The organism is Alloscardovia sp. HMSC034E08 (genome assembly GCF_001813415.1).
In the GTDB taxonomy this organism is placed as follows: domain Bacteria; phylum Actinomycetota; class Actinomycetes; order Actinomycetales; family Bifidobacteriaceae; genus Alloscardovia; species Alloscardovia omnicolens.
This window is the reverse complement of sequence record NZ_KV812468.1, coordinates 511693-561064: the sequence shown is the minus strand read 5'-3', so window position 1 is coordinate 561064 and position 49372 is coordinate 511693. Positions and strand designations below refer to the sequence as shown.

The 49372-nt window shown below is 46.1% G+C and carries 39 protein-coding genes and 1 riboswitch; of the genes, 19 read left to right on the top strand and 20 right to left on the bottom strand.

Going from position 1 to position 49372, the window contains the following annotated elements:
* Positions 1–239: 239 nt before the first annotated feature.
* From HMPREF2909_RS03890 to HMPREF2909_RS03880, 3 genes are all read right to left on the bottom strand, one after another.
* The gene (locus tag HMPREF2909_RS03890; protein ID WP_071415300.1) at positions 240–2381 is read right to left on the bottom strand and encodes an ATP-binding cassette domain-containing protein; all 2142 of its coding nucleotides are present in this window, start codon (positions 2379–2381) and stop codon (positions 240–242) included.
* Positions 2382–3011, bottom strand: coding sequence for an ECF transporter S component (locus HMPREF2909_RS03885; protein WP_071415299.1), 630 nt, complete (start codon positions 3009–3011; stop codon positions 2382–2384). It lies immediately after the preceding gene.
* A 300-nt stretch (positions 3012–3311) separates the two neighbouring features.
* The gene (locus HMPREF2909_RS03880; protein ID WP_071415298.1) at positions 3312–4682 is read right to left on the bottom strand and encodes a dipeptidase; all 1371 of its coding nucleotides are present in this window, start codon (positions 4680–4682) and stop codon (positions 3312–3314) included.
* A 280-nt stretch (positions 4683–4962) separates the two neighbouring features.
* Here HMPREF2909_RS03880 and HMPREF2909_RS03875 point away from each other — a divergent pair, with 280 nt between their 5' ends.
* Entirely contained in the window at positions 4963–5592 is a 630-nt protein-coding gene (locus HMPREF2909_RS03875; protein WP_071415297.1) for a DUF3043 domain-containing protein, read from the top strand.
* Positions 5593–5998: 406 nt separating this feature from the next.
* On the opposite strand, the gene HMPREF2909_RS03870 is transcribed toward HMPREF2909_RS03875, so the two are convergent.
* Positions 5999–6400: a hypothetical protein gene (locus HMPREF2909_RS03870; RefSeq protein WP_148130794.1), complete on the bottom strand. Its 402-nt coding sequence runs from the start codon at positions 6398–6400 to the stop codon at positions 5999–6001.
* A 536-nt stretch (positions 6401–6936) separates the two neighbouring features.
* On the opposite strand from HMPREF2909_RS03870, the gene HMPREF2909_RS03865 reads away from it, so the two are divergent.
* On the top strand, positions 6937–8145 hold the full coding sequence (locus HMPREF2909_RS03865; RefSeq protein ID WP_071415295.1) for an MFS transporter: 1209 nt from the start codon (positions 6937–6939) through the stop codon (positions 8143–8145).
* Between the two features lie 75 nt (positions 8146–8220).
* On the opposite strand, the gene HMPREF2909_RS03860 is transcribed toward HMPREF2909_RS03865, so the two are convergent.
* On the bottom strand, positions 8221–8520 hold the full coding sequence (locus HMPREF2909_RS03860) for a hypothetical protein (protein WP_071415294.1): 300 nt from the start codon (positions 8518–8520) through the stop codon (positions 8221–8223).
* Between the two features lie 320 nt (positions 8521–8840).
* On the opposite strand from HMPREF2909_RS03860, the gene HMPREF2909_RS03855 reads away from it, so the two are divergent.
* The 4 genes from HMPREF2909_RS03855 to HMPREF2909_RS03840 all read left to right on the top strand — a co-directional run bounded on the left by HMPREF2909_RS03855 (position 8841) and on the right by HMPREF2909_RS03840 (position 14172).
* Positions 8841–10301, top strand: coding sequence for a dihydrolipoyl dehydrogenase family protein (locus tag HMPREF2909_RS03855; protein WP_071415293.1), 1461 nt, complete (start codon positions 8841–8843; stop codon positions 10299–10301).
* Between the two features lie 103 nt (positions 10302–10404).
* Positions 10405–11130, top strand: coding sequence for a DUF4191 domain-containing protein (locus HMPREF2909_RS03850; RefSeq protein ID WP_071415292.1), 726 nt, complete (start codon positions 10405–10407; stop codon positions 11128–11130).
* 605 nt (positions 11131–11735) lie between these two features.
* On the top strand, positions 11736–13169 hold the full coding sequence (glnA, locus tag HMPREF2909_RS03845; RefSeq protein ID WP_021618001.1) for a type I glutamate--ammonia ligase: 1434 nt from the start codon (positions 11736–11738) through the stop codon (positions 13167–13169).
* Between the two features lie 70 nt (positions 13170–13239).
* Positions 13240–14172, top strand: a complete 933-nt coding sequence (locus tag HMPREF2909_RS03840; RefSeq protein WP_071415291.1) for an alpha/beta hydrolase family protein — start codon at positions 13240–13242, stop codon at positions 14170–14172.
* Here HMPREF2909_RS03840 and HMPREF2909_RS03835 read toward each other — a convergent pair.
* The 4 genes from HMPREF2909_RS03835 to HMPREF2909_RS03820 are packed head-to-tail and all read right to left on the bottom strand — an operon-like array spanning position 14140 to position 21802.
* The gene (locus HMPREF2909_RS03835) at positions 14140–14799 is read right to left on the bottom strand and encodes an SGNH/GDSL hydrolase family protein (RefSeq protein ID WP_071415290.1); all 660 of its coding nucleotides are present in this window, start codon (positions 14797–14799) and stop codon (positions 14140–14142) included. The two genes, HMPREF2909_RS03840 and HMPREF2909_RS03835, sit on opposite strands and share 33 nt — an antisense overlap.
* Positions 14789–15919 (bottom strand): P-loop NTPase, encoded by a 1131-nt coding sequence (locus HMPREF2909_RS03830; RefSeq protein WP_071415289.1) that lies wholly within the window; start codon positions 15917–15919, stop codon positions 14789–14791. The genes HMPREF2909_RS03835 and HMPREF2909_RS03830 overlap by 11 nt, the downstream gene beginning before the upstream one ends.
* Positions 15916–18432: an NAD-dependent DNA ligase LigA gene (gene ligA, locus HMPREF2909_RS03825; protein WP_071415288.1), complete on the bottom strand. Its 2517-nt coding sequence runs from the start codon at positions 18430–18432 to the stop codon at positions 15916–15918. Before ligA ends, HMPREF2909_RS03830 begins: the two co-directional genes overlap by 4 nt.
* Entirely contained in the window at positions 18425–21802 is a 3378-nt protein-coding gene (locus HMPREF2909_RS03820; RefSeq protein ID WP_071415287.1) for a hypothetical protein, read from the bottom strand. Before HMPREF2909_RS03820 ends, ligA begins: the two co-directional genes overlap by 8 nt.
* Positions 21803–21897: 95 nt before the next feature.
* Here HMPREF2909_RS03820 and HMPREF2909_RS03815 point away from each other — a divergent pair, with 95 nt between their 5' ends.
* A complete protein-coding gene (locus tag HMPREF2909_RS03815) occupies positions 21898–24141 on the top strand; it encodes a hypothetical protein (RefSeq protein WP_071415286.1) in 2244 nt (747 codons plus the stop codon).
* On the opposite strand, the gene HMPREF2909_RS03810 is transcribed toward HMPREF2909_RS03815, so the two are convergent.
* The 3 genes from HMPREF2909_RS03810 to ppgK form a co-directional block, all read right to left on the bottom strand.
* The gene (locus HMPREF2909_RS03810; RefSeq protein ID WP_071415285.1) at positions 24128–24712 is read right to left on the bottom strand and encodes an FUSC family protein; all 585 of its coding nucleotides are present in this window, start codon (positions 24710–24712) and stop codon (positions 24128–24130) included. The two genes, HMPREF2909_RS03815 and HMPREF2909_RS03810, sit on opposite strands and share 14 nt — an antisense overlap.
* Positions 24709–25899 carry a pyridoxal phosphate-dependent aminotransferase gene (locus HMPREF2909_RS03805; protein WP_071415284.1) on the bottom strand — a complete coding sequence of 397 codons (1191 nt, stop codon included), beginning with the start codon at positions 25897–25899 and terminating at the stop codon, positions 24709–24711. Before HMPREF2909_RS03805 ends, HMPREF2909_RS03810 begins: the two co-directional genes overlap by 4 nt.
* Positions 25900–25975: 76 nt before the next feature.
* The gene (ppgK, locus tag HMPREF2909_RS03800) at positions 25976–26734 is read right to left on the bottom strand and encodes a polyphosphate--glucose phosphotransferase (protein ID WP_071415283.1); all 759 of its coding nucleotides are present in this window, start codon (positions 26732–26734) and stop codon (positions 25976–25978) included.
* Between the two features lie 224 nt (positions 26735–26958).
* Here ppgK and HMPREF2909_RS03795 point away from each other — a divergent pair, with 224 nt between their 5' ends.
* The 3 genes from HMPREF2909_RS03795 (at position 26959) to HMPREF2909_RS03785 (ending at position 31109) form a co-directional block, all read left to right on the top strand.
* A complete protein-coding gene (locus HMPREF2909_RS03795) occupies positions 26959–27759 on the top strand; it encodes a nitroreductase family protein (protein ID WP_071415282.1) in 801 nt (266 codons plus the stop codon).
* A 318-nt stretch (positions 27760–28077) separates the two neighbouring features.
* A riboswitch (FMN riboswitch) is annotated at positions 28078–28198 on the top strand.
* A 6-nt stretch (positions 28199–28204) separates the two neighbouring features.
* Complete coding sequence (locus HMPREF2909_RS03790; protein WP_246815512.1) at positions 28205–28801, top strand: ECF transporter S component; 597 nt, start codon at positions 28205–28207, stop codon at positions 28799–28801.
* A gap of 31 nt (positions 28802–28832) precedes the next feature.
* Entirely contained in the window at positions 28833–31109 is a 2277-nt protein-coding gene (locus tag HMPREF2909_RS03785) for an ATP-binding cassette domain-containing protein (protein ID WP_071415281.1), read from the top strand.
* Between the two features lie 532 nt (positions 31110–31641).
* Here HMPREF2909_RS03785 and HMPREF2909_RS03780 read toward each other — a convergent pair.
* Positions 31642–34173, bottom strand: a complete 2532-nt coding sequence (locus tag HMPREF2909_RS03780; protein ID WP_021617988.1) for an ATP-dependent Clp protease ATP-binding subunit — start codon at positions 34171–34173, stop codon at positions 31642–31644.
* A gap of 228 nt (positions 34174–34401) precedes the next feature.
* Between HMPREF2909_RS03780 and HMPREF2909_RS03775 the strand changes: the two genes are divergently transcribed.
* Positions 34402–35352: a universal stress protein gene (locus HMPREF2909_RS03775; RefSeq protein WP_246815511.1), complete on the top strand. Its 951-nt coding sequence runs from the start codon at positions 34402–34404 to the stop codon at positions 35350–35352.
* Positions 35353–35392: 40 nt separating this feature from the next.
* Here the strand turns inward: HMPREF2909_RS03775 and HMPREF2909_RS03770 are convergent, their stop codons facing one another.
* From HMPREF2909_RS03770 to HMPREF2909_RS03755, 4 genes are all read right to left on the bottom strand, one after another.
* A complete protein-coding gene (locus HMPREF2909_RS03770) occupies positions 35393–36283 on the bottom strand; it encodes a DUF3027 domain-containing protein (protein WP_071415280.1) in 891 nt (296 codons plus the stop codon).
* A gap of 30 nt (positions 36284–36313) precedes the next feature.
* Entirely contained in the window at positions 36314–36703 is a 390-nt protein-coding gene (locus HMPREF2909_RS03765) for a cold-shock protein (protein ID WP_071415279.1), read from the bottom strand.
* Between the two features lie 65 nt (positions 36704–36768).
* Entirely contained in the window at positions 36769–38814 is a 2046-nt protein-coding gene (locus tag HMPREF2909_RS03760) for a sensor histidine kinase (protein ID WP_071415278.1), read from the bottom strand.
* A 51-nt stretch (positions 38815–38865) separates the two neighbouring features.
* Positions 38866–39597, bottom strand: coding sequence for a response regulator transcription factor (locus HMPREF2909_RS03755; protein WP_071415277.1), 732 nt, complete (start codon positions 39595–39597; stop codon positions 38866–38868).
* Between the two features lie 198 nt (positions 39598–39795).
* Here HMPREF2909_RS03755 and HMPREF2909_RS03750 point away from each other — a divergent pair, with 198 nt between their 5' ends.
* Positions 39796–40086 (top strand): WXG100 family type VII secretion target, encoded by a 291-nt coding sequence (locus HMPREF2909_RS03750; protein WP_071415276.1) that lies wholly within the window; start codon positions 39796–39798, stop codon positions 40084–40086.
* A 139-nt stretch (positions 40087–40225) separates the two neighbouring features.
* On the opposite strand, the gene groL is transcribed toward HMPREF2909_RS03750, so the two are convergent.
* Together groL and HMPREF2909_RS03740 are read right to left on the bottom strand one after the other, a co-directional pair.
* Positions 40226–41839, bottom strand: a complete 1614-nt coding sequence (gene groL, locus HMPREF2909_RS03745; protein ID WP_071415275.1) for a chaperonin GroEL — start codon at positions 41837–41839, stop codon at positions 40226–40228.
* Between the two features lie 236 nt (positions 41840–42075).
* Entirely contained in the window at positions 42076–42741 is a 666-nt protein-coding gene (locus HMPREF2909_RS03740; RefSeq protein ID WP_071415274.1) for a LytR C-terminal domain-containing protein, read from the bottom strand.
* A 144-nt stretch (positions 42742–42885) separates the two neighbouring features.
* Here HMPREF2909_RS03740 and HMPREF2909_RS03735 point away from each other — a divergent pair, with 144 nt between their 5' ends.
* From HMPREF2909_RS03735 to HMPREF2909_RS03705, 7 genes are all read left to right on the top strand, one after another.
* Positions 42886–43611 (top strand): uracil-DNA glycosylase, encoded by a 726-nt coding sequence (locus tag HMPREF2909_RS03735; RefSeq protein ID WP_071415273.1) that lies wholly within the window; start codon positions 42886–42888, stop codon positions 43609–43611.
* Positions 43612–43719: 108 nt separating this feature from the next.
* Complete coding sequence (locus HMPREF2909_RS03730; protein ID WP_022856545.1) at positions 43720–44811, top strand: AAA family ATPase; 1092 nt, start codon at positions 43720–43722, stop codon at positions 44809–44811.
* A gap of 115 nt (positions 44812–44926) precedes the next feature.
* Positions 44927–45886, top strand: a complete 960-nt coding sequence (locus HMPREF2909_RS03725; RefSeq protein WP_071415272.1) for a DUF58 domain-containing protein — start codon at positions 44927–44929, stop codon at positions 45884–45886.
* A gap of 28 nt (positions 45887–45914) precedes the next feature.
* A complete protein-coding gene (locus HMPREF2909_RS03720) occupies positions 45915–46445 on the top strand; it encodes a hypothetical protein (RefSeq protein ID WP_148130793.1) in 531 nt (176 codons plus the stop codon).
* Positions 46446–47531, top strand: a complete 1086-nt coding sequence (locus HMPREF2909_RS03715) for a vWA domain-containing protein (protein ID WP_084797242.1) — start codon at positions 46446–46448, stop codon at positions 47529–47531. It begins immediately after the preceding gene.
* Complete coding sequence (locus HMPREF2909_RS03710) at positions 47531–48559, top strand: vWA domain-containing protein (protein WP_071415270.1); 1029 nt, start codon at positions 47531–47533, stop codon at positions 48557–48559. The genes HMPREF2909_RS03715 and HMPREF2909_RS03710 overlap by 1 nt, the downstream gene beginning before the upstream one ends.
* On the top strand, positions 48556–49137 hold the full coding sequence (locus HMPREF2909_RS03705; protein ID WP_071415269.1) for a DUF6466 family protein: 582 nt from the start codon (positions 48556–48558) through the stop codon (positions 49135–49137). Before HMPREF2909_RS03710 ends, HMPREF2909_RS03705 begins: the two co-directional genes overlap by 4 nt.
* A 33-nt stretch (positions 49138–49170) precedes the next feature.
* Here HMPREF2909_RS03705 and HMPREF2909_RS09295 read toward each other — a convergent pair.
* A partial coding sequence (locus HMPREF2909_RS09295; protein WP_210387857.1) for a hypothetical protein occupies positions 49171–49372 on the bottom strand: 202 nt, incomplete at its 5' end.

The following is a 49372-nucleotide window of genomic DNA, read 5'->3' as shown; positions in this document are numbered from 1 at the left end:
ATATGTGAGAGCAATAGCTCTCCGAATTTAACGCAGTGTGAAGCCTGGTTGTGAGAAACAGCCGCTAGTCACACACCTGCAACCTAAAACCCCGCTAAGTCCGAAGCTCCGCTACATATCGACCGAACTTCAACGGATACAATTGCGCCCTACCGCCGCTGTGTAATGAGTACACGGTAGAGCACAATTGCCAGTTAATTTAGGAAGGAATATATGAGTTTGTGCTTATGTTTTCTTTCTTACACAAATTTGCCAAAAAGATTAAGCATTCCTGTGTAATACGCAGCAATCAGTCCTATCACAGGAATAAGAATGCTGATAACAAAAGCTATAACATCGCGCATATGCATGCATGATATGCGCACATTTGTTCGTTTATATGGTGCTCCAAATGCGCGTGCTTGCATAACTATGGCGAGCATCGTGGAGCGTCGAATAGCCAAAATAAGAATATTCAACGCATCATTCTTATATTTTTGAATCTTCGATTGCGATTGTATTCCTCGAATACGGCGTGCTTGATGTATGGACTCCATATCCTCTTGCAGTAAAGGAAGTAAGCGGAAACCTGCGAGCGCCGCATACACAAAACGGTCAGACATTTTCAGCTTTTGCACAAAAGCGTCAGCTAAATCTGTTGGATCCATGCGCATGACTAGGGTTACAGCCGGAACTCCCATAGCAAGCACACGGATTGCTGTGGCGGCAGCCAACATCACGTTATGATCCTTATTATAAATAGCCACAGAAATAAAGGCTCCTGCAGCTCCAATAAGGATTGGCCACGTATACTTTAATACCGTACGAGGAGTAAAACCGAGAGCAAAAATGGCTATTAAAGATAGAACAAGAGCAGTGCTTGACGAAACAATATCCAGCGAGAAAATCAGTGGAAGACCAACAAAAAGTCCAGCAAATAAACGCGTTACTGGGTTAAGGCTTGCCACTATAGCAGACTGACTTTCGTTACGTAGCTGCTTATTCTCGTAGGAATCAGGATTCGCTTCAATCACTACTTCTGCAGCACCAAGCGCATCAATAAACGCACGGTCATGCGTCACAGTAATAATGCAGGTTCCGTTATCGCGTAACTGAGCGAACATACGCACCAATGCTAACCATGTTTGAGGATCTTGACCATATGTTGGTTCGTCCACAATTATAATCTGAGGTTTTGCTTCAATCGCGCACGCAACGGTTAAGCGGCGCTTCTGCCCGCCTGAAAGCGAATATGGATTATGATCGACCTGCTCGAGCAAATCATAATAATCCAAACGCTCCTTCGCCATCTGAGCCAGCTCGTCCGCGCTCGCCTCGCTGTGCGAGATGCGCAAAGCGCTCATCATTTCGTCACGCACAGAACTGGTGACGAACTGATGCTCCGGGTTTTGGAAAACATACTGAATGCGCTGAGCCAGTTCTTTGGTATTCCATTTCGAAGGTTCAGCACTTTCGGCAGCGCCACGCACGGTATCGCTTACGCGCACCGCACCGCTCAGCTCTGGCCGCAAACCCGCTAAAGTAAGCGACAGTGTCGTTTTACCCGCTCCGTTTACGCCAGTAAGAGCCGTGATTGTTCCGCTATTAAATGTATGGTTAAACAGGTAAGAAATCTGCTCACCCTCATAGCCAAAACATAAATTGTCGGCTATTAACGCAGCCGACGTACCCTCTTCTTGAGCAGGAGCATACTGTCCTGCATATTCTTCTAATTCAATCGGCTCTCCCAGAGCAACATGCCTATCCATATGAGGAAGCCACTGCTCTATATTATGATCCACCACAATAAGGGTGGCACCAGTTTGTGTAGCAGCATCCAGAATGGACGACACCACACGCTCGATTCCATCAGGATCGAGATTAGCTGTTGGCTCATCGCATACAATCACATCGGGACGCATCGCCATAATACTGGCCACAGATAAACGTTGCGTTTGCCCTCCTGAGAGGCGCTGCGCTAAACGAGCTGGCTCGATACCGTGCGCAGGATCTAAGTCAACCGTTGCTAAAGCGCTATCGCAACGTTGAATAATTTCTGATCGGTCTACGCCCAAATTTTCTGCACCAAAAGTGGCGTTATCCATAACGCGAGCAAAAATTACTTGACTTTCTGGGTCTTGCATAATCATGCCCACACGGCCGCGCGCTTTAAGAGCAGGAACGCCGTCTATGGTAATCGTTCCGCGCATCTCGCCGCCATCTTCGGCATCACCCAAAATACCGGTAATACCTTGAAGCAGCGTGCTTTTGCCCCATCCGGAGCGGCCAGTGAGCAAAACTTTCTCCCCAGCCGCCACGTTCAGGCTTAAATCATCAACCGCCCAACCCTCATTTAACGGGTAACGATATGACCAATGGTTAACGTCTACTCGAGAAGCCACTTATGCGTTAGCCTTCTGCTTGTTGCGCACATCTCGGCCGGACTCGAAGTGATCGAGAGCGCCCGTTGCAGCAATACCCAAGTAAAGCCACCAGGTGAACACACCAGCTACGATAGCGCCGGACAGAATCGTGGTAACCAAGTTAGCGAAACCGTAGGTACCGTTCCAATCGATAGCCTGCAAGTTAGTAAAGAAGGAATATGCCCAGCAAACAACACCGGAGACTGCACCAGAAATAGTGGTAATCCAAATATTCCATACCTTGTAGAACACTGCAGTAAAGACGATTTCAGCTGCCGCACCCTGAGCTAAAGCAACGAGGAAGGTTGCCGTACCGCCCCACTGGTTACCCAGCAAAGCTTCGACAACACCAGCAACAACTTCTGCGTAAATTGCAGCACCTGGCTTGCGCACGATAATCAGAGCCAAAGGACCAGCGAACAGCCAGAAACCGTTAATAACACCCCACAAACCAGGGATGAAGGAATCCAAAGCAGATACTGGACCATAAGCCAAAGCAGCCAGCCAGTAAATAAGCGAAGATGCTACAGCAATAACGCTGGCTACAGTAATATCGACAACGCGCCACTTAAGATTTGGCTTTTCAGATACGGTTGAAGAAGAATTCATAAGTGCCTCCTATGATCTGTCGTCATACGCACATCCCCGTGATGCGCGTGAGGCACGGGTTAAGATGACGTCCGTTGCTAGCATTACCTAGTAAACGTTCAATCGGTCAGAATTCGCTCTCATTATGTATGTGTTTTCTTTTTGCGGCGAACGAATTCATATCTCAGCCGTACCCACTCTTCATGCATAGGCACAGCACCCGTGTCGATTAGCTACTATAGCAATATGGGACGAATATCCTCGTGGAATATTCGTCCCATGCGTGGCGCGTCTTGCCGTTGCTGGAGCTTAACTTGAGCTTTACCTGAGCGCCAAACCTTGCAAAATCAAAGCTTCTGTAACCACGTTCTTCTTCAAAGCCGGCAAAGAAATCGACTCATTTGGCGAATGCGCATTCGCCTTTGGATCTTCTGGACCGGTTACTAATACTTCGGCATGTGGGAAGATGCGCTGCAATTCTGGAATGAATGGAATCGAACCCCCCTCCCCCTTATTTACTGGCTCAGTTGCGAAAGCAGTAGCCATAGCTTCTTCGGCAATAACCACAGCCTTAGCCTGTGGGTTCATAGCCCAACCCTGACCATTCTCTCCCAGCTCCACAGTTACTTGTGCACCGAATGGAGCGTGCTCTTCCAAGAATCGTGCCAAAGCCTTCTGCGCTTCGGCTGGCTTCTGGCTTGGAGCGGTACGCAAGGAGAGCCTAAAACGAGCATGGTCGGCAATCACGTTAAAGGAACCCTCTACGGGGTGAGCGTCGAAACCAATCACACTCACGCTTGGCTTGGTCCACATGCGTGCAGCTAAGGAGCCGGTTCCCGCAAACTGGTAGGAATCCACAACAGCAGCATCGCGGCGAACGGTTACTTCGTCCATATCGCGCTGCAAACCGCCCACTGGTTCTTGAGACTCAATGCCCGGAATAACCAAGTCGCCATTCTTGTCGTACATGGAGGCGATAAGCATAGCCGCTACCGTATTGGCATCGAGAATCGGACCGCCGAACTGACCCGAATGCACAGGATGACCCAGCACGCGAACAGTCACATCTACTTCAGTATTACCGCGCAAAGACGTGGTCAAACTTGGAATTTCATCTGACCAGTTACCCGAGTCGGCCACAATAATCACATCTGATTCGAATTCCGCTTTATGCTTCTCAATGAAAGGAATAAAGCTTGGCGAGCCCATTTCCTCTTCACCCTCAATAAAGATGCGAATATTCACAGCCAAATCATCGCCCAAAGCATGCAAAGCTCCCGAATGAATAGCAATGCCGCCGCCATCGTCAGCTGCGCCGCGACCGTAAAGGCGACCGTCTTTTTCTGCGGCCTCAAAAGCAGGAGTTTCCCATGCAGACTCATCTGGAACAGGCTGCACATCGTGATGCGCATACAACAACACGGTTGGCGCATTCTCATCAACAATACGCGAGCCAATAACTTCCCACGCTCCTGGTGTTCCATCTGGATTTGTAGACTGCACCACGCGAGCATCTACACCCACAGCACGCATTTCTTCAGCCACGAACTCAGCCGACGCCTTCATATGGTCGGCCGTAATGCCTTTAGCAGATACTGCGCCTAGGGCAATTTTTCGTGAGAGCACATCAACAATGCGATTCCAATCAGACTCTACTCGTGTTCGAATCTCTTCATGCGATAAAGTAGCCATTATCTTCCTTCATATCTTCTCAGCTGCGCAGTTTGGCAACATGTGCTGTTCGGCAGCAAGTGCAACCAAGTAGCAGCTCAGCCATGCGCCAGTCCCAAGCACGCCGCGCATATATGTAGTATGCACATAATGTAGTACGCACACATCCGCTGCGAGTACGCCGCACAGCACTTCACTCCTCACAAGGCATGAACGTATATGGTCATGTACATACGACTTTATTGCACGCGGTCGATACTTTCACATAAACGCGGTCTATACTTTTACATAATCTAAAGGAATGAAATGGAATCCTTTCGCTCAAAAAAACAAAACTGATAGCGACGATCAGCTAGACAATGCTGCCAATGCTGAGACGCATACCTCTAGTGAAACTGCTGGCAAAGGTCGTCCAACACCAAAGCGTCGCGATGCGGAAAACGCTCGTTTAACTCCGCTTGCGCCAAAAGACCGTAAGGCTCAGCGTAAAGCTGCTCAGGCTCGTCGCCGTGAGCGTGAAAATACTGAGTACGAGGCCATGCGTTCGGGAGATTTGCGCAAAATGCCTAAGAGCGAGCAGCTTCCATGGCGCGTATATATTCGCGACTATGTGGATGCCCGCTACAATTTGGGCGAATATTTCATGATTGTTGTGGTTGCTCTGCTCCTTATTTCTGTTGCGGCAACCTACTTTATGCCACAGCTGTCTTTGATTATTTTGGTGCTCATGTATGTATATTTGTTCGCCATTATTATTGATAGCTTTATTATGTGGCGCGGTTTGAAGAAAAAGCTGATTGTCAAGTTTGGCGAGCGCGCTGTTGCTAAGGGTATGCGCTCTGGTTATTACGCATGGAGTCGTGCTCTGCAGATTCGCGCATGGCGTTTGCCAAAGCCTCGTCATAAGAAGCATGGTGTATGGCCTGAATAAACTGACGATTTTCTCAGTTTTTACATAAGTTTTCAGGGTGCGTATTGTTAGCAATTTGCTAAGCAACATGCACCCTTAACTTTTGCGTTTTAGCTCAGCACTAATATTTCTGACTCGCTCTCCACCTTTTGAGCGCTTGCTGAGAAATAAGAGTGTGTCAGGGTTTTTGTGTAAGTGCGCAGGTCGCGATAGGTTCAGCTTTTGCGATGACACGGATGGTGACGATGGATTGACTACTTTGAATACGGAGCGAATATTCGTTTGATGAAAATATTTGCCAAGTCTGATCTGCTTCGACGGAACAAAACCCAATCCCCTTCAATACGACACGCCCAACACACCGAGAAAAATAAAAGTTATCCTCATTCTTGTGGATAAATCTGATACAACACTGATACACGACAAGTCATATCCCACGGATATGACTTGCTGTCCAGCAAGAGGTCACCTGATAGTGACCTCTTAGCATATCAAAAGAACCGCTCAACTGTCCGACACACCAACGGATAACAATCTGTGCATCAGACTCAGCAAGAATACGCATAGCAGCACGATAAATTCCCGCAGACTGAGAATGGAGATCCTTCATACGTTCCCAACCATACTTGTATTGGAACATACAGTACCCATGAAATTCAACATCAGCTGGAACACCAAAACGTTGATGAACGCTATCCCCCAACTCTGAAAGCTTCTGATCAATAAAACGCGCCTGCTCATCATTAACAAGCGAAGCACCAATGTAATAAATATCTCCACCAATAGCTTTACCAGAGTCAGAATGAGATTCATCAATGTAAGCGTACATACCGCCAATATACAGCACTCTCATCACTAAACTAAACCGAGACAATCCTAGTTATACGACAAAATTGTTGGTGGAGTGTTATTCGTTGATTGTGAAGTGTCTCAGGTTTTATTTCATCGAAGTTGATGGGGAAATAGTGATTATACATAGAAAACAAAACCTTAGACACTTCAATCCAAGCAGATTCAACAACAAAACCATATGCTTGTCATAACTCTGAGAACTGCCAAACCTGAGATACCCTCAATCAGCGCACTCAATCAGCAGGAATTGCATAGTTTCGCATAGTGACCCTACGATTTCATAGCGTTATTTTCAAAAACCTAAGATGGAAATCATGCTCATAAGAAATCAAGCACCATAAAATAAAGAGCCTGCGGAATACTGCTTAGCTTAAACCAAAATCGCTCCCCTCGCGGCAACGCCCGCAGAAACATCACGACCAACATCAACCGTCATCAGAAAACCGCCGCCTTCACCAACCACCGCTACAAAACATTACCAACATCAATCTCGCGCGTAAAAAAATATAACTCATGAAAAATTTATTCAAACTATCTACTGCCCTCAGATGGGCTCTTCTTGGTCTCACATTCTCAGAAATAAGTAATTCCATTTTCGAAGGTTCTGTTATTCCATCCATTATTATTGTGGGTCTTCCTGCGTGGGCGTTGGCTTTTAACCGCACATTCGGTGTAATAAGCGATTTTATGTCTCCTGCTGCTGCATGGATTGTAGATAAATTCGGCAGTTTCGCTTCCCTGTCTGCTGCTGAATTTTGCGAAGGTCTTCTCTGCCTTATTGTGGCTATTCTTCCCCACAGTTGGCTCGGATGGAAATGGTCATTACTCGCCCTAGGATGCTTACTGCTCGTTACAGGACAAATAATTGACGTAGCCAGCGAAATTTTTGAAGTAGATATTTCTGGCGATAATGAAGAGATGCTTATTGAATATAGCGGTTATGTAGGCATTATTATGTCTGTGGGTGGAACACTGTTTGGAACGGTTCTGGGCTCGGCGCTCACATCTATCTCTATTACTCTCGTTCTGATCATATCTTCTGTTTTATCTTTCGCCTGTACGCTAACTCGTTTTCTTTCTCGAGGTAGCATACTATCAGCTACCAGCGCTTCCCTTAATGACGATAACGACGATAATGAAACAGACGCACAGCACGGCATACCACAGCGTCATACCACCAAATCTATGCGCATTATTTTGCTCTCGTGCACTTTCTTTCTTAGCCTTATTCCTTCCCTCTACGGAGGGTACACAACGCTGGGATATGCGGATAAGCTCGGTTCGCATATTACTACAGTTATTTATGCTGTAACGGGTGTTGCCACGATTGCAAGTTCATATATGTATTTGAGAGCATCGAAAAAGTTTAGCCTCAGAATCATTGGATGTGCTGGGGTTATCAGCATGATTATAGGGTTAATATTCTTAATTATTCCGATTTTTTGGAGCGCTCTGATTGGATGGGCTTTGATGGATTTAGGATATTCCTGCACAGCTCGCCCTCTTATAGTATCTCGCCAGCTTTTGATTGAGCATGATCTTCTGACTAAGTTTAACGGCTGGGCACGTTTAGCTTCTGCTCTTGCGGCTGCAGGAGGAAGCTGGTTGGGGTGGATTATCTCTCAGCATTACACGTGGCAGATACTTCCAACATTAAGTCTTGTGCCAGCAATTATTTTGCTACCAGCAGTATGGTCAAGTTTGCATAAGGGCAGAAAATAAAACACACATAACATACATGGGTGCTCCTTGCTTCACAAACAAGGAGCACCCATAGCTCTCATAATCATCATATAATCATGCTTTTATAGCCTGAATAATATGTATTATTCCGCTAATCGCAAGAAGAACAGCGCTCACAAATAATACTGCTATTTCAAGCAGAGGAATATTTGTTCCCCCGTCCATCAGCACTAAACGTAACACAGCTATAAAATGTATGCACAGCAGAACTATAAAATACGTTCTTCTGGTTTGCGCTATACTTTTCGCAACGTTCATAAAAAGTGCAGATAGCATAATTCCTAAGAAGTACAGCGTCACAAGAAGAAATCTCATACCCACTTTGTATTGCGCATGTCCTTGAATAACAGGCATATTACCCACGTAGATACATACTGCGCACGATATATCCATGACCCAAGTAAAGCGAGCACCGCAGGTAAAACACTATGACGTGTGGATAAAACTTTCATCATCATAACCCTCACTATGAAATGTGCTCGGAACATCATTGTTTCAAGAAATCCAATGCTACTCTTGTGGAGTGGGATTGAATACAAATAGTCTACTCGTAATAAGAACATCACACACCGACATATGGCGCTAAGTCAAAGATTTCCCCCCCCTACATTTATCAGTTCATCTCCTAGCAAGTGCTCTACATCTGCTAACCTTTACACGCTAAACTTGAGCGTATGACTTATGATTATGACGTTCTGATAATAGGTTCTGGTCCGGGTGGTTATGCCACTGCTTTGCGCACAAATGAGCTGGGACTATCAACTGCTGTTATTGAAAAAACCGATGTTGTGGGTGGCACATGCTTAAATCGCGGCTGTATTCCTACGAAAGCATATCTAACCGCAGCTCATACTCTTCATGACGTTCATCGCGCAGGCTCATGGGGATTGGATATTAGCGTCAACAGTATTAATATGCCAGCGCTTAAAACCGCGAAAGATAAAACTGTAGCAGGCGTAGTAAAAGGTCTCACCCAGCATATGAAAGCGCGGTCTATCGATATTATTCACGGTGAAGGCTCGCTGAGCGGCGCACATAACGTAAGCGTTACTGATGGCGAGAGCACGCGCGAATTAAGCGCTCACCATATTGTTTTAGCAACTGGATCATATGCCACGCCGCTGCCAGGTTTTGACTTCTTTCACGAAACTTCTGCCGCTGTATCTGAGGCTATTGCTGATAAGAAAGTTCCTGTATTATCATCCGATGAAGCCTTAGACCTCGATATTCCTCTCAACAATATTGTTATTGTGGGAGCTGGTGCTATTGCTCTGGAGTTTGCACAATTTTGGAATGCTCTCGGAACTCATGTAACAGTTCTTCTTCGTAAAGATACGCCTCTATCACGGTGGGATTCGCACGTTAGTTCAACGCTTATGCGCACGCTTAAACGCGATGGTGTGCGTTTTGAATCGCATAGCACTCTTACTAGTGCAGGCGATGGTGAGGTGACCTACTCTATTGCTGATCCTAAAAAAGATACGGTTACAGAAAAAACTATTCCTGCTGATTTCGTCTTGGCTGCTATTGGACGCTCCCCTCGCACAACTGCTTCATGGTTTAAGCAAGCAGGCATAGCTCTCACATCTACAAACCGCGTGATTACTGATGAATATGGTCGCACAAATCTTGAAAATGTATGGGCTGTAGGAGATATTACGGACGGTTATATGCTTGCTCACGAGGCTTTTGAACAAGCTCTTGTTGTGTCTGAAAGTATTGCTGGTCTTCCTACTCAGCCAGTTGATCCTTTGACTATTCCTCAAGTGGTGTATGGCATGATTGACGCTGTATCTATCGGTTACACGCCAAGCCAAGCGCAAAACGCTGGTTTCGAACAGGTAGAAGAAACTGTTGTGCCACAATTATCTAATCCGCGCGTCGCTATGTTAGGTTCAAATGGAACAACGGTTATAGTTTCAGCTCTTAATAGTGAGAAAACAGAACGGGTTGTTCTTGGTGTGCATATGGCAGGACCTCAAGCATCAGAAATTGCTGGAGCAGCACGCGAAATAATACAAAATCGTATTCCTCTCAGTCAGGCTGCGCGCGCTCTGTTTGCTCATCCTACTATAAGCGAAAGTTTGGGAGAAAGTTTACTGAAAGCAGATGGACGCCCTCTTAACGTGCGTTAAGGTAGCTTATACTAGGGTTTTCGACTCGATACAGTATGATGTATCGAAGATTACACGATCGTTATCCACTGTTGGACGAGATAAGGCAAGGTTAAAATAGGTTATGGCAGAAGAAAAGAAGAAGCCAAAGCGTAATAGCACTCTGCGTCAGATGAAGCAGCTCTATGATTTTACGCGCGCGGATGATCCTCAAGTTACGTGGTGGCTCATTGGTGCGTTTGCTATTCCATTCGTAGCGATTATAGTTATTGCTTTCTTCCTCAAACTGCACTGGTTCACATGGATTATGACTGTTATTCTCGCCTTTATGGTGGGTGTCTTGGCTGCAACTTTCGTGCTGTCTCGACGTAGCGAAACTGTGGGATATAAGAAGATTGAAGGTAATCCAGGTGCTGCTGGTGCTGTTTTGCAGTCTTTGAGCAAGCGCATTTTTACTTTCTCTGAACAGCCAGTTTGGGTTGATCCTCGCACAAAAGATATGATTTGGCGCGGAACCAGCTTGTATGGCGTATACCTCGTTTCTGAAGGCCCAACAAAGCGCGTGGCTAAAGCTATTGAGTCTGAAAAGGCTAAGATTCGTCGCGTAACAAAAGGTTCTGAAATCCGCATTATTGTTATTAACACTGGTAATGATGAGGGACAAACTCCTATTTCCAAACTCAATAAAGCAATGCGTAAGCGCTATAAGAAGCCACTGACTACTGAGGAACTCGATCACTTAAACGGTCGTTTGCATACACTTGAGCGTATGGGAAGCATGGGCGTTCCTGCTGGTATTGATCCTTACGCAGCGCAGCATCAAAGCCGCCGTGCTATGCGCGGACGCTAAAGCGCTGTATAGCTCTATCTCTTAGATCGCAGAATCGATTTACCTCTTTTAGTGAGTTGTCGGTTCTGCGATTTTTTATGCGTTGGGTGAGGTGAGGTACTAACGTCTGTACTACCCAATCCGTTCCGAGCGTTTGAGTGGTACTACTCTACAAGCATTGATTTTAAGGGGGTTCGGCGGCTGTTTCTCCCAAACACTACGCACGGTTTAAGCGTTACTGCTCTTGGGAACGTTCACACGGTGCGGGAAACTGCCGCAACACTCAAAGCGCTTTTACAAAGTGAGCGATACAGGCGAAACAGGGTGCTTTGAAGGTGCGTTTGGGACTGTACTGCTCAAACGTTACGTAACGATTGGGAGGTACGGCAGACACCCCCGATTCCGTGGCATAAGTATCGTTACAACGGAGTTTATTCCACGGAAAAACAGCACATCTCCGTAAAGTCGCTAACCTATGTACCGTCACGATGCTACATAGCTAACCGCCTTCAGGCCTCACCGCGTAACTAACCGTAACAAACTTGTAACCTGAAAAGACGTTTTCAGACTGCCCTGTCTCTTAGAATGGGGAATGTACGTGATCCCAACAAACGAAGGTTAGTCTCATGACTCTTTCTACAAAGGAAGATGTAGAAGCTCTCATCAATTCTGAGGGCATTGAATATGTATCTGTTCGATTCACTGATTTGATTGGCGTTCAGCAGCACTTTAATGTACCAGCAAGCGAGTTCCTCGACAGTGCATTTACTGATGGCATGCCATTCGATGGTTCCTCAGTGCAGGGTTTCCAGGCAATTAACGAGTCGGACATGAACTTGATTCCTGATGTATCCACTGCCTATATCGATCCTTTCCGTAAGCACAAGACTTTGAATGTAGCCTTCTCTATTGTTGACCCAATTACGGGTGAGGCTTATTCTCGAGATCCTCGTCAGGTTGCTGCTAAGGCGGAAGCATATTTGAAGTCCACCGGTATTGCAGATACTGCTTCTTTCGCTCCTGAAGCTGAGTTCTTCGTATTCGATAAGGTTCGTTTCGAAAACTCTATGCGCACCTCCTTCTATGAGGTCGATTCCGATGAAGCTGGTTGGAACTCCGGAGCTCAGACCAACTTGGACGGCACTCCAAACATTGGTTTTAAGAACCAGGCTAAGCGTGGCTACTTCCCTGTTCCACCCCTGGATCAGAGCGCAGATCTTCGCGATGAAATGGTGCACAACCTCCAGGAAGTTGGTTTAGTTCTTGAACGTTCCCACCACGAAGTTGGTGGCGCAGGTCAGCAGGAGATCAACTACCGTTACAACACCTTGATGCACGCTGGCGACGACTTAATGAAGTTCAAGTATGTTGTGCACAACACTGCAGCTCAGATGGGTAAGGCTGCTACTTTCATGCCTAAGCCAATTGCTGGCGATAACGGTACTGGTATGCACTGCCATCAGTCGCTGTGGAAGGACGGCAAGCCACTGTTCTACGATGAGAACGGTTACGGCGGTCTGTCTGACATTGCTCGCTGGTATATTGGCGGTCTTATTAAGCATGCTGATGCTGTACTCGCCTTCACCAACCCATCCCTCAACTCTTACAAGCGTTTGGTTCCAGGCTACGAAGCTCCAGTAAACCTCGTGTATTCTGCACGTAACCGTTCTGCTGCAATTCGTATTCCTTTGGCAGGTAAGTCTCCTGCTGCTAAGCGCATTGAGTTCCGTGCTCCAGATCCAAGCTCTAACCCATTCTTGGCCTTCTCTGCTCAGCTCATGGCAGGTTTGGATGGTATCTTAAACCGCATTGAGCCACCAGCGCCAGTAGACAAGGATCTGTACGAGCTGCCACCAGAAGAGATGGTGGGCATTAAGACTGTTCCAGCTTCTCTCGATGACGCTTTGAAGGCGCTGGAAGAAGATCATGACTTCTTAACTGCAGGTAACGTATTTACAGAAGATTTGATTGAAACATGGATTGATTTGAAGAAGCAAGAGATTGACGCTGCTCGTTTGCAGCCAACTCCTTTGGAGTATCAGCTCTACTTCCATATCTAAAAGTTCACTGCGCATCTGCGTGCCTCATCATTGTGAAAACAATGATGAGGCACATTGCTATAGTAAAGATATGTCTAAGAAAATCCGTACAGCACTTATTCTTCTTCTGGCTCTTGCCCTCGTTATTGGCGGCGGATATGCAGCTATTACTTCGCTTGTTCCAGATTTCTTTAAGCCGCAATCAGCAGCGCTCAAGCTGAAGAACAAGGAACTGAAGCAAGCCGATACTAAAAATGTTGTGACTGAAGATATTTCTGTGTCTCACGATGGACGCAATCTGTACGGTTATCTTGTGGCACCAGGAAATTATAAAGATATTAGTTTACCGTTGATTATTGTGTCACACGGATATAATTCCAATGCTGATGTGAGCTCAAAATTTGCTACTTTAGCAGCTCAGCGCGGCTATATGGTCTACTCTTTTGATTTTTATGGTGGTGGTAATTCAACGCGCAGCGGAGACCCCGATATGCTCGACATGTCTGCTTTAACCGAAAAAGCAGATTTGAATGCTGTGCTAGATTATTGGAAGTCTCAGAAAACTGTTGACTCATCTCATATCTATCTTGCGGGAATTAGTCATGGAGCTTTAATCAGTACTTTGGTAGCAGCAGAGCGCACCCAAGATATTGCTGCAATGGTTCTTTTCGCTCCTGCTTTCCATGTTACCGACCTCGTCAAGCAAGGTATGCAAGAGCTCGGCTACACAGATATTTCTCAGGTACCCGATACGGTCTCCTACAAAGACCACACTGTGGGTAAACGCTATATTGCTGATGCCTTAACTCTTGATATTCCTACAGCACAGCGCGCATATACTGAACCTGTTCTTATTATTCACGGCACTGCGGATACAGTTGTTCCGTACAGTTATAGCGAAACTGCGCAGAAAACTTTCCCCCATGCTCAACTCATGCCGATTGACGGAGCAGATCATTCTATAAGCGATTTCGTTTCTGTTGGCACTCTCTTAAAACTTGACGAGTTTATGAAGAAGAACTGATAATTCCTGAGCAACCTGCGGACCCCACCATTGAATATATCCTGCACGTGTAGGGTGAATAGGATCTGCCATATAGGTTGCGCGAGACTGTGAGCTAAAAGCTTCATTATTGAATAAATCAATAATCTCGAAATCCGCGCGCTTAACCTGTACATCATGCACAGCAGTAACAAGCTGAGCATAATCGTCACTCTTAAACCATGCATTCGTATACATAATCACGGGCGCTTGCCATTGATTATGCACGTAATTAATAATCTGTTCTATCGCAGCAATACTTTCTGCAGTGCTGTAGCCAAGGCGCGCATCATTCGTCGATAACTGAAGTAAGAAAATATCCACATCATCGGTAAGCGCAGTATGTGCACGCAAACGTGCCACATACGTATCTGCCCCATCACCAGCTAAAGATGTTCCGTTCACAGCGTCCTTGGTAACCTGCAATCCGAAACGTTGAGCCAAAAATTCAGGCAGAGCCACCCCACCAGAAGCAAAACCCCACGTCACTGACGAGCCTAAAGCAAACAATCTCTTACCGCGTAAATCCGAGCCTATAGGTTCTACTGTATCGAGGGAAATTTTGTTACCGCGCAGCCAACGCCATCTTGGCAGGAACTTAATCACCATAATCGCGCTCCATTAAACTGTTCACCATAGAACTAAAAGCGTGAGCTAGTGGCGTGCAGGCTAAAGAACCATCAGCATTCAAAACAGCTGGACGACCTGATTCACCCACCTCACGAATATCTGTTTCTAAAGGAAGCTGAGCCAATAAAGGCACACGATGTCCGAGCTTATTTTCTAACTGTTCGCTCAGTTGAGCTGCTACACGCGCACCTCCTCCTTCGCCGAACAAACGTAGCTTTTCGCCCTTATGCTCGTACCAAGACATGTTTTCTACAACACCTGCCACATCCATCGGTACTTGTAATGCTACTAAGCCAGCGCGCACAGCAATATCGGAAGCGGAAGGCTGTGGTGTAGTAACCACTATCAGTTCAGCATTAGGTAAGGCTTGAGCCACGGAAATAGCCATATCTCCTGTGCCTGGAGCCATATCAATAAGAAGAACATCTGGCTCCCCCCACCACACATCAGAGAGGAATTGTTCTAAAGAACGTTGTAAGCGAGGACCGCGCCATAAAATCGCACGATCAGAGCCAGCAAACATGCCAATAGACATGACTTTTGTTCCCCATGCCTCAACAGGCATAAGCATGCCGTTCAAATTCGTAGGATGTGTTGTGACACCCATTAAGCGAGGCATGGAAAAACCATAAATATCAGCATCAATAACCGCAGTATCATATCCAGCGGCGGCAAAGGCGGCAGCTAAGTTTGCCGTTACGCTCGACTTTCCTACCCCACCCTTACCTGAGGCAACAGCAAAAATACGTGTTTTAATGCCCTTCTTATGGAAAGGATTTTCGCGGCGAGCCTGCTTCAATTGAGTTACTAAATTATTGAGTTTTTCCTCACTCATCGAGCTAACATCGAGGTCAAGCGTTAACAGAGCATCAGGGTAACTTGCCACTGCCTGCTCAATTTTCTCGCGGATAACATCGGAGAGCGGACAGTGAGGAACAGTCAACTCAATATGGAGGTGAACAGTAAAATGTCCAGCTTCCATCTGATCGACTTCTACGCCGGTTACCATTCCCAAGTCAGTAATTGATTTACCCAGTTCAGGATCAATTACTCCCGTTAAGCGTGCATAAATCTCACGAGCAATGCGTTCTTCTGTCATGCGTCCATCTGTCCAGTTGCCATAAGCTGCAGGAAAGTTGCAGAATCTATAATCGGCACACCCAACTTTTCTGCCTTCGTTACTTTAGACGCTCCAGGCTTATCTCCGGTAACCAGATACGAGGTTTTCTTACTCACCGATGATGTGGTTTGCCCACCGTGAGCAATAATCGCTTCTTGAATACTTTCGCGCGTATATCCTTCAACACTGCCCGACACAATAAGTGTTAAACCTGCTAGGGTTTGTTCGCCCTCGTCGAGCTGAGGCTTCTCCTCTACGCGCATACCTACACCGGCTTGCATCCATTCATGCAGAATGCGACCACGCCAATCGTCTAAGTCAGCAATATGACTCATCCAGTCATAGACGGATTGCGCTAGAGCGTCTCCTACACCATTAATTTCTAGCAGTTCTTCTTTCGACACTCCAGTAAAAGATGGTAAAGATGGGTAACGGTTTGCTAAACTGCGTGCAGATTCAGGTCCAATATGACGAATAGATAACGCCACTAGAACACGCCACATATCCGCTTGGCTGGCTTGCGATAACTGCCTAAGCATAGACTGCGCATTCTTCGTAAGCTCTGGTATTTCACCGTTCTTAGCCCTCTTAGCAAAGATAGGAACTTGCCTCCACAAGCCCGATCCGGTAGTGCTCAATTTTTTCTTTACTGTGCGACCTGTATCAGGATTTGTGTAATTCGTGTAGCGTTCGAGTGGTATTTCTTTCCACACACGCACATCTCGCAAAGAGCGCTCATCCAAGCTAAACATATCAGCTAAAGTACGTACTGCCGGTATTTGTGCTGGGGGAAGTTGCAGACCCTCTACTGGCTTGTATACAGGTATGTCTTCGCCGTCTGTCACCTCAATTTTTTTGAGGTTCGGAGCATACACATCAACAGATGATGGACGATTCAGTTCAGGATTGCCCAATGCTTCGGCAACTTTATCGCCTAAAGAATCAATATCGAAAGCTTTACGGCTGCCGAACATAGAAATACGTTCGGTAAGCTGGGCTGGGCAGCTTTCAGTATTAGGGCAACGGAAATCCTTATCTCCCTCTTTTTCGGGAGCAATAGGTGTGCCGCAACTTGGGCATACCGTTGGCATCACAAAATCACGAAGCTCGTTTTTTCGTCCTTCGCGTGCAGATAAAACTGGTCCCACAATTTCTGGAATAACATCACCGGCTTTACGCACCACAACAGTGTCACCAATTTTTACGCCTTTTGCCTTAACTTCAAAAGGATTATGCAAGGTGGCGCGCGAGATTGTAGAACCAGCTACCAGCACAGGTTCTAGCTGACCTACTGGGGTAACTCGACCAGTACGCCCCACTTGGACGGTGATATCACGTAAACGAGTATTGACTTCTTCTGGTGGATACTTGTATGCCACAGCCCACCGCGGAGCTCTCGATGTTTCACCGAGCTGGCGTTGGAGAGCGCGCTCGTCCACCTTAACCACAATACCGTCTAAGGCATGTTCAATGTCGTAGCGATGTTGACCGTAATAATCAATCATCTCCACGATCTCATTAAAGGAATGCACAATGCGATTATGGGGAGACACAGGAATCTGCCATGTTTTATACAACGTATAAGCATCGCTGAGACGTTCAAGATCAGAATCATGCGAGGAATGTGCGCCCCACTGCACACGACCCAAACCATGCGCATAGAAGGACAGTTTACGACGAGCAGTTATAGCTGGATCTTTTTGCCGCACGGATCCTGCTGCGGCATTGCGAGGATTAGCAAAAAGTGCTCGCCCTTCACGCTCATTAGCACGGTTGAGCTCTTCGAAATCATCGAAGCGCATAAAAACTTCGCCGCGAATTTCCACCAGCTCAGGAATATCATTGGCATCGCCTGCCAAGGTTACTGGAATATTGGCAATGGTACGCACATTAGCCGTAATATCTTCACCGGTTACGCCATCGCTTCGAGTTAAACCTTGGTCGAGCACACCATTGCGATAAATAAGATTCAATGCTAAACCATCAATCTTCACTTCGCTCGTCATAGTAAAATGAGAAGCACCAGCATCAGCTAATTGACGATGAACACCCTCATACCAGCTTTCCAATTCTCCGAGAGAAAAGACGTCATCAAGACTAAACATCTGGGAAGGATGACGTGCAGAAGCGAAATCTTGTGAGAAATTACCTCCCACACGATGTGTAGGACTTTGCTCATTATCTAAGCTTGGAAATTGAGCTTCCAAGCGCTTAAGAAACTCCATGCGAGCATCATATGCAGCATCGGAGGCTACCGGAGCATCCTTCACATAGTAGGCAATTTGGTCAGATTCTACCCATGCAGCCACACGCGCCCACACGCGGGCAGCATCATCCATGCTCAGCTCAGTAACATCGGCAGCATTGAGACTCAGAGCGCTAGAATCCGTATATTCCAAGGATTGCCACCACGGTTTATCGCCTTGTTCGGACAAGCTGCTGGCAATCACATTCTCATCATCAAAATCAAAAGCATCTTGAATATTAGGCATTGAGAGACCTCAAGAATTGAATATCAATAACATCTTCAAGTTCTGGATTATCGTCATCTAAGGAAAGAGTAGCAGAAGCTATGCGAGCAGCTGCGGCACTCAAGGTGCGACCAGCAACAAATAAATTACTATCCACAGCGGCAATAGCGCTTGGAGCCATTAACATAGCTGCCTCAGTAAAAGGCCAGATATCAATATCAAAATATGCCAAAGCATCTGTGCACTCATCGAAGGTCAAGGGCAAAGAAATATCCTGCGAGCGAGCGCGATCAATCAATTCTTCAAGCTCTGCACGTGCATGCGGTACCGTGCTTTCGCTAATACGAATGCTCATCACGTAACAGGCAGCAGCTATCTCAAAATCATCTTGCATCCATGCCGCGTAAGCCATGCGATAGTAGGCGTATGCAGCATCATCCTTATCGAGTGCCACATGCAGGGCGTTGCTTGCGGCCGCAAAAGAAGATTTCCAATCATTATTTTCCGATAAAGCAATTGCTAAACGTAAATGAGGAAGCGGATATGCCGGCGCATATGATACTGCGATATTCAAATGGCGCAGAGCCACTTCAGGACGTCCTATATGCGAATACACTTCCACCATTTCCATATGTGCTTGGAAAAGATTATCTGGTATTAAAACAAGTTTCTTATCTGGTGATGCGAAAAGATGATTGTATACCACTCGTTCCGCATAGGAATTGAAATACACTGGAACACGATTTGAGCTTTTAAAAGCGTTATCAAGCTCACTTAAACGTGTTTCCATCATATTTAAGGCTTCTGGCGGATTTCCCGACATGAAAGTTTCACGCGAGGATGTGCGCACAGCATCTAAATCCTGAGATAAGGTAAAACGCGTACGATCTATAGGTAAGCCATCAATCACACTGCGCACATAAGATTCCTTATGCTCATTGAGTTCCGGATCATTAATATCGTCAATATATTCGGAAATCTTTTGAGCGCGTTGCGGTACGCTCCACTGCTGCGCTGCGGCAAAAGCAGCAATATCTTCTTGAGCGCGTTCAAGAACATCCGAACGTTGAATAGACAAATCATAAGCAACGCTTGCAGCTAAGATTTCTTGAACTTCTGGTTCAATAACAGCGCGCGATACTTCTGGCTCATCTTGAGCACCCTGAGGAGTGAACAAAGCATCTCGTAAATCTAAAGCTGTTCCAATAGGCTGTAAAATACCGTGATCGTCCACATCTATGCGGCTGAGTTCAAACGCCGCATAGAACTTGTACGGCTGAGATAAACCTTGTTCGTGCAGTAAGCGCATAAAACGGTCACGCTCAAAAACAACGGCTGCTACAGTATTCGTTAAAGCTGTGCGGCGAATAAGTTCTAACGGGTCTGTGCCTGGTGCAGACATGACACTGACGCGCGGTTCGCTCGTTTCATCCTCGTTATCGTTCTCGCTGCGGGTTACTTCTTCAAATAACGCGCGAATTTCGTCATCGCTTGGCTGATTATCTGCAGCTTCGAAAGCTTGTAACTGGTCCGCAGAGAAGTTCGCAGACTGCATGATATCCATAAAAGCATCGTTATAGTTACTGTTTGACTCAGCTGAACCAGATTGCTCGCTTTTAGAACCATGAGCATGAGAATGCGCATGATGCGGATTATCCATACCCATACTGTCGAGAGCACGCATAAGTAAGGCGTACATAGTAGGATCGCGATCTTCAATATCTTGAGCGCCAGCCAAGTTATCGATGCGCACGGCAACACGGGAAATATTATCGCTAGCACCGAACGCTAAAGCCGCCAAAATAATACCCACACGGAGGTTATAACGTGAGCTCATTTGTTGACGTTCTACTTCGTTCACATCTACCCATTGCAAAGTGTGCGCGTCAAAACGACGAGTAGGCATAACTGTTGATGCTGTGCTCGTAAAATCAATAACTGTTGCTCCAGAGGACTGCACATCCGCACGGAAATCAATATCGCTCCGCAGCGGCAATCGCAAATGCGCAATCAGCTTCGACAATGCCCGCCTATACACCCACTGGCTGGTATGCATGCCATGCTGTTGCTCCAATTGCGGATTCTGCGCATAACGTTCATGCGAGGCGGCAATATGGTAGGCGGTTTCGCGCGCCACCTGCACCATCGGGTACACAGCATTGACCTGTTCAATATTGTTCAAGCTAAGCCGCATGCCCTCAGTCTGAGAGTTTTCCCTATCCCGCCTAGCCTGCGCATAGAACTGCCCTAACCAGCTCGAGGAAAACGAGGTTTCCTGCGTTGCATCCGGACCTGTATTCGCATAGCGCAAAGCTGGTTGCGCCAACGCATCATCCACCCCATGAGTGGATAATGTACTAAGCGCATCGAAAGCCGGATTCTCGAGTAAATCTGTGCTTAATTGTGCAGCATACGCTAAGCTAATCTCATCTTCGGTCGGGGTAAAGTCATAATGGTAATTGTTTTCAATCACACTACTGACCGCGCTAAAACGGTTCAGATTCGACTCAATACGCAAAGTTTTTAATGCCGACTCAAAATCCACACCATTGCGAGAATGCAAATAATACAAATGCGATTTCGGATTAGTCATTAACTCCAAATTTTCTTGACCATGCGTAGCCTCCAACTGGGAGATGCGGTCTAAAGCACCCGACTCACGCATAGTATGAAGGAAATAATCTTCCAATCCAGAAATCTTCAAGCCTGCTGCACGAGCCTGCTCAATATCACGCACGCTGGTACGAATTGCACTCAAAGGCGCTTGTTGGCGAATACGACGGTAAATATTCGACGTACCAAAACCGGTTACGTGCACTGCTTCCGTTGCTAAGGTCGGTTGCGCATAAATCACACAATAGGCTATGCACATCGCCGCATTATAGTCTAAATCAGCTGTGTCTTGGCCAGATACCGAAGCAGAACGCACCTGCTCAAAAGTATAGGAATCTTTACCTTTTTTCGTTGCTCTCAGCCACGATGACAGCCATCTCAACCGCCCATCTTCTCCACGAGCAACCACTGCCCCATGATCTACAGCAATCGTTCCCGCAGTAGAAGGGGTAGGATCGGTACGCATAAAACGATACTGATGAACGCCTCCCTTGCCTTCTTCGGCTAACATAACGCACGCATCAAGTTGAGTAATATCTGCGTCCAAAAAATTAGTTTCATACAAACGAGCATGAGCATCTGCGAGAGCTACAGGAACAAAATGATTTTTTGCCGTAAAAACGCCCACAGCAACACGAGAAGTATCCATAAGTGCAGGATCGCGCACCCATCCCACCTGAAAATCATGCGTGCCAATCGTAACTGTTTTCACTACTTTACGCGCTACAAAAATCCCTAAAGCGTACTCATTGCGTGCCCAGGGAAAGATATCAGTCACCTGTGATAGTTGCGTAGTTTGTTTGATTGGCATGGTCACATTCTCCCAAACCTATATGACATCGTTTGTGCACTCATGCTTATAGAATAACCTGCATGGCGTGGGCTTCATTCTTGGATTCTAACTTAGCTGGCAATGAGCACAGCGAACCACACAAGGGCAATAAAACATCGGTCTGGGAACGTTGTATGCGTAGCGCAGGCATACGTTTTTCCATTTTAGCTCTTCTGATTATTTTCAGCCTCGAACTAACACTTTTTAATCTAGGAAGTTGGCTCTCGCCTTCATCGGCACAACAGCAGACCTGCACGTTCACCTCGTCCTGCTCATTTTCCGCGCATAACCTTCAGATTTCTTCCCACAGCGGTCAGCCGCGCGTGCTCGTTAAGGATGTCGATTCTTCTCTTTCTATACCTGTGCGAGCGAATACCCGCATTCGCACCTTAGAATTTGCTCCCGTTTCCGAGACGAAGACCTCGGAAGCAACTTCCTCAACGCAAAACGACGCCTCCGCGCCGAATACCTCGGCAGACACCACCACCCCACAAGCCCCCGCCTCAAACTTCTTTACCCGCGTCACCATCGGATCTCAGCAAATTACCTTGCGTGCCGACCGCCCCACTTTTGCTTTCTTAAACGAAGAAACCAGCGATGCGATTGCACGCGAGGGTGCAGTAACTGTGCGCTTTGTGGAAGGCTCCTCAACACGCGTGAATTTAGCCTCCGTAACACTCAATGCACACAAACCATTGCGCATCAATCTCCTGCGCGTGTGCGTTTTGCTTCTTATTGCTGGATTCTTGTGGGCTATGCATCCTCGCTCACGTGTGCACAGTATTAAGCTTAATTCTCAGTCTCGCGCACAACGCTTGGCTTTTTGGGCTTGTTTTGGTGTGCCTTTGATTGTGCTCGGTATTATTGTGGTTGCTATTGCTGGTGTTTTTGTGGGCACAGATCAGTGGTGGGATCGGGGCAATTATATTTATTCGTATCATCACTATATTTTGGTGGCTCAAAGTCTGCTTGAAGGTCATGCATGGCTCAATATTCCTGTTGATCCAATTTTCGATGCTTTAAGCAATCCTTATAATCCTCAGCTGCGCAATACTGCTTTAGCTCAGGGCGCTTCAATTTACTGGGATTACGCCTTCTACAATCACCACTGGTATTCCTATTTCGGCATGTTGCCAAGCGCTCTTATTTATATTCCATTCCATCTGCTTACTGGGCGATGGCCGTCCATTATGGCTGTGGTTATTCCTCTTCTTATGCTCACAGTTCTTCTTCTGTGCGGTATTGTTGTGCGCTTACTTGAACGTTATTTTCCGCATACTACGGTGGGAACAGCCATTATTGCCATGACAACCGTTTTTATTGGCACAAATATTATTTCGCTGATTGTTGTAACAAACCTCTATATTATGGCTTTTGCCAGTGGTTTATGCATATCATCTTTAGGCGTTTTTATCTGGATGAAAGTTAGCCCTGATGCGAGCGCGCGCTCGAATATGTGGCGTATGATTCTCGGCTCTCTCTGCATTGCTTTGAGCACATCGTGCCGTCCAACATTTATTTTTATCGCTATTCTTGTTGCTCCAGTTTTCCTTGAGCTGGTATGGAAGAAACCATTGCGCACAGTTCTTGGCGCAACTGCTGTAAATATTGCGGCTGCTTTTGCTGGTTTAGCTCCTGCTTTGTGGTACAACTGGTGGCGTTTTGGCTCTATTACTGATTTTGGTGCTGCGTATCAGATTACTGTGGCAGATATGCGTCATCTGCATGTTCCTGCGCTTTCGCTGCTGCAAGGAGTGAGTATTTATCTATTCCGTCCTCTTGAAGCCAGCGCTAACCCTCCGTTTATTGAAGCTCCATTTGTTTCTACTGCTACATGGATTCATCACGAAAGTATTATTGGCGGTTTCTTTATTTTTGCCCCGTTAGTACTGCTCAGCTTGTTCAGTCTTATGTTTCGAGAGGTTCGTTCACGTTTGCACAAAAATTTCGTATGGCTCTACTGTGTGCTGGGAGTGGTGATTGGATTATTCCTGTGCGTTTTCGTGACGCGCAGCGGCGGTATAGCATGGCGTTATTTTGTTGATTTTAGCTGGGCTTTCGTTTTTGCTTCGCTTCCCGCTTTTTCGGCTGTGATGGATTATGCTGCCAGTGTGCGCAATACTTGGCGAGGAAAGCTTGTCTATTCAACCGTCAGTATTATTGCACTGTACCAAATTCTTATACTTCTGGTCAGTATTATGGTTCCTAACCGTTTTGCATCTTTCACCCAGTATGCGCCTGCTGTATATTCGAGCGTGGTTGATGCGCTGACTATTCTTGTTTAGCGTCTTCTTTTTCTGCTTTCCAACGTTCAATAGCCATTTCGGTATGCGCCCATACTGTAGTAATAATCACGCTGAGAATAACGCCTAAAACTGTTCCAATCAGACGAGAAACAGCATAGAAAATACGGTCATCGCCAAACTGCACGAGTATAACTAAAGCGAGCGAAATCATCGTAATTTTCCAAGACGCGGACGGCAACTGAAAAGCGTAAAATAGAGCGCCAATAATCAAAATCGCTGTAAAAGCTAAAGCAACGAATACATACGGATCATTGCCTAATTTATCGTCCAGAAGAACGACTCCTAAACCGAAAATACCGCCAAACATTGTGCCAATAAGACGGATCCAACCGGCTTTACGTGCTTGTTTTCTATCTATCTGCGTGCACACAACTACTGCAGTAGCCATAGATGTAGTCATGTAATGGCTAACAAAAAGAGATACAACTGCCACAACTGCAATACCTAAAGCTACTTCTACTTCTAAAGTAGTTAAGTGCGGTTTATCAATTCGTTCAGATATTTTATCGATTGTAGAAAAGGCTCTATCGCGAAGCTTCTTCACACTCATATCTCGTCAATCATGCTTTCAATTACGTCAATAGTTTTCGTCATTATTGTGCTAAAAATTTTAGCTTCTGGCAATAAGGATATCGCCATATAGCCATTAGCGTGAAAATCAAAGAAATATCCAGGAGCACTCATAGCATGAAGAGTGTCGAGTAATCTTTCTCCTACAAGGTCATCGTCTAAGCTCGACGGTAAGCGTAACAAAGCGCTCCATCCACCTTCAGCGCGCAACACACTCACTAATCCGCGTGTAGCAGACGTATTGCGCGTATAGTTCTTGAGCCATTCGTAATTTCCTTGACACCGCACAGCTATATTTTGCGTTTGGTTATCAGCGGCAGTCAGTAACGCCGGTATCTGCGCCGTAATCAGTGAAGACATAGGAAGAAAATCATCGGCAATATAATCCAAACGACGCACTGCTTCTTCGAGCATCTCATGCGGCCCGCTGGCGTAAATCCATCCGATCTTCACATCCGCAGCAGCTAACATTTTCGAGAAACCATCTAAAGCAAAAGTTAAAACAGAGTTCTCTCCTGCCCAGCGCGATCGCGAGTCGAAAGCATCAAGAGGAAAATCATAAAAGACTTCATCTGCAATAATTGCCGCATCATAGCGCTGACACAGAGAAATAATACGTTCGCGCTCCTCAGCTTTTACATACGAAGCTGTGGGATTATTCGGATTAATCAACACTATTGCTTTAATGGGATGCTCTGCTCCTGGCTGATTATAGCGCTCTAAAGCCTGCTCAATACTCACGTAATCAATCAGCCACGAACCGTCATAGCTCAGACGGTAAGAAACGGCATGTGCAGAGGTGAGAGCGCAAATAGATTCAATCAGCGGGTATCCCGGCTGAGGAAAAAGTATGCGGTCGCTCGGATCGCACAGCAGCATCATAAGCCACGCATAGGCTTGGGATGTGGAACTGAGAATATAGAGATTATCGGCGCTCAGCGTGCGGTTATAACGCTGTTCGAGATAACTGATAAGAGCGTCACGCGCGGATTTATCACCATGCGGATCTGCTGTATACACAAAATCTGAACCATGAACGCTTAATCCAAAATGCGTTGGGTTGGAATCATTGAGGTTGAGCACACTAATGCCCTGTTCTTTGAGCTGCTGCGAGCGTAAAGACAGGGCATTAAGAGATTGCTCACCCGTGCGATGTGAAAACTGCACAAGCAAGTCCTTTGTTGATTGAATTTGTCGGTTGCGGTGTGGAGGTGTTGCGATGTGGAGGTGTGGGGCGTGCGCTCTATTGCTTGGTCGATGCAAAATATGCTGCACCCACAATACCTGCATCGTTGAGCAAAGCAGCTGGGACAATCGGTGTTTCTATATCGATATATTCGAAGAACTTCTCATGTTTCTTAGAAACTCCTCCGCCAACAACAAAGACGTCAGGGCTAAAATACTTCTCAAGCAAACGATAGTACTTCGTTAAACGCTTACCCCACTTTTTCCATGTCAATTCTTTAGCAGAGCGAACAGAATCGGCGGCATATTTTTCTGCATCTCCGCCATCTAATTCGAGATGACCTAATTCAGTATTTGGCACGAGCACACCATTAATAATCAAAGCCGTACCAATACCTGTTCCTAACGTTGTTGCAATAACAAGACCCTCAGAGTTCTTCGCTGCACCAAACTGCGCTTCAGCTAAACCGGCAGCATCAGCATCATTAACCACATGAACTGTGCGTCCCGTATGTTCAGACATGAAAGCATTCAAATCCACGCCCACCCATGACTGATCCAAATTAGCCATAAAATCAAGAGGCTTACCTAGTTTTACTGGAGCTGGGAAAGCAATACCAATCGGTGTTCCATCGTGCACATCAAAATGATATAAAATCTGCTTCACAACTTCTGCCACAGCCTCAGGAGTGGAATGTTCTGGAGTTGGAATACGCAAGCGTTCATCGGCGAACTTACCATGAATCAGATCAACGGGAGCACCTTTGATTCCCGAACCGCCAATATCAATACCAAAAGCTTGAGCTGTTTCAATCATGAGAATCTCCTCCTATGGGTTTCTCTCCATTGTCTAGCTGGATGTGAATCCATTCGTGTGTGTAGAACCGTTCGTTGATGTTCGTTGCATTTCGTTGCTGTTCGTTGTTGCAAGAGCACTCGATGTGTTTGCGTTGCACTGCAAACTCGTCAGAAATGTTCTTGCTACGCAGTCTTCTTACTACATCAACCTCGGTTCCCTCTTCGCCCCATTATAATGCAAGTATGAGTACTACGCATTCTCAAGTCATTGATGCTATTAATGTTCGCATCTCCAACAGGATTTTTAGTCCTGACCTCATTGAAGAGGGTATTTTACGTCAGCTCATGCAACATATGGACGCGATGAGCGTTATTTCTGGGATTCGCATGACTTTTGTTGAAAATCATCCAGAATTATTTGAACGCATTGTGCGTGAACGTGGCGAATTTGTAGGCGCGGCACACGTGATTGTGTTAAGCGGACCGAAAGACGATCTGCTTGCTTTAGAAAAAGCAGGTTTTTATGGCGAGCGTCTTATTTTAAGTGCAACCTTAATGGGCTTAGCTACGAGCTGGGTTGATCACAGCATTGATTTAGAGTTAGCCAGCTCATTAGCAGGTATTCCTTCTGACGAAATTGCGTATGCCTGTTTAACTGTGGGATATTTCGAAGACCAAGAACACGTTTTGCAACTATCTTACGAAGCTCGTGCACAACTGCAAGCCACCCACCGTGGCGGACAGAATATGTCTGCTTTGGGCGGCGTGACTCCGGAAAGTCCAAGTTGGTATGCCAGTGCGATTGAAGCGGTGACGAAAGCGCCTTTCCCTGCACATATGCAGCCTGTTCGTTTCTTGCTGAGCGATGACGCTACAAGCATGCGCGTCTTTATTGATCCAGATTTCTCATTAGGCACTACCCGTGATTACTTAATTCTCGGCATTGATAAATTACACGCTCAGATTGGCGCAGGTTCGGATGAAAACAATCCAACTGCTGGTCAGTGGCAATGGGGAAATGGCGGAATCTTCAGGACGAAATAGGCGTAGTGGCGTTGTAGTTTATGACGCGTCGGATGCGCCTCACTCACAACGGTTAAAATCCTCAAGATGAACTGATAAAAGTTGTGAGTTATGACGGGGCGAACGCGACCTGTCTCACTGCACTCAGAACCCTAACACAATCCCTAGCACGCCTTTCTCTAGCGTAACTTCCCAGCGAGGCCTCCTGTAAATTCCCGACAAAAAACACGCCCTCTCAAAACACACGCCTAAACACACGCCTCGATGCCCAGAGCGTGACCTTACCCACAGACAGCATAATCAGCTCTCATTGCTCGGTCTGGCATGATACAGTAAAAAGGTAAGTTTCAGGGCGAGGCGAAAATCCTCGACTGGCGGTACAGCCCGCGAGCCGCTCACGCGGTTGATTTGGTGAGAGTCCAAAGCCAACGGTTATAGTCCGGATGAAGAGAAACAGGAGTTAGCCATGTTTTCTCGCATGCCAAAAAATAATTCATCGCAGAATACTCAACCATATTGGACCAGTCAACGCATTGCTGTGTACGCACTATTTTCCACGCTAGCAATTGTGCTGAGTTTTATTCAGATTCCAATTTTCCCTGCAGCACCGTTCCTCAAATACGATCCGAGCGGAATTATTGTTTTGTTAGCAGGCTTCGGATATGGTCCGTATGCAGCCGTTATCGTCAGCATTATTAGTTCGCTGCCTCATCTTGTCACCGATCCTGTTGGCGGCTTAATTATGCTTGCTTGCTCGTTGGCTTTTAGCGTGCCATCGGCGTGGCTCTACAAAAATCATCGTACCCGTGCTTTTGCTTTAATTTCTATGCTGGTGGGAGCTGTCAGTTTTATTGTTGTTGCGCTACTGCTGAATTTAGCGATTACTCCTTTGTATACCTCCACACCGGTGAGCGCAGTAGTGTCTATGATTCTGCCGTTTTTGCTGCCTTTTAACGTTATTAAAGCAGTTATTCATTTGGTTATTACCACTGTGTGCTATAAGCCTATTACTGGTTTGCTCAAGTCATTTATGAAATCTCAGAATGCTCAGCACCGTGTTTAGCGCATTCTATGCATGAGGAGGGAGCATATAGATGACTGAGTGTGAAGCTTTTGCTCTACGGCATGTGAGCTTTGTTTATGAGACTGCTGGGATTAACGCCCATGGAGAGACGGATGCTGCTAACCGTTTAGAAACTGACGCTAATCGAACCGCTGTAGCAAAAAATACTACACGTACCGCCGTAGATGATGTGAGCTTGACTATTAAACGCGGTGAGTGGGTCACGATTATTGGTTCGAACGGTAGCGGTAAAACGACTTTATCGCGTATGCTTGCTGCTGTGAGCGCGCCGACCAGCGGTCAGATTAATGTGCTCGGCGATCACTTGTATGACGAAGAGCGCGGTGCTCAGCGAAGCGTGTATGTGCGCGCGAGACGGCATATCGCTTACGTGACGCAAAACCCCGAAGATCATATTGTGGGCGAGACAGTAAAAGACGATGTTGCTTTTGAACCGGAGAATCTAGGCTGGACACCTTGTGACACTGCACGCACTGTAGACGAGTCGCTGCATGCCACGGGCATGATGTACGCCCCTAATAGTGACCCGCACGATCTGTCTGGAGGCCAACAGCAGCGAGTGTCGCTTGCTTCTGCATTGGCGGCGCATCCAGACATCCTTATTTTGGATGAGCCTTTTGCCTATGTGGACGGTTCGGCGAGGCGAGCTTTGCTTGCAATTCTAGAGCAGGCGCATGCGCGCGGGGTGACTATTGTTATTATTTCGCATCACCTGTCTGTTGGGCGCTATGGTCAGCGTGTGATTGAATTGAGTCGCGGGCGCATTGTGCGTGACCTAAGCGCTGGCGAGTTTGAGGCAGAGTTTGGCAACGGAGATTCTTTCCACGCATGTAATCGAGAGAATATTGAAAAGGCAGGGATTTCCGTCAACGCTCAATCAAGTTCCAAAGAACCACTTCTGTCCACGCAAAATCTCAGTATTACATTCGCTGGTCATGCAGTGCTCTCTAACATCAATCTGAGCGTTAATCGCGGTGATTTTCTAACAATCAGTGGCGCTAACGGAAGCGGTAAAACTACCCTCGTATCCGCTCTTGCAGGCATTACTCAACCTCAATCAGGCAGCGTGCACTTTCATGGTCAGCGTATCGGCATAGCCATGCAGAAGGTCGAAAAACAGCTTTTCGCATCGACGGTTTACGAGGATATTGCTTTCGGCCCGCGCAATCTCGGATTATCCGAAACAGACATCCGCCACAGCGTGCAATCTACCACCGAGCTCCTAGGAATTACTCATCTTCTGGATTCATCTGTGTGGAATTTATCGGGTGGACAGCAAAGGCTGGTTGCGCTTGCAGGAGTTCTTGCTATGCAGCCTGATTTAATTATTCTCGATGAACCTACAGCAGGTTTAGATGCATCGACCACGCAACGCATTCTCGGTATTTTACACTCTTTGCATAAGCAGGGGTTAACCATAATCATGGTGACGCACGAGCTGGAGCATATTAAGACTCTTGCCACGCGCGCTTTTGTTTTGGATGTTCCTGCACAGCGTGCTGACGAGGCGATGCAATCGACTGTGCGCGCTCCACAGTCCACTTTCGACCCTCGTGCTTTAACGCTGACTACACTTGCCATGCTTTTCACGTTTTTTGCTCTACAATCGCCTGCACAGCTTCTGCTTGGATTAGCAGTAACGGTTGTCTATGTATTCATGACTCGCATTCGACTGCGCAATCTTCTCACATGGGTTACGCCATTTCTCTTCTTCATCTGTGTGATGGGATTATTCAATCTCTTTGTAGATCGTAGCGGTTCTGCTGTGCTCGCTACTCCCCTCTTCACTATTACGACCGGCGGAGCTTGGTCAGCACTTTTGTATGCAGGACGTTTTGCTCTGCTCGCTGTGATTGCTGTGTCTTATCTGCATATTCTGCCACCAACACGCATTTCCGATGCTGTAGAAAATATGGCTCAGCCTTTAACGCGCGTTGGAATTCCTGTGCATCAGCTTTCTTTAATGTCTACGCTTGCTTTGCGTTTTATTCCTCTTTTATCCAGAGATTTTAAGGATTTAACCGCGGCTCAGGAACTGCGTGGCGCTACGATTACTCATGGTCCACTCGGCACGCGATTACGGTCGCTCCAAGCGCTGATTGTTCCTGCTTTTGCGAATGCTTTGCGTCATGCTGATAAGTTGAGCGTTGCGCTTGATGTGCGCGGATATGATCCGGATAATGCTCGCGTTCCGTGGCGCGTTATGCGCATGACATGGCGTGATTATGCGCTTATCTCTGGGTATGTATGCTATCTTGCGGTTATTGTTACCTTAGCATTTATATAGTTTTTGCTTTCTCATGCGCTGCTGATTGCCTCAGGACTGATAACAGTAACGTACCTTTTGATGAGGTTTGCGTTTTCTGCTTTATCTTTCATAGCTGAGCTTAGCAGTGAGCGGTAAAGCTTTTACCAGCTGTGATTTGGGTGGTCAAACAGCTTTAACGAGTAGCGCTATCGATAGCGGTGAAAGATACAGTATGCAATTGCCTTAGTTCGCACATGAAAACCTTGATTTTATGAGCTTTCCTAGACCTGGGTAGCTATTAGCATTGTTGTATCTTTCATAGCTGTGCTTAGCAGCGAATGGTAAAGCTTTTACCACTTCTAATCTGAGTGGTCAAACAGCTTTAAGGTGTAGTGCTATTGATAGTGGTGAAAGATACAGCACAGAGCATTAATTCTTGCTCGCATCGCATGCAGGTCTACCTTACTACCACTTCACGAGCACATAAGATTGAATCACCCAACCATAGAAAACGGCTATCACTAGGTATTCACCAAGCGATAGCCGTCTATTCAGAACAATAAATCAGAAGTTATTCTGCTTCAGTAGTCTCAGGCTCAACCACTTCTTCAGTTTCAACCTCAGACTCAGCTTCTACAAAAGGCTTTGCTGAGAATGTGAATTCACCAAGAATACCTTCACCTTCTGAATCCACCGTAATCTGCTCATTATCATGCAAATCACCCAGCAGAATCTTCTCGGAAATTGCATCCTCAATATCACGCTGAATAACTCGGCGCAAAGGACGCGCGCCCAAAAGTGGGTCAAATCCCTTTTGCGCCAGCAAATCCTTAGCCTGATCAGTCAACTCAACAACCATATGACGCTCGAATAAGCGGTCGTTCAAGCGCGCCACGTCCAAGTCAACAATCTGACGCACCTGAGATTCGGTGAGCTGCTGGAATACAATAATGTCGTCCAAGCGGTTCAAGAACTCTGGGCGGAACTGTCCCTTCAGCTCAGTGGACACTTGATCCTTCATACGCTGGTAGGACGTTTCCGTATTGCCCCCAATATTGAAACCGGTATTTGCACTTTGAGCAATCTTGCTTGTTCCCAAGTTGGTGGTCAAAATAATAATCGTGTTCTTGAAGTCCACTTTACGACCCTGACCGTCAGTCAAATGACCGTCATCCAATACCTGCAACAAGGTATTGAAAATATCAGGGTGCGCTTTCTCAATCTCATCGAAAAGCACAACGGAGAATGGCTTACGGCGAACTTTCTCAGTCAGCTCACCGCCTTCATCGTACCCCACGTATCCTGGAGGCGCACCAAAGAGTCGAGAAGCAGCGTACTTTTCGCCGAACTCAGACATATCAATGCGAATCAAAGCATTTTCATCGTCAAAGAGGAACTGAGCCAAGCTCTTTGCCAGCTCGGTCTTACCCACACCTGTTGGGCCAGCGAAAATAAACGAGCCAGATGGACGCTTCGGATCCTTCAAGCCCACACGTGCACGACGGATAGAGCGTGCCAAAGCAGACACAGCCTCTTCCTGACCTATAATACGCTTATGTAACTCAGCTTCCATGCTCAGCAACTTCTGAGATTCTTCCTGAGTCAGCTTAAAGACTGGAATACCCGTGGTGGAGGAAATAACTTGAGCAATCACTTCTTCATCAACCACCATGGACACATCAGATTCACCTTCGCGCCATGCCTGTTCACGATTTTTGCGCTTTGTCTCCAAAGTTTCCTGCTCGTCGCGCAAAGAAGCAGCTTTCTCAAAGTCCTGCTGAGCAATAGCGTCGTCCTTCTGAGTCTTCAACTCAGTAATGCGCTTATCCATCTCCTTGAGCTCAGGTGGAGCAGTCAAGCGACGAATACGCAGACGAGCGCCGGCTTCATCAATCAAATCAATCGCCTTATCTGGCAAATGACGGTCTTGAATATAGCGTGCAGACAGTTCCGCAGCGGACTGCAAAGCCTTATCCGTAATAGTTACACGATGATGATCCTCATAGTTCTTACGCAGTCCCTTGAGAATTTCAATCGTATCGGCAATACTTGGCTCATTAACCTGGATAGGCTGGAAACGTCGTTCCAAAGCAGCATCTTTTTCAATGTACTTACGATATTCATCCGTAGTTGTAGCCCCAATGGTCTGCAGCTCACCACGCGCAAGCATAGGCTTGAGCATGTCGGAAGCGCCCATCGCACCATCAGCAGATCCAGCGCCCACAATAGTGTGAATCTCATCGATAAAGAGCACAACATCACCGCGAGTTTGAATTTCCTTCAGCACCTTCTTGAGACGCTCTTCGAAATCACCACGATAACGCGAACCAGCAATCATCGAACCGAGGTCGAGAGAATAAATCTGCTTATCTTTCAGTGTTTCTGGTACATCACCATTAACCACTTTTTGAGCCAAACCTTCAACAACAGCAGTTTTACCCACGCCAGGTTCGCCAATAAGCACAGGATTATTCTTCGTGCGACGGCTCAGCACCACCATAACGCGCTGAATTTCCGCACTACGTCCAATAACAGGATCAAGCTTACCGTCACGTGCCTGCTGAGTAAGATTACGTCCAAACTGGTCGAGCAGAGCAGAGCCTGACTGATTCTGCTTATTCGCCACGCTTCCCGAGTTTGCCAACTCACCTTGAGCACTCGAATCGTGCGTATCACGAATAGCATCAATAACAGAGGTACGCAGTTCGGTGAGATCTACATTCATCTTCACCAGAACTTGTGTGCCCACGCCTTCACCTTCGTGAATAAGCCCTAAAAGAATATGTTCAGTGCCAATATAGCTGTGACCCAATTGCAAAGCTTCACGCAACGACAGTTCCAGCACTTGCTTAGCATGAGGTGTAAAAGGAATATGACCAGACGTTGTGGCATTACCCTTGCCAATCATCTCCTCAACCTGAGCTTTGGTTGCCTCAAACTGCACGCCTTTGGCTTCCAATGCTTTAGCAGCAACACCCTCACCCTCGCGGATAAGGCCCAGAAGCAAATGCTCCGTACCAATATAGTTATGCTGGAGAGAGCGCGCTTCTTCCTGAGCAAGCACGATAACACGTCGCGCTCTGTCAGTAAAACGTTCAAACATAAAGTCCTCCAAAAATTTTTCCTAGCTTAGATTGTACAGATAATTGTGCCGAGCTGCTCAATTTTTATGACTTTTCCACCCCAGAGCCAAAAAACTTGAGTGTTTGCCACGCAAGTTCAGTAGTTCAACACGGTAAGTTCGGCGTTTTCCTTGAATATCTGTGCGTGTCTTTTATGTAGGACTGTGCATTCAGTCTAAGCGCGGTAGACTAGAGAAAAGGAGGGAATTATGACTGACATAACAATGCATACCCCTACGCCTCTTGGTGAGTTAGCCGTCGGAGTGGACGGCACCGCAGAATCTTTTGCTGCTTTAGAGTGGGCAATGCAGGAATCTGTGGTTACTGGTCAGAAAGTTCATGCTATTTATGGATGGACTCATTCTTGGGATTTAGGTGATGAGCCTACTTCTGCTGAAGAATGGCAACGAGTTCGCGCAATAATCAACGCTGATTTACGCACTTGGGCAGATCAGGCAGCTGAAGGCATTAATTTTGATCAATCCTTACTCAAGCTCACTTCGGTGCACTCTGCAGGCACTACCGCTCTGCTCGATATAGGTTCGAGAGCACACCAAATTGTGGTTGGACGACGCACTATGAGCACTGTGGCTCGCTGGTTCCTCGGCTCTATGAGCGAAAATTTGGTGTATCAATCCTCTACCCCGGTTACTGTGGTGCGTGCTGTCGATGCTTCTGATTCTTCTCGGGACCAGCAAAAAGCATCGGTTTCCGAAGAATTATTACTCGGTTCTAACCATCATTTACCGTTGGTAGTGGCGGTAGATGGTTCGCAACCAAGTTTACGCGCTCTAGATTTCGCCGTGGAATCTGCCCGTGCAGAGCATCGCGATATTCACGTGTTATATGCGTGGCAAACAAAGACTTTAAGTCGTTATATGGAACAAGGACATGCTGTTCCATCTGTTGATGAGGGGCAACAGGTTGCCCAGCGCGTTCTGGCAACGCTCGTTGAGCAAGCTGAGATTCCGAATGAAATTTCTGTGATGCAACATGCAATTCATGCGGCTCCTGCTAAAGCGCTGATTGACGCTTCTCATTATTCACACCGCATTATTATGGGTTCGCGAGGTTTAGGCAAGTTTGACCAGCACGTTCTGGGTTCAGTAAGCCGTAAACTGCTTGACTACTCATGGGCTCCGGTGACGATTGTTCATTAACAGATAAGTGCGGGTCGTATCTGACAACCCGCACTTATCTTTATTCTTCATCTACTAAATCATCTGGATTATCTACATCTTCCAGAATATCGGCAATTCGCCTCTCTTCTGCAGTAGGCTGAGCAACACGTGGGCGCGAAACAATAATAATGTCATCTCCATCATCCACCGTAGGCTCTGGCTGTATCCATAGCTGAGAAGGTTCTGGAGGATCAATATCTGAATGTTCGCCACACCCGTGATCAAGCGAAACGATACGACCGTCGTCTTGGCTCCACTTATTGGCACAGACACCAAACATCGTGCCTAACTCACCTTGAAGTTGAACGAAGAAACCGCAAGTTTGGCATGTTTTACCCGCAGCTACACGTGTAGACAATGATTTTGGACCATGAGGACCGTTATACCAACGCTCAGCTGTTTGTGCGCGACCTTCAGCAGATAATACGCGAGAGCGAGATAAATTCAACTCTTCTACTATCTGAGTGTATTCTTCTACCTCGGTTTTTCGAAAGCTATCTGAGGCTTGATCGCCACTTACTCCTTGCTCTAAACGCTCATCGTCAGGCTCAGTCCCCAACACATCTGTGGGAGAAATATCGGAAGGAAGTAAACGATCTTTCCACGGTATCCACTCAGGAGCAAGCAAAGCATCTGCAGTAGGTACAAGAGAAGACTCGTTAACAGTCCACTTATCTGCCTGAATATCGTGATACATGGTGATGGACCACTGCCATCCCTCGTATCCTTTCAAAGCAGAGACAAAACGCATATCGAGAACATTGCTGTCTACTATCCACGCGCCAACAAAGTCTCCAACATGGTCTGCACTGTCTGCAATATCAAGTAAAGCAAGGCGAGCCTGCTCAATAACAGGCTGTTCCACCTCTGCTGCTTCGTCAGCGCTCTTGTGCGGGGATTGTTCCGTCATGATTTCTCTCTTCCAGATGTGTGGTCTGGATTAATCCTGCACATCAAAATTATCTGCTATAGCACGCAAAACATGTGCTAGCTTTTGCGATTCACGCGCCTGAGGGTAGCGTCCTCGACGCAAACTATTACCAGCCGAGTCAAGAAGCTTAATCACATCTTCCACAATACTTGCCATATCTTCAGGCTTTGGCCGCGTTGCCTTCACCACAGACATAGCAGGACCGATAACGCGAATATCCATCGCCTGAGGTCCTCGACGGCTTTCAATACGCGAAAACTCAACTTTTGTTCCCGGACGTAAAGTTGTTGACCCAGCAGGTAAAGCCATTGCTGGGACGAAAACATCTTCGCCGTCTTCGCTACTGATAAAACCAAATTTCTTATCAGCATCAAACCAACGTACTTTTCCGCTTGGCATTTTCGTCCTTACCTCTTACGTGTATCTAAAACTCTTCGGTCTATTATTGTAACGCAAAGATAATTTTATTTCTTGGTTGATGTGTCCTTATTCGACCCGAGCGAAATTTTGATTTCAGTTGTAGCCATATCCGCATCAGCGTTTTTCTTACGTCGTCCAAAAATAGCAGGAGCAGTGTTTTTTTCGCGCATCCGCTCCTGAGTAGGGTTCGTACTACTAAAAAGAACTGTTTGCGAAATAGGAACTACAACAGTTGTGGTCAAACCTCCGCCAGGGGTTTTCATAGCGCAGATAAGACCGTGATGAGCCTTCACAATGGATTGCACAATAGACATACCTAAGCCAGTGCCACCCTTATCGCGAGCGCGGGAAGGATCAGCAGTATAGAAACGTTCGAAAATCTTGGTATATGCCTCGTCTTTAACGCCTGGACCGTGATCTCGTATTTGAATAATCACGTATTCCAAAGTATTAGATGCCGTGCCTGATTCTTTCACATCTTTCAAGAACTTATCTAGCGTTTCAGCAGTGGACGCTTCATTTTCTAAATCTCTCACAAGCGCACTGGCACGCACCACAGTTGCTCCCACTTCTACTGGCGAATCAGAAGGAGTATAACGGTGAATATTGCCGATAATATTTGTCATCACTTGACGCATACGAACAGGATCTCCCCCAGCATCAATGTGTGGCAACTGACCAGGAATAAAGGCAAGAGTATTATCTGTAACCTGCTCATCACTGTGAGTATCGTTCTGACCTTGCATCGGCTGCACTGACTGCATAATCGAGCCCATATCGAGACTCAAACGTCCTAAAGTAATAGTGCGCTCGGGATCGAGGGCATGTAAATCTTCTACGGAATCACTCAAAATATCAGTCATATGCACTGTTTGAGCTAAATCAATTCCTCGCCCTTCATCTAAACGGGCGAGCGATAAGAGATCTTCAACAAGCGCGGACATACGTGTGCTGGATTTATCGATATGGTCAATAACCATATCTGCACTTTCTACAGGATCGGCTTGAGGTGATTTTCTCTGCATTTTATACAGTTCTGTGCTGCCGTGAATAACAGCAAGAGGAGTGCGCAACTCATGAGAAGCATCTGAAACGAAACGCTTCATTTGCAAGGTAATATCTTCCTGCTTTTTAAAGCTTCTCTCAATCTGCGAAAGCATCATATTGAGGGAATTAGAGAGAGAACCAATCTCGGTATTTAACGGGGCTCTTTCTACACGCTGAGATAAATCACCGGCAGCAATTTTTTCTGCTGTCTGTTCCATCTTCTTCAAAGGACGCAGAGAGCGACGTACAGCAAGCAAGGCCAAAAATCCTGCAGTAATAACAATACCTACAGCCGACCAAACGAAATACACTGTTAAGGCTTGGATCGTATCGTTCACATCAAACAAAGACAGACCAATATAGACCACATATTCCATTCCTGTTGCACGGTTCACGTATTGCGCTGCAATAACACGCCACGGTGAATGAGCCATTATTGCTTGACGTTCTGTTAACGATACATTTTTCGACACATGAACACTAGCGGCAACAGTTGTTGGTTCACCGTACAAGAAAGTTGCTGATTTACCTTCTTGAGGCAAGGTTGGTATGGATTCTACGCCATCATGTGCAATAGGAATAAGTGGCGTGCTCAACACATTATTATCGTTATCACGGATTTGCACAAAATAATCTGTTGGTCCGAGGTTCTGATTTCCTGTTGTAGAGTATGGAGAAGGACGTTTCTGTGATGCTGTATCAGAATTCTTAAAAAATTGTTCTTTTAGTTGATTTCCTAAAGACGGACTCTGCTCGCTACTGCTCTTTTGGTCGCTTGCATTTTCTGACTGTAATAAATCAATATTGTTAATAACCAGCGTTGCTTGACGCATTAACTGGGTATCTGTTTTCTGCATCAGCGCTGACGATACGAGTTGCCTCGATGCCAAGACAAGCACAGAACTAGCAACAATAAGAAAAACAAGCACTAAAGTCATGAGCCTAGCAGCCAAAGGAATACAACTAAGTTTCCATTGAATATTGCTCAAGAAACTGCGTTTTTTGCTTGACATAGGCGCAGTTTTATCCGTAGATTTTCCCATGACTCATGCCTTAGTACTTATGCTGTTACGTGCAGATAGTAATGACTACAATTAGTCGCGTGGTTCGCGAATCATATAGCCAATACCGCGTTTTGTTAAGATAATTGGCTCCACTTTTTGCGCATTACCTTCGTCATCCGTATACGTTACGCCATCAATCTTTTTGCGCAGATAAGAAATATATGATTCAACAATAGCGGCGTCTCCGCCCCAATCGTATTGCCATACATGATCGAGAATCTGAGCTTTGCTGAGCACACGACCCTCGTTATCCATGAGATAACGCAGTAATTTGTATTCAGTTGGGCTTAAATCAATGAGTTCTCCATGACGAGTAACATCGTGAGAATCTTCGTTAATCTCTAAATCAGCCACACGAATAACAGGATTATCTTCAACTTCTTCGCGTGTGCGGCGCAAAATAGCGCGAATACGTGCCACTACCTCTTCAAGACTAAAAGGCTTGGTTACGTAATCATCACCACCAACGGTTAATCCCATCACCTTATCTTGGGTATCGTCACGTGCTGTGAGGAAAAGAACTGGCGCGTCAATTCCTTCTTGACGAATACGGCTTGTTACCGTAAAGCCGTCGATATCTGGCATCATCACGTCCATAATGATGAGGTCTGGTTGAGAGTCAACAATAACCTCAATAGCTTCAGTGCCGTTAGACGCGGTAATGACTTCAAACCCGGAAAAACGCAAAGAAGCGGACAGGAGCTCGCGAATCGACGGCTCATCATCTACAACTACCAAACGTGCTTCTTGATTATTTACCATAATGACTATAGTGACAGAGCTTCCTGAAAATTAACTGAAAGCAATCTTGGATTTTAACGAGATTCTCTGTTCTTTCTCGGCGTGTTATTCACATTGGTTCACATATTCATTTTAATTTTATTCCTGCATATAAGACTCCTAAAGTGAGAAGTACTTCTTTCTCGCATATCTCTACCCCAACCTCGAAAGGAGGTTATTATGTCTACATATCATGTAGATTCTGAGCATATTCTCAATGCCAGCACACAGGTGAATTCATCAATCGAATCTATTCGTTCTTCTGTGTCCACCATGTGCGCGCAACTGGCTGATTTAGAAGCTTCTTGGCAAGGCAGCGCTGCCACACAATTCCACGCTGTTATGCAGCAATGGCAAGCTGCTCAACGCACCATGGAAGAGTCTTTAGTATCTATTCAGCAAGCAATGACGTATGCCGCGCAATTGTATGCAGATACAGAAGCACAAGCTAGTCAGCTCTTTGCTCAGTAGTTCAGCGTCTCTGCTGCTCAGAAGTGCAATAGAGGCAGTGCAATAGAGGAGAAGTCCTACCGCCCGTCGGGACGATAGGACTCCTCCTCTACTAGCTTCTATCAGCTCTATCAGCTAAAGTTCAGTAACTTCGAACTTTTTAGTAACCCATGTCTGGTGCTGCTGGAGCTGGAGCAGCTGGTTCTGGCTTGTTAGCCACAACTGCTTCAGTGGTGAGGAACAGACCAGCAATAGATGCTGCATTCTGCAGAGCAGAACGAGTTACCTTTACTGGATCGGTAACGCCTGCTGCCATGAGATCTTCATATTCGCCGCTTGCAGCATTGAGACCATGACCTGCTGGCAAGGAGCGTACCTTGTCGATAACAACGTCGCCAGACAAACCTGCATTAGAAGCAATCTGCTTGATTGGAGCTTCTACAGCACGGAAGACGATGCTTGCGCCAGTTGCTTCGTCGCCTTCGAGCTGTACAGAGCTTTCCACATCTGCAGCTGCCTGAATAAGAGCAACACCACCACCAGGTACGAGGCCTTCTTCGATAGCTGCCTTTGCGTTGCGTACTGCATCTTCGATGCGGTGCTTGCGTTCCTTAGCTTCAACTTCGGTTGCAGCACCAACCTTAATAACTGCTACACCACCAGCGAGCTTAGCCAAACGCTCCTGCAACTTTTCGCGGTCGTAGTCGGAATCAGTTGCGTCAATCTCTTGACGAATCTGAGCTACGCGAGCAGCTACATCGTCAGCAGATCCTGCACCAGAGACGATGGTTGTTTCATCCTTAGAAACAATCACCTTAGCTGCGTGACCAAGAACAGTTTCGTCAATAGAGTCAAGCTTTAAGCCAACTTCTTCAGAAACTACCTGTGCACCAGTCAAAATAGCCATATCCTGGAGCATAGCCTTACGACGGTCACCGAAACCTGGAGCCTTTACAGCAACAGTGTTAAAGGTACCGCGAATCTTGTTGAGTACGAGAGTTGGAAGAGCTTCGCCATCAACGTCTTCAGCGATAATAAGCAATGGCTTACCAGACTTCATAACAAGCTCAGCCACATGCACAATATCCTGCTGAGAAGATACCTTGCCAGATGTGAGCAAGATGTATGGATCTTCCAAAACAGCAGTCTGGTCTTCTGGGTTGGTCACAAAGTAAGGGGAAATATAACCCTTATCGAAGCGCATACCTTCAGTGAAATCAAGATCGAGACCGAACTTGTTGTTATCTTCAACAGTTACAACACCGTCCTGACCAACCTTGTCCAAAGCCTCAGCAATACGCTCACCAACCTCTGAATCTGCAGCAGAAATAGTTGCAGTTGCTGCAATCTGTTCCTTGGTCTCTACGTCCTTTGCAGACTCAAGCAAAGACTTAACAATGGCGTCTGCAGCCTTTTCAATACCGCGACGCAAAGCGATTGGGTTAGAACCTGCAGTAACGTTCTTCAAGCCTTCGTGCACCAAAGACTGAGCCAAAACGGTTGCAGTTGTGGTACCGTCACCAGCAACATCATCAGTCTTCTTTGCAACTTCCTTAACGAGTTCTGCACCAATGCGCTCGTATGGATCTTCCAGATCAATTTCCTTCGCAATGGATACACCATCGTTGGTAATAGTTGGAGCACCATAAGTTTTGTCAAGAACAACATTGCGACCCTTTGGTCCCAAAGTTACCTTTACAGTGTCTGCCAACTGATCAAGACCAGCAAGCATACCCTGACGTGCTTCATCATCATAAGCAATAATCTTTGCCATGATTATCCTTTCCAGACGAGTTTTCTGTCGAGTTTCTTCAAAACCTGAGTCAATTACACTCAAGTTTTGATTTCTTCCTATAGATTAGCACCCCTATAGAGAAAAATGCTAATTTTTATTCAGCGTTTTGCCTTCAGCCTAAGTTTTCTTTACAGAGCAACTTTATGTGCTCCTTTTATGCGTAGCTTTGTGCACAATCTCTACGCCCGATTTATACGCAAATTTATGCACCTTGTCTACTGCTGCATAATAACAACCGCGATATCGCCATTGCTCAGTCCAGACACTTTCTGCACAGCAGAAATACCTAGTTGAGCAGCAATATCATCTGCTGTTGCTTTATCAGCATCATTGACATACCACACGGTATTTGCACTTGGTAAACCTGTGCCGCTTGGGTTTGCAGGAGTGACGTTTGTATAGCCAGCGTTCTTTAAGGACTGAGCTTTCGTAGCAGCTAAACCAGATACTCCCGTACCGTTATATATATACACTGCTTTTGATTTATCAGCTTGAGCTGCTGGCTGCTGTTGCGCTTGCTGGTCTTGCTGAGAATTTTGCGATTCCGAACTATTCGACGAGCTATCTTCTGTAGTTTTTTCTGACTTTTCAGATTGCGCGTCTGCGTCCTTCTTAGATGTTGTATCTTTAGATGCGCTCTTTTTAGCAGAGGCTACTTTTTTTGATGTAGTTGTGCTCGGGGAAATATTAAGACCATTTTCTCCCAACCAATCATTCGTCCATGTTAAGAAAGCCAAAGCGCATAAAGCAGCAACTATCATGGCAATAATAAAAGGCATCACACGTGCCAGAATGGTTTTCTTTCCGCGGTGTGCACCACCAGCGACTGCGGAAAATACATCAAATTCATCACGTGGATAATCCGATTTTGCTTGTGCCATATCTTCTCCTTATATAAACTGTGCTCTATTCTACGAAATACTATGCACTTGGTGCTTTTACTCGCACTTTTCTCGTAAAATCTTCATTTTTGCTCACTCTTGGTATTGCTGCATTTCTCAGACCTTACTCTTACACTACGTAGTATGACTACAGCTGAAGAAACCTCATCGTCACAGCACACCGCACCATTATCGAGTATTATTCACCCTTCATGGGCGCAGGCTTTAGAACCAGTTGAACCACACATTCGTGCTATGGGAGAGCTGTTGCGCGCTGAACAGACTCAAGGAATTCGTATTTTACCTGCTGGCTCTTTGATTTTGCGTGCGTTTACTTATCCGTTGGATTCCATCAAAGTTCTTATAGTGGGTCAAGATCCTTACCCTACTCCTGGTCATGCTGTGGGATTGAGTTTTTCTGTTGCTCCTCATGTTCACCCTCTGCCGAAAAGCCTTATAAATATTTTCAAGGAACTTGTTGATGATATGGGTGTTCCTGAACCGTCTAACGGCGATTTAACTGCATGGGCAGATCAGGGAGTAATGCTTTTAAACCGTTCTTTGAGCGTGCGTGCTGGCCAGGCAAATTCTCATGAAGGATTAGGCTGGGAAGTTATTACTGAAGCCGCTATTCGCGCTTTGAATAACCGCGTTGATTCCCACGGCAATCCCTTGCCTTTCGTAGCCATTTTATGGGGTCGTAATGCACGAAATCTTAAGCCGTTGCTCACCCATGCAACTGTTATTGAGTCAGCTCATCCTAGCCCTTTATCCGCTTATCGCGGCTTTTTTGGTTCGCATCCTTTTTCGCGCACAAACGAAGCTCTCGCGAATATGGGTATTCAACCAATCAACTGGCAGCTACCCTAAACAAATAAATCAAACAAAGTCATCAATCTTGCAGATATCCTGTGCAGATTACTTAGCACACAGCGCAATACGGTATATCTGCTCGTCAATCTGCTTTAAGGTGGAACTATGTCTATTTTTTCGCACACATCTGAAAACAGCGATGCACTTGGTCTAAATCTGAGCTCTTCTGCTCCCCAACCTCCTGTAGCATCACCTCTTTCCTCTACATCCACGCCAGAAAGTCCACAACGTTCCATGCAATTAGCTCAGCGTATGCGCGAACGTTTCTCTCAAGGTCTGGTGGGTCAAGAAGAATTACGCGAATCTCTTATTGTTACGCTTATTGCTGGCGGACATATCCTTATTGAATCTGTTCCTGGCTTAGCAAAGACCACTGCCGCTCGCCTACTCGCTTCTTGTGTTTCGGGAAGTTTCAAACGTGTTCAGTGCACTCCCGATCTTATGCCTGCTGATTTAGTAGGAACACAAATTTTTGATTTTGCTACGCAGAAAATGATTACACAGATTGGTCCTGTGCATGCCAATATTGTGCTCTTGGATGAGATTAACCGTTCTAGCGCAAAAACTCAGTCCGCTATGCTCGAATCTATGGCAGAAGGCGCAACCACTATTGGTGGTGAGCGTATTGCTCTGCCGCAACCATTTATGGTTATTGCTACGCAAAATCCTGTAGAAGAAGAGGGCACATATAATTTGCCTGAAGCTCAAATGGATCGTTTTATGATGAAAACTGTTATGACGTATCCAAGCGCCGAGCAGGAAGTAGCGATGCTCTCTATGCTCGGTCGCCAAGCTAGCGATTCTGTGCAGTTTGAGACACAAGAAGCTCATGCTATTTCTTTGAGTGACGTCAGCTATTTGCGTTCTACCGCTCGCCGTGTACATGTGAGCGAAGAAATTAAAAAATATGTTGTCGATATTGTCAGCACATCTCGAGGCTCTGGTAATCATCCTATTAAAGGATTATCGTCGCTGGTTCGTTTGGGCGCATCTCCTCGTGCATCTATTAGTTTAATTCGTATTGCTCAAGCTCAGGCATTAATTAACGGTCGCGATTACGTTATTCCTGAAGATGTGAAGTCTCACGCTCATAGTGTGCTGCGTCATCGTATTTTGATGACTTTTGAGGCTTTAGCAGACGGCATTACATCCGATCAAGTTATTGACACCATTATTAGCACTATACCCGTTCCATAAAGGTGTTAGCAGCTCCTGAGCATAGACTATGCCTTCGTTGTATGAGTGCGTCTGTGCTCATGTTTGGATATATGTGAGAAGACTTCGTAAAGCTTTTGGATTATAAGGACGCGCTGTGACGTATCAAAAACATGTTGACCCTATTCGGCGAAAAATTGAGGCTCTTGGACCTCGTTTAAGCCTGCCTATTGTGCGCAAAGCCATGGGTATTATGGAAGGAGAGCATCCAACTCATCGCCGCGGCTCTGGAGATGATTTCCTTGATTTACGCCCTTATATTATTGGCGATGAGGCACGCTCAATTGATTGGAAAGCCAGTGCTCGTAGCGGTTTACCAATTGTGGTGTCTCGCGAGCACAACGCCACCAGTAATGTGTGGATGATTATTGACGCAGGACGCCAACTCTTAGGAAGCACTCCGGCTGGCGAACGTCATATAGATGTGGCTATGAATGCTGTGCGCATGTTTTCCATGCTCTCGCTTAAACGCGGAGACAATGTGAACTTCGTGCTTGGAGATTCGCATTCTATTACACGCATGCCTTTTACTGGGGGTTACGAACAGTGTGACGCTCTGCTTGAACAGATTTCTCATCATGATTTTCCTTATTCCAGCGATTGGGATGCCATGCTAGATTACGCTGTGCATCTGCGCGATAAGTATTCTTTGATGATTCTGATTACTCGTGATAAAGCATGGTCTTCTGCTGCTTTGCATCGTGTCAGCATTTTAAGCCAAACGCATCCAGTTGTTGTAGTTAATATCAGTAGCGCCAATCCGTTTGAAAGCTCTGCTCATTTTCACAGTATTTATGCTGAAGATAGTACGCGCAACCATATTATGGCTAAAATTCCTGCTTTTATGCGTCATAGTGCGGTCAGCACTGAGGTTGCTATTTCTCGTCAGTTAAGCGCCGACGAACTTCATCACCGTTTAGCGAAAACTGGCGCAACTTTATTTCATGCTGAGTCTAACGAATCAATGTTCTCAGATTTTATTCACCGCATTTCACAAACTCAACGTTCCCCTCATTTCGGTGTGCAGCATTCACCGGTAAGCATATCTGCGCGCTGAGTTAGGAAGGATACGGTTTTAGTCTTTTATGATGTATTCAGTGACTTTAGCAGGCACTTTCCAAGGAAATCCTGCTGCCACTTTTAGTTCTACTCCTGTGCTTATTGCGCTGCTTGTGGCAGCAGTACTGGCAATAATCTGTATTATTGCCAGCGTTATTACTTTCTTACCTCGAACTGATAAAAATCGTCACCAAAACGAACATAAGAAAGCTGTTGGCGGTGCTGATTTCACACGTCGCGTGCAGACTGTTAATAAATCTTTCGATGCAGGAAAAATAAGCAAAACCGAGGCTTTCCATGAATTAGCAGCTATTACTCGGCAATTTGCGTCTACCCGTCTGCACACGGATATTACTTCACATACTTTGGCGGATTTGGAGCATATGGAGCACGCTCATACTCAGCATGCAGAAGGCATGAATCTGTTACGCTCCACTATTGAGGGATTATATCCACCTGAATTTGCCTATGAAGCAACCAACGCGCGTAGCGCTCAAGTCACGGTCAATGATGCATGCCGATGGGTTACATCCGTGATTGAAAGGTGGGATGCTTAAATGTTTTCTTTCCTACCTACACGTCTTATGTGGCCGTTTGCAGGGCTTATAGCTCTTATTATCTGTGCAATAGTTTTCGCTGTTGCGGCGCTTATTATGCGTCGAGTCCAGGCTTCGTCTAAGCAACCTGATGCGCGCGATAATAATACTGCTATTGTTTATGATGTTGATTCTGATTTAGCTGGAGAAACAGCTTCACGTTTCGCACGCACATACCGTCGTATGACGCGCCTCGTTGTTTCGGCTATGAGTATTGCTCTTGTGTGTGCGCTCATACTTGTGGCACGCCCAGCGTCAGTATCTGCAGAAAAAACTCGCTCCGCTTCGCGCGATATAGTGCTGTGCTTGGATGTATCTGGTTCGGCGCTATCGTATGACCGCCAAATTATCGCAGCATATTCTCAAATTGCACGGAATTTAAACGGAGAACGCATTGGATTGAGTATTTTTAACTCAACATCTAAAACTGTTTTCCCTTTAACCGATGATTATGCTGTGATTAGCAATCAGCTCAATTATGCGTACACCTTGCTGAGCCGAGTGCAAACCCAAGCGTCTATTGACGCCATGAGCGATAAAGAGTATCAGGAGATTAACGATTGGTTGCAGGGCACTCAAAATATTGAAAATTCAACCTCTCTTATTGGTGACGGTCTTGTGTCCTGCACTATGATGCTTCCCCAGCTGACGAGTTCTCGCTCTCAGAACGCTCGATCTGCTTCGATTATTTTAGCCACAGATAACGTTCCTTCTGGCAAGCAAACTTTTACTTTGGAAGAAGCTTTGGATATTGCTAAAAAAGCGCATATTAATGTTGATGCTCTCTATGTTGGAACAGATAAAACCAGTGATTCCGAAGCAGTAGTAACGATGAAGAAAAGTATTGAAGATTATGGCGGAACATATGTTGATTTGAATTCTCACGATACCGTAGATGCGATTGTTCGCGATATTAGTTCTACAAAATCAGGCGCTCAACTTCATGATGATGTGTCTAATCTTTCAGATGCTCCTGCCTTAATTCTCGCAGTATTAGCAGGTGCGGTGCTTATAACATGTATTGCTGCAGGAAGGATTCATCGATAATGAGTTTTATTCCTGTTTTTGGTCTTATTCCTTCCCTTTTCGTTTGTGTTGTTCTGCTGGCAGCCATGGGATGGCTGAGCATACGCTTCGTACGCGAGCGTCCATATACTGACTCTACTGTTGGCATGATTATTCGACGCTGGATTCTTATTGTGCTTGCTTGCATTATGATAAGCGGACCAAGTATCGTTCAACGTACAACAACGCGCGCTATTAATGCTACTGACGTTTTTATTGCCGTGGATGTAACTGGCTCTATGGCAGTGCGTGACGCTACCTATGGTTCGAGTACACAAATCACACGTATTCACGCCGCACGAGATGCAGTACGCGATATTGCCGGGCTGTATCCAGACGCTCAATTTTCTACACTGAGCTTTGGCGCCAATGCCACGGTTAACTTACCTTTAACTCCTGATGTGAATGCTGTAAATAATTGGGCAGATAGCTTAACAACTGAACCTACCCAAGTATCTGCAGGTTCCAGCCTTGATGCTCCGCTCAATGCCCTGACGGTGGCACTGAAAGCTGCTCAAGATAATCATCCACAAAACGTGCGCGTGCTCTATATTATTTCTGATGGCGAGCAAACCAGCGCAGAATCTGTGAAAAGTTTCTCTGTTTTGCGCAAATATGTAGATGAGGCTGTGGTTATTGGCGTGGGGTCTACTCAAGGCGGTAAAATCCCGAGCACACAAACAGGAATCAATGCGATGAGCGAGCAGACTACAACTGCATGGGTTCAAGATCCTGATACTCAACAAGATGGTATATCTCAGCTGAACGAATCGAATTTGAGCACGATTGCCGATCAGCTTTCCGGTATCTACGTACATGCCGATGCTACTGACGCTTTTAAGGCGCAGCTTAAGCAAGGTACGTCAGATAAATACCGTCTCACCGTAACTACACGTACATCTCAGCAGACCGTATTACTTGTGTGGCCATGGGCAATTGTTTTTATTGCGGTTATTGCTTGGGAAACTATTGCGTGGTTCATGCAATCGAGAAAGTTGGTGCGCTTATGAGCATCCCGACACGTGCAAACATTTCATCATCACGTACAGAACACCGCGGTGGGCTTGCTACACGCATTTTGTGGATTATTGGAAGTATTGTATGCGTGTTTGCGGTTGGCATGTGCGGTTTTAACCTCATGACGGCACGCATATATAACACAGCTACTGAGCAACTCAATAATGCCATTGCTGAGTATTCGACTACAAATCCTGATTTAGCTGCTTTAGCAGCGAGTCAAGTGAGTACTGATAACTTATTTAGTCGCGCTTCTTCCCTATCGTGGATGAAAATTCCTGGCTTGCAATCATCTATTGCGCATAATGAGAAATTATCTGCTCAACTCACCAAGCAGATTGAGGAGGACTTAAAGAAGAAAGATAGTTCCTCCAGCACAGATAATAATCAGGTATCTTCTTCTCCTGATTCATCGAATTCTTCTGGGTCGTCTGGGCAATCGGATAACTCATCGACCACGTTAGATGAAGATACGCAGGAGCGCATGAAAACGCTGTTAGCACAAAATGCAGGTGCGAATAATAGTGTAGAGCCTCAAGCTCCTCCAACAAAAACTAAAAAACCGTGGTAAAAACTGTACATGTGGAAAAAGCCGATGACTGCCTTAATCTTGAGCAGTCATCGGTTTTTTATGCACTCCTCTATCGTTTTGGTACTTTCTAGGCTCTTGGAACTTAGTGGGGTTTAGGGGAGGAAGTTGCTCAGTAGGTTCTAGTTGATTTCTCTGGCAGTCATGTGTCAAGATGTGGTTGCTGTGTGAATGTGGTTTGTTTTCATGAGTGAAGTCGATACGCGCAACCGATATG

Coding starts and splice junctions, on each gene's coding strand:
- HMPREF2909_RS03885 (WP_071415299.1), bottom strand. CDS start 3,011: ATGAATTCTTCTTCAACCGTATCTGAAAAGCCAAATCTTAAGTGGCGC.
- HMPREF2909_RS03880 (WP_071415298.1), bottom strand. CDS start 4,682: ATGGCTACTTTATCGCATGAAGAGATTCGAACACGAGTAGAGTCTGAT.
- HMPREF2909_RS03875 (WP_071415297.1), top strand. CDS start 4,963: ATGAAATGGAATCCTTTCGCTCAAAAAAACAAAACTGATAGCGACGAT.
- HMPREF2909_RS03870 (WP_148130794.1), bottom strand. CDS start 6,400: ATGTACGCTTACATTGATGAATCTCATTCTGACTCTGGTAAAGCTATT.
- HMPREF2909_RS03865 (WP_071415295.1), top strand. CDS start 6,937: ATGAAAAATTTATTCAAACTATCTACTGCCCTCAGATGGGCTCTTCTT.
- HMPREF2909_RS03860 (WP_071415294.1), bottom strand. CDS start 8,520: ATGCCTGTTATTCAAGGACATGCGCAATACAAAGTGGGTATGAGATTT.
- HMPREF2909_RS03855 (WP_071415293.1), top strand. CDS start 8,841: ATGACTTATGATTATGACGTTCTGATAATAGGTTCTGGTCCGGGTGGT.
- HMPREF2909_RS03850 (WP_071415292.1), top strand. CDS start 10,405: ATGGCAGAAGAAAAGAAGAAGCCAAAGCGTAATAGCACTCTGCGTCAG.
- glnA (WP_021618001.1), top strand. CDS start 11,736: ATGACTCTTTCTACAAAGGAAGATGTAGAAGCTCTCATCAATTCTGAG.
- HMPREF2909_RS03840 (WP_071415291.1), top strand. CDS start 13,240: ATGTCTAAGAAAATCCGTACAGCACTTATTCTTCTTCTGGCTCTTGCC.
- HMPREF2909_RS03835 (WP_071415290.1), bottom strand. CDS start 14,799: ATGGTGATTAAGTTCCTGCCAAGATGGCGTTGGCTGCGCGGTAACAAA.
- HMPREF2909_RS03830 (WP_071415289.1), bottom strand. CDS start 15,919: ATGACAGAAGAACGCATTGCTCGTGAGATTTATGCACGCTTAACGGGA.
- ligA (WP_071415288.1), bottom strand. CDS start 18,432: ATGCCTAATATTCAAGATGCTTTTGATTTTGATGATGAGAATGTGATT.
- HMPREF2909_RS03815 (WP_071415286.1), top strand. CDS start 21,898: ATGGCGTGGGCTTCATTCTTGGATTCTAACTTAGCTGGCAATGAGCAC.
- HMPREF2909_RS03810 (WP_071415285.1), bottom strand. CDS start 24,712: ATGAGTGTGAAGAAGCTTCGCGATAGAGCCTTTTCTACAATCGATAAA.
- ppgK (WP_071415283.1), bottom strand. CDS start 26,734: ATGATTGAAACAGCTCAAGCTTTTGGTATTGATATTGGCGGTTCGGGA.
- HMPREF2909_RS03795 (WP_071415282.1), top strand. CDS start 26,959: ATGAGTACTACGCATTCTCAAGTCATTGATGCTATTAATGTTCGCATC.
- HMPREF2909_RS03790 (WP_246815512.1), top strand. CDS start 28,205: ATGTTTTCTCGCATGCCAAAAAATAATTCATCGCAGAATACTCAACCA.
- HMPREF2909_RS03785 (WP_071415281.1), top strand. CDS start 28,833: ATGACTGAGTGTGAAGCTTTTGCTCTACGGCATGTGAGCTTTGTTTAT.
- HMPREF2909_RS03780 (WP_021617988.1), bottom strand. CDS start 34,173: ATGTTTGAACGTTTTACTGACAGAGCGCGACGTGTTATCGTGCTTGCT.
- HMPREF2909_RS03775 (WP_246815511.1), top strand. CDS start 34,402: ATGACTGACATAACAATGCATACCCCTACGCCTCTTGGTGAGTTAGCC.
- HMPREF2909_RS03770 (WP_071415280.1), bottom strand. CDS start 36,283: ATGACGGAACAATCCCCGCACAAGAGCGCTGACGAAGCAGCAGAGGTG.
- HMPREF2909_RS03765 (WP_071415279.1), bottom strand. CDS start 36,703: ATGCCAAGCGGAAAAGTACGTTGGTTTGATGCTGATAAGAAATTTGGT.
- HMPREF2909_RS03760 (WP_071415278.1), bottom strand. CDS start 38,814: ATGGGAAAATCTACGGATAAAACTGCGCCTATGTCAAGCAAAAAACGC.
- HMPREF2909_RS03755 (WP_071415277.1), bottom strand. CDS start 39,597: ATGGTAAATAATCAAGAAGCACGTTTGGTAGTTGTAGATGATGAGCCG.
- HMPREF2909_RS03750 (WP_071415276.1), top strand. CDS start 39,796: ATGTCTACATATCATGTAGATTCTGAGCATATTCTCAATGCCAGCACA.
- groL (WP_071415275.1), bottom strand. CDS start 41,839: ATGGCAAAGATTATTGCTTATGATGATGAAGCACGTCAGGGTATGCTT.
- HMPREF2909_RS03740 (WP_071415274.1), bottom strand. CDS start 42,741: ATGGCACAAGCAAAATCGGATTATCCACGTGATGAATTTGATGTATTT.
- HMPREF2909_RS03735 (WP_071415273.1), top strand. CDS start 42,886: ATGACTACAGCTGAAGAAACCTCATCGTCACAGCACACCGCACCATTA.
- HMPREF2909_RS03730 (WP_022856545.1), top strand. CDS start 43,720: ATGTCTATTTTTTCGCACACATCTGAAAACAGCGATGCACTTGGTCTA.
- HMPREF2909_RS03720 (WP_148130793.1), top strand. CDS start 45,915: ATGATGTATTCAGTGACTTTAGCAGGCACTTTCCAAGGAAATCCTGCT.
- HMPREF2909_RS03715 (WP_084797242.1), top strand. CDS start 46,446: ATGTTTTCTTTCCTACCTACACGTCTTATGTGGCCGTTTGCAGGGCTT.
- HMPREF2909_RS03710 (WP_071415270.1), top strand. CDS start 47,531: ATGAGTTTTATTCCTGTTTTTGGTCTTATTCCTTCCCTTTTCGTTTGT.
- HMPREF2909_RS03705 (WP_071415269.1), top strand. CDS start 48,556: ATGAGCATCCCGACACGTGCAAACATTTCATCATCACGTACAGAACAC.